This window comes from Blautia sp. 1033sp1_1033st1_G9_1033SCRN_220408, assembly GCF_040929965.1.
Taxonomy (GTDB): domain Bacteria; phylum Bacillota; class Clostridia; order Lachnospirales; family Lachnospiraceae; genus Blautia_A; species Blautia_A ammoniilytica.
Genome location: NZ_JBFKZO010000007.1, coordinates 57,672 through 115,342, shown reverse-complemented (window position 1 = coordinate 115,342; position 57,671 = coordinate 57,672). Strand labels below are relative to the sequence as shown.

Here is a 57,671-nt window from a genome sequence, read left to right as displayed (position 1 = left end):
CGCTGTCTGATTGATGAGGCAGCCAATATTGGGCAGATCCCTAACTTGGAGAAGCTGGTAGCAACCATCCGAAGCCGTGAAATCTCCGCCTGCCTGGTGCTGCAGGCAAAAAGTCAGCTGAAAGCCATTTACAAGGACAATGCGGATACGATTGTCGGCAATATGGATTCGCAGATTTTCCTGGGTGGCTCTGAGCCGACAACACTGAAAGAACTAAATGCCGCCCTGGGTAAGGAAACGATTGTGCGCCCGTAAGGGTGTATGCCAAAATCCGCCTTTAGCAAGCGGTAGACAAAGATATCAAGAAAGGCAGGTGAAAATTAACGTCTATCATTCCACGACTTATCCGTGAGGGGAAACCCTCTGGGGAGTGTAGCATGTCGTTGTCATTGTAGTAAATACAGTGGTAGATATGGAATGGCACAAGCTTCTGAAAGCCGCTCCATATGGGAATGAAAATCCGTGTATGAGGATGAAAGCTAAACTGCTTGATTGGTAGCCGGAGCCTGGGAGTATCTGGCCTACGTGCGAAAGAAGCTGTAACGCACGGTGCTTTGGCGGCTGTCGCTCGATAGTCGGCAGACGCGGGATATCCAAAGCAAGGCAATCTCTGGACTGAGATAAACGGCGAACGCCACATATTACCGACAACACGGAACGCTACGTTTGGCATATGCTACCGGGGATGACCTAACCCCGCTCGTCTGCGGGTATGGTTACACAGCTCCCATAGTAGTCCGGGAACCCTGAATAGACAGGGATAGCCGTAAAAACGGAAGCGGGAAAGCCGCTCACATGGCGAAGGGGAGCAGTATGCCTTTAATACAAAGAAAGAAAGGACGGTGCGTGAGGCACTATGAGAAATCCTACTGATGTATTAAATAGCCTAAACAAACAGTCTAAAAATCCATCGTATAAGTTCCAAAGGCTATACCGGAACCTGTACAACCCGGAATTTTACCTTCTGGCATATAGAAATATCTACGCCAATGAAGGGAGCATGACGCCGGGAGTGGATGGTGAAACACTGGACGGAATGAGCAGTCCGAGAATAGAGCGTATCATTAACGCACTCAAAGACCACTCTTACCGTCCTAATCCTGCACGACGCACTTATATTGCAAAGAAAAACAGCAGTAAAAAGCGTCCGCTGGGAATCCCTTCCGGGGATGATAAGCTGGTGCAGGAAGTAGTCCGAATGATATTGGAAAGCATTTACGAATCCACTTTCTCCGACCAATCCCACGGGTTCCGTCCGAAACGGAGCTGTCATACAGCACTGGAGCAATTACAGCGGACATTCGCCGGGGCAAACTGGTTTGTGGAGGGGGATATTCAGGCGTGCTTTGACAGCTTTGACCATCAGGTGCTGATTAACATTCTGCGCAGACGCATTGATGATGAAGCATTTATTTCATTGATGTGGAAATTTTTGAAAGCCGGATATATGGAACAATGGCAATACCACAGGACGTACTGCGGCACTCCGCAAGGGTCAGGTATCAGCCCCATACTGGCGAACATCTATCTGCACGAATTAGATATGCACATGGAGGAATACAAAACAGCCTTTGTAAAGGGAAACCGGTTGAGCCGCAAGGTAAATCCGGAATACGCCAGACGTAATCGGGAAGTACAGGCATATAAGCGCCGAAACGCCAAAATCTGGAACACCCTGACCGAGGCAGAAAAGAAAGAGCGCGCCGGGGAACTGCGCAGGCTGCGGGAAAGACAGCGCGAAATCCCATCGAAGCAATTCAGGGACGAAACGTATAAAAATCTGCAATACGTCCGCTATGCTGATGATTTTATCGTAGGTGTGGTTGGAAGCAAGGCAGACGCCGAAGCTCTGAAAGCCGATTTGGCAGTATTCCTCAAAGAGACGCTGAACCTTACTCTGTCTGAAAAGAAAACCAAAATCACCCATGCAACCGACCGGGCGCGGTTTCTCGGCTATGATATTTCCATTTCCAAAAGCCGGGAAATCACGAAACGTCAGGGGAAAAAGGTAAAGGGGTACAGCGGGGCAGTCAAGTTATATATGCCTCATGAGAAATGGGAATCGAAGCTGATGGAGTACGGAGCAATCCGTATCAAGAAGGATAAAATCACACAAAAAGAGCATTGGAAAGCCATCCACAGACCTAAACTCATCAACCGCAGGGATATAGAAATCCTGTCAAAATACAACTCTGAAATCAGAGGGTTGTATAACTACTACTCATTAGCCTGCAATGTGTGTGCAATGAGTAAATTTGCGAGCCTCATGCACTACAGCATGTTAAAAACGTTCGCAAATAAGTACCGCACAACCGCCAATAAAATCAAACTGAAATATTTCAGGAATGGGCGTTTCACTGTTGTCTACAAGACAAAAAGCGGTGCTAAAGAGAGCGCATTTTACAGAGGGCCATTCATCCGTAAGGACAAGCCCAATGTGCCGCAAGCGGATGTGCTGCCTGCGTACAAGAAGTATGACAGGCCGAACCGTCTGGCGGCGAAATTGCGTTCCAAAACCTGCGAACTCTGCGGGCAGTACACGAATGACGTGGAGATTCATCAGGTAAAACGGCTGAAAAGCCTAAGCGGTGAGTATGAGTGGGAAAGGATTATGCTCAAAAATCATAGAAAAACGCTGGCGGTATGCCCGGCGTGCCACCGTGAAATACACGGAAAAGACTGATTTTGTTAGTTTACGGCATTACGGAGAGCCGTGTGCATCGAGAGGTGCGCGCACGGTTCGGGAGGGAGCGTCCACGAGGCGCTTACCTCATGATATGTTCAACACCTCCGATACCAGGGGCAACAGCCCGTCATACGGCACAAATTATCAAAAGACCGGTCATGATCTCGCTTCCATCGATGAGCTTGCCGTATTGGACGGCGGCAAGTGCATCCTTCAGCTGCGCGGCGTCCGGCCATTTTTGTCCGATAAATATGATCTGACCCAGCACCCGAACTACAAATACACGTCCGATTTTGATAAGCGCAACACCTTCGACATTGAGAAATTCCTGAACAGGAAAATGAAGTTGAAAAAGAACGATGTCTTTACAGTCGTGGATGCTGACGCTTTGTAACGCAAGTCTGTCTGGAATGGCAGGCTTTTTATTTATGCCATGAATTTCTGATTGCGCAAAGAACAGACTGACTGCGGTAAGCAGAGTAATTTATCCGGTTCTAATGTGTGGTTCACATTCAGGCATTCTCTCCGCCTGCAAAAACAGAATGCAGAAATCACAATATCAATTTAAGAAAGGAAAGACCGAAGCCGGGAGCCGTTGGAAGGAAGAATGCCAGCGGCTTTTGCTTTCTGTCTTTGCTGTGCGGATTCTTATTACAGACAATCTCCCGATATGCTTCGGTCACAGGTATTTTGTATGGATTTCTTTAATGAAGCGATTACCGTTCTCCAGACCCTCGTTGTTGCTCTCGGCGCTGGCCTTGGTATTTGGGGCGCGATTAACCTTCTGGAGGGTTACGGCAACGACAATCCCGGTGCCAAATCTCAGGGGTAATGAATGCCCTCCACGGACAAGTAATTGCCGTGAAGCGTGTGGTGAAAGTCCACACGATGACAGACTGAATTGCTGGGAACCCCTAAAGCCATGTGTGCCACAACACAGAGATGAAACAGGCTCCAATGTGATGGCTGCGAAAGCAGAAAGAAACACATGGATCGCGCAAGGTGCGAACCTAAACGCCGGTAAGAATGGGCAATCAGCAGCGAAACCTCGAACAGAGGGACGTTCAACGACTATCCTTTGCAGGAGTAGGGTCAAGCGGCCCGAAGAGGTCTGCCCCGCAATCAGCGGGTGAAGATATAGTCTGCGCCTATGTGAAAACATGGGGTGTTCGCCTTATAAAAGGTGGAACCGCGCTGGAATCGCGCACCGGCGTGAACAAAACGGATGAAACAGCTTATGGCGGGCGGCGGTGTTGCCCTGATCGGCATCACTCTCGTTCCGCTCCTGTCCGGTCTGTTTGGTTAATCGGAAACCCTGTAAATCCTCGCTCCGTCCCGCATAATGCGGGGCGGGCAGAAAGGAGGTCGCAGCCGGATGGATTTTATCTGGGAATCGATTACCGAATGGCTGAAAGAAGTGCTGGTCGGTGGGATTATGGATCATCTGTCCGGGATGTTTGATGCAGTCAACCAGCAGGTTGGCGATGTTGCGACGCAGGTGGGAACATCCCCGGCGAATTTCTCGCCGGGGGTCTTCTCTATGATTCAGAATGTGTCGGAATCTGTCATTATCCCGATTGCAGGCATTATTCTTACGATTATCGCCTGTTACGAACTGATCCAGATGATTATCGATCACAATAACCTTGCCAATTTTGAAACCTGGATTTTCTTCAAGTGGGTTTTCAAGACCTTTGTGGCAGTTATGCTGATCACCAACTGCTTTAATATCACCATGGCGGTGTTTGATGTCTGCCAGAACGTGATTAACGGAGCAGGCGGATTGATTTCAGATACCACAGCCATTGATGGAGCGGCTTTGGAAACTCTGGAAGAAACCCTGATGGAGATGGACATTGGCCCGTTGATTGGTCTGTTCCTCCAGTCGTTCCTGCTCAATGTCGCCATGTGGGCGCTGAGTATCATTATCTTCATTATCGTGTATGGCCGGATGATAGAAATTTATTTGGCCGTGAGCCTTGCGCCGATTCCCTTTGCCACATTCGGCAATCGGGAGCAGAGCCAGGTGGGACAGAATTATCTGCGCTCGCTTTTGGCGCTTGGTTTTCAGGGATTTCTGATTCTGATCTGTGTCGGAATTTACGCGGTACTGATTCAGGGAATCTCTTTCAGCGATGACGTGATTGCCTCGATCTGGGGCGTAGTCGGCTACACGGTACTGTTGTGCTTTACCTTATTTAAGACCGGCGCTCTCGCTAAGGGAGTGTTTTCCGCTCACTAGACTAGGAGGGATGCAAATTGGCAGCTTATATCTCGGTTCCCCGTGACCTTACACGGGTGAAATCAAAAGTATTATTCAACCTGACAAAACGACAGCTTCTCTGCTTCGGAGCCGGTGCGCTGGTGGGCGTTCCGGCTTTCTTTCTGTTAAAGCAGTCCGGCAATGTGTCTCTTGCCGCCATCGGCATGATGATTATTATGCTCCCCATGTTCTTCCTGGGGATGTATGAGAAACACGGGCAGCCGCTGGAAGTCATTGCGAAACAGTTTATCGAAGCAAAATTTATTCGCCCGAAAGTCCGGCCCTATCAGACCAACAATTACTATGCGGTGCTGATGCGGCAGGCGTGGGCAGAACAGGAGGTACAGCGTATTGTTTGCTCTGAAAAACAGAAAAAAACAGGCAGAACCCAGCGGAATGGCTCTGCCGGACACTCTGACAAAGCGGGAGAAAAAGCAGATTCGCTCTGTCATTGAAAAAGCGAAGCGGGATGATGGCATTCCCCGCACGGCACAGCAGTCCATCCCGTTTCAGCGGATGTTTCCGGACGGCATCTGTCGGGTCAGTGACCGCTATTACACGAAAACCATTCAGTTTCAGGATATTAACTACCAGCTGGCTCAGCAGGAGGACAAGACTTCCATTTTTGAGGAATGGTGCGGCTTTCTGAACTTCTTTGACAGCTCCATTCACTTTGAACTGTCCTTTATGAATATGGCTACTGATATGGAGAGCTTTGAACGCCGGATTCAGATTCAGCCCCGGCAGGATGGCTTCGATGATGTACGCCAGGAATATAGCCAGATGCTCCGTCAGCAGCTGGAACGTGGCAACAACGGTCTGACCAAAACCAAATATCTGACCTTCGGTATTGAAGCAGAATCCATGAAGCAGGCAAAGCCCCGGCTGGAGCACGTTCAGATAGACCTGCTCAACAACTTCCGCCGCCTGGGCGTTTCTGCCCGGACGCTGAACGGGAAGGAACGGCTGCACCTGATGCACGCCATGTTCCACATGGGCGACCATGACAAATTCTATTTTGATTGGAAGTGGCTGCCCGCGTCTGGACTGTCGGTGAAGGATTTTATTGCGCCCAGCAGCTTTTCTTTCCCCGGTGGAAAGACATTCCAGATGGGATCTCTGTACGGTGCGATGAGTTTTCTCTCCATTACCGCTTCTGACCTTAGCGACCAGTTGCTGAAGGATTTTCTGGATATGGAATCCAGTGAGATTGTAACAATGCACATCCAGTCCGTAGACCAGAACAAGGCCATTAAGACCATTAAGCGCACGATTACAGAACTGGATCGCAGCAAGATCGAGGAACAGAAAAAAGCGGTTCGTTCGGGGTATGACATCGACATCATCCCCTCCGACCTGGCTACCTACGGGAAAGACGCAAAGGCGCTTTTGAAGGAATTGCAGAGCCAGAATGAGCGAATGTTCCTGATTACATTTCTGGTGATGAATACCGGGAAAACGCTGCAGGAGCTGGAAACCAATGTGTTCCAGGCATCCAGCATTGCACAGAAGCACAACTGCAATTTGTGCCGCCTGGACTTCCAGCAGGAACAGGGGCTTATGAGCAGTCTCCCGCTGGCACAGAACCTGATTGAGATTCAGCGTGCGCTGACCACCAGTTCCACGGCTATCTTTATCCCGTTTACCACCCAGGAGTTGTTTCAGGACAGCCCGGAGGCGCTGTATTATGGCCTGAACGCGCTTTCCAACAATCTGATTATGGTTGACCGGAAGAAACTGAAAACGCCCAATGGTCTGATTCTCGGCACCCCTGGCTCCGGAAAGAGCTTTTCGGCAAAGCGTGAGATCACCAATGCTTTTCTTGCCACGGATGATGACATCATCGTGTGTGATCCTGAAAGCGAGTACACACCCCTTGTGACGCGCATGGGCGGTCAGGTCATTAAAATCAGCCCTGCCAGTACCCAGTATATCAACCCCATGGACATCAACAGCAATTACAGTGAGGAAGATAGTCCCATTGCGTTGAAGGCAGATTTTATCCTGTCGCTCTGCGAACTGGTTGTGGGCGGCAAGGAAGGGCTGCAGCCGGTGGAAAAGACAGTCATTGACCGCTGTGTGCATCAGATTTATCAACCCTATTTTGAGAACCCGGTGCCGGAGAATATGCCATTGCTGGAGGATCTCTACAATGCGCTTTTGGCACAGGATGAAAAGGAAGCCCACCATGTGGCAACGGCACTGGAAATTTACGTCAAAGGTTCTCTGAATCTGTTCAATCACCGGACGAACGTGGATATTGAAAACCGGTTTGTCTGCTACGACATCAAGGAGCTTGGCAAGCAGCTGAAAAAAATCGGGATGTTGATTGTCCAGGATCAGGTTTGGGGACGGGTGACAAAGAACCGTGGACAGGGTAAAACCACCCGCTACTATATGGATGAGTTCCACCTTCTTTTGAAAGAGGAACAGACCGCTTCCTATTCCGTAGAAATCTGGAAGCGTTTTCGAAAATGGGGCGGCATTCCGACCGGAATTACGCAGAATGTCAAAGACTTGCTCTCCAGCCGCGAGGTGGAGAATATCTTTGAAAATTCTGACTTTATTATCATGCTCAACCAGGCTGCCGGTGACCGGCAGATTCTGGCGAACCAGCTGAATATCAGTCCCCACCAGCTTTCCTATGTAACTCATTCCGGCGAGGGCGAAGGTCTTCTGTTCTATGGAAACGTGATCCTGCCCTTCGTTGACCACTTCCCGACAGAGCTGGAGCTGTACAGCATCATGACATCGAAGCTGTCGGAGGTTATGGAACGGGAGGCGTGAGATGCCGTTCAAAAATGAAGAGAGGATTTTTCCCAGGGACTACGAGGACAGAATTTTTTGTGAGGACTGCTTGACCTTTATGAAAGGAATTCCGGACGGGTCAGTTTTCCTGATTTTGACCGATCCCCCTTATGGCATCCATTACAGCAATCAGTTCGCAAAGAATCCGCACACCATGCTTCCGGGAGATGATGGGATTGATTATCCTGCATTTGCCAGGGAGAGCTACCGCATTTTACGCATGAACAGTCATGCGTATTTTTTTACCCGTTTTGACTGCTATCCGTACCATTTTCAATGCCTGAAGGAAGTTGGCTTTACCATCAAAAATTGCCTGGTAATTGAAAAAGGAACGCTTGGAGGGATTGGCGATCTGAAAGGAAGCTATGCAAGCAGCGCAGAGTGGGTGATCTTCTGTCAAAAAGGGCGGAGAGTTTTCAACTCAACTACGCTTCTGGAAAACCGGAATAAAGAAGGCACTATGTTTCACAAGGGACGCCAGCCTAGCAAACGGTATAAGACACGGTTTTCGGACTGCTGGTTTGGCTCAGAATACCCGAAGGCCACACACCATTCCATGTGGCAGAAAAAGAATGGAATCTTTCATCCAACGGTAAAAAATGAAGTCTGTCTGCAGTGGCTGATTCAAATATCCAGTAATCCGGGTGATTTAGTATTCGATGGATTTATGGGAACGGGAAGTACAGCGTTGGCTGCGATTCAATCTGGACGAAAATTTACCGGAACGGAAATCTCAGAGGAATATTGGAAAATCGCGCAAGAGCGGATTCGGGAGAACAGAAAGGGGGTGCGGTCGGATGAAGAATAAAACCACACGCCTGCGGTTTGAAGAAGAGGAACTGTCAAATAAGCCGGTTGCCCGTGCGGCAAAGAAAGCGGAACGGGCTGCGGATAAGGCGGACGCCGCGAAAGCCCGGCTGCCCACAAAGAATAAGCTGAAGCATGAGAAAGATAAGGCAGCTGACCGCAAGGAGCAGCTGCGCTTTGGCAAAAAGGATAATTCCAAAGATGCGGATTCTTCTCAAAAGACATCTGGACAGGCAAATAAGAAAGCGGTACCAGATCGAAAGAAATCGGTAGGCAAAAAGGAAGGCAAACAGAAAGCTGGCACAGCAGGTGTTAATGAGCATTTACGCTTCAACGATTCAGCAGTGGATGTAGTATCTCCTGTCAGCCGTATCAGCCGCACTGCTTCCCATGCGGTGACCGGTACGCTTGCTGGCCGTGTACACCATGAAATTGCGGAAAACGAGGATGACAACGTGGGTGTACAGGCGGCGCATCAGAGCGAAGAATTTGCGGAAGGCGCTGCACGGACTGTCAGTAATGTCCGGTACGGTCATAAGCTGAAAGCCTACCAGAAAGCAGCCCGGCTTGACCGGAAAGCAGACAAGGCAAATGTGGAAGCCCTTTATCAACAGGCTGTAACGGATAACCCGGAGATTGCATCCAATCCTATTTCCCGTTGGAAGCAGCGTCAGGAAATTAAGAAACAATATTATGCAGCAAAAGCTGCTCAGGGGGCTGCCTCTGGTTCTAAGGCTGCCAGTGGTGCGGCAAAAGGCACCGAAAAGACTGCTCAGGGAGCGAAAACACTGCTGGAACGGCTCAAAGAATTTGCTGTCCGGCATACCCATGCCATGATAATTATTCTGGTATTTGCTTTGCTTTTTCTGATGGTTTCCGGGGCGTTTTCCTCCTGTTCTGCCATGGTTCAGGGCGGTACTGGCTCTTTGCTGGGTACTTCCTTCACTGCTACGGATGAAGACATTACCGGAACCAATGAGGATTATAAGGCACTGGAAGCCGCACTGAAAAATGAGATCGACAATATCGAATCTACGCATCCCGGTTATGATGAATACCGATATCAGCTGGATGAGATCAACCACAATCCTTATGAGCTGACTGCCTACCTGACAGTTCTGTTTGAGGATTATACCAGAGCGGAAGTCCAGGAAACCTTACAGGAACTGTTTGACCGTCAGTATACGCTCACCCTTGAGGAAAAAGTGGAGGTGCGTACACGCACGGAGACACGCACCCATACAGTGACCGATCCGGAAACCGGTGAAACCTCGGAAGAAGAATATGAGGTTGAGGTGGAATACAACTACTATATTCTCAATGTCACACTTAGAAACAATGGGCTGGGGACGGCAATCGCTGCGTCAGGACTGACGGAGGATCAGCAGGAACGGTATAACATCCTGTTGCAGACCCAGGGCAACCGTCCCTATCTGTTTGAGGATGATATTTATGCCACGCCTACCGGCCCTTATACAGACTACGATATTCCGGGAGAAGCTCTGACCGATGAAAAATTCGCCAATATGATTCACGAGGCAGAAAAGTATCTTGGATTTCCTTATGTTTGGGGCGGAAGTTCACCCAGCACCAGCTTTGATTGTTCTGGTTTTGTCTGCTGGGTAATCAACAACTGCGGCAATGGCTGGAATGTTGGCAGAACCACAGCAAACGGCCTTATGGGTTCCTGTGATATTATTCCTGCCAGTGAGGCACAGCCCGGTGATTTAATCTTCTTCCAGGGGACGTATGATACTGCCGGTGCCAGCCATGTGGGAATTTATGTGGGCGGCGGGATGATGATCCACTGCGGAAATCCGATCTCTTATGCTTCGATAGAAACAAGTTACTGGCAATCTCATTTTTATGCGTATGGACGCATTCGTTGAGGAGGTATGTGAATGAGTGCAAAATTGGATCGAATCGGCGAAGAACGGGATAAAGCTCTTCGCAGGCGGGACGAATGGGATGCCCGCTATAAGGAACTGGATAAACGGTATCGGGAACAGGAAAACACGGAGATTCATGACCTGGTTCATGCGTTTAACCTGACTCCGGAACAGTTGGGACAGCTGCTGCGCCAGACCGCGCAGTCTCTTCCCTCTCCGGGAGCAGTGAATCAGGTGGTAAAGGAGGATGCCACGGATGAAGATTAAAAAGTTTTTCGCGCTGCTTTTGGCTATGACCTTTTGTATGGGTGTATTTTCGGTAAACGCCTACGCTTATGTGGATGAAAGCGCTGCGGCAGAATCGCAGCCAGTTCAGGAAGAACCAGTGCCGGAGAAAACTCCTGAGCCGGAGTCAGCGGAGGAACCCATGGAAGCTCTGACGCCGGATGGCAATCTGACGATTGTGGACGACAACGGCAGCCCGACAGGTGCTGGAAAGCAGTTCATCACATTGGTGAGCAAGGACGGCAATTATTTTTACCTGATTATTGACCGTGACGATGAAGGAGAACAGACCGTCCACTTCCTCAATCAGGTGGATGAAGCCGATCTTCTCAGTCTGATGGATGAGGATGCGGCGGCACAGTATCAGGAAAGTCTGGAAGTTGAAACAGAACCGGAGACTCCTGAGACAGCTGCACCGGAACCTGAGCCGGAACCGGTAGAGGAACCAGAAGAAAAATCCACGAATATGCTTCCGATTATTGTGCTGCTTGCGGCAGTGCTGGCTGGTGGCGGTGGATTCCTGTTTCTCCAGATGAAGAAAAAGAAGCAGGCTGAACAGACAAAGCCTGATCCGGACGCGGATTATACCGAAGACGAGGATGATGATTTTGAGCTGCCGGATGAGGACGATGTGACTGACGGTGAAGAAATTGACTCTGAGTCTGGAGAAGACGATGCATAGGATTAAACCGGCGTAACCCTACTTTCCCAAACGAGGCAGCTTTCGAGTTGCCTTGAACATACAAATTGCGATATGCCGTTACGGATGATATAATAAATAAATCAGCTATAGTTATTAAGGGGGCAGATTTTTTGAAGCAGTGTACAATTTGTGGGAAGCCTTTACCAAATGATTATAAAAAAGACATTTGTAAAGAATGCAAAAAGGATAAACGGCAAAAATGGTTTCAAAAAAATGGAAAGTGGATCGCTGTCAGTGCGGCAGCAATAGCCGCATACATTGCTAAAGTCCTATTGACCTCTGATACATCAGAGGAGCAGGATACATCAGATAGTACGGAAGATGATTATTCACCCGAAGTCATTAAGCATGAACCGGGCGAAAAATATTGGAATCCGAACACCAATAATTGGGAGAAAGATGGGAAACCATACTCATATCGTGTTTCTTATAGAGATCGAAGAGATGGAGAAATACATACTCATAACTATGCTGATGTAGATAACGGATATGAGGATTATCAATACTACAATAAACAGTGGTGGGCGGCAGATACACAATGGGATCATGTGCCACCTGATGAAGAATAAGCGTTGAAGTAAACATAGGCAGTCATGTACTCCGGTACAGGCTGCTTTTTTCATGCCAAAAATCGAAAGGAGTTGATTGCTCATGCTCAAACTCGTGGTTTGTGAGAAGCCCTCAGTCGCTCAGAGTATCTCAAAAGTGCTGGGAGCAACAAAGCGCGGCGATGGCTTTCTGGAAGGCGGCGGCTACATTATCAGCTGGTGTATCGGGCATTTGGTGGAATTGGCGCAGCCGGAAAGCTATGAAGAACGCTATGCCAAATGGCGAAAGGAAGACCTTCCGATTCTGCCCCATTCCTGGAAATACCAGGTGACGGCGGCAACGAAAAAACAGTTCTCCATTTTAAAGAAGCTGATGTTACACCCGGATGTGGAGAGTCTGGTCTGTGCAACCGATGCGGGGCGCGAAGGTGAATTGATCTTCCGTCTGGTCTATCATCAGTGCGGATGCAAAAAGCCCTTTGAACGCCTTTGGATTTCTTCTATGGAAGACACTGCGATCCGGGAGGGCTTTGCCAATCTGAAACCGGGGACAGAATATGATACTTTATATGAAGCCGCTCTTTGCCGGGAGCGTGCCGATTGGATTGTCGGGATCAACGCTACCCGGCTTTTTTCCTGCCTGTATGGTGTGACCCTCAATGTAGGGCGCGTGATGACTCCCACGCTCGGCATGGTGGTACTGCGGGAAGCAGCCATCTCCGCTTTTATGCCGGAGCCGTTTTATACGGTACAGCTTACGGTAAATAATTTTACTGTTTCCAGTGAGCGATTCAAAGAAAAAATGGATGCAGAATTGTGCCGCAAAGCCTGTCAGGAAGCAGGAACGGTAACTGTCTGTAAGGTGGAGCGCAGGGAGAAATCGGAAAAGCCGCCAGCCCTCTATGACTTGACAACGCTTCAGCGGGAAGCTAACCGTCTTTTCGGCTTTACGGCACAACAGACGCTGGACTATACGCAGAGCCTTTATGAAAAGAAACTGGTGACGTATCCCCGCACGGACAGCCGGTATCTGACCGAGGATATGGCGGCATCGCTTCCGGGGTTGACAGAAAACAGTGCTTTTGCGTTTGATGTACAGCGGCCCGCTGTGGTTCATGCAAGCGCAGTAATCAACGGGAAAAAAGTTACCGACCACCATGCCCTGCTTCCCACGGCAAGCATAGCGAAAGCTGACCTTATGGCTCTGCCTGCCGGTGAACAGTCTGTCTTGCGGATGATCGTAGCAAGACTTCTTGCCGCTGTAAGCGAGCCGCACCGGTATGCGGAAACTGCCGTGGAGCTAAGCTGTGCCGGTACTGTCTTTTCTGCCAAAGGGAAAGAAATTCTGGATGATGGATGGAAAACGATGGAACGTCAGCTTCTTCCGAAAGAGGAAAAAGCTGCAAAAATGCTTCCGCCATTAGCAGAGGGAGAGGCACTTCCCCTTCAGAAAACAGAAATAAAAGAGGGAAAAACTTCTCCGCCAAAGCATTTCACCGAAGACCTACTCTTACAGGCAATGGAAGCAGCCAGCGCCGATGACTTTCCAGAGGATGCGGAACGGAAAGGAATTGGCACTCCTGCCACCCGTGCCGCCATCATCGAAAAACTGGTTCTGAAAGGCTTTTTGGAGCGCAAAGGCAGCGGTAAGGCAAAGACGCTGATACCCACAGAAAAAGGGAAAGCCTTAATTACCGTAACGCCGGAGCAGCTCCAGTCCCCTGCTATGACAGCAGACTGGGAGGAAAAGTTGTCGGAGGTGGAACACGGCGAATATGCGCCGGAAACTTTCATAGATGAGATTTCCGGCATGATTATGGAACTGGTCAACAACTATGAGATTGTGAAAGGAGCCAAAGTGCTTATGCCTGGTACAACTGTAATCGGAACCTGCCCTCACTGTGGGGCTGAAGTCATAGAACGTCAGAAGGGATGGTTTTGCTCCAATCGAGAATGCCGCTTCATTCTCTGGAAAGACAACGCCTACTTCAAGAAAATTGGCAAACGCCTCACTGCTCAGATGGCGGAGCGGCTGGTACGGGACGGAAGAATCCGCGTGAAGGACTGCAAAAGCCAGAAAACCGGAAAGACCTACAATGCTTCTGTTCTGCTGTCCACCGAAGCAGATGGACGCCCGAAATTTCAGCTGGAATTTGAAAGCGGAGGTGGCGGGAAATGAGTGCGGAAAAGTTAGAAGCAGTTTATCTGGTAGACCGTCAGTTTTTTCTCCACCTCAAGGAAACGGAAAGCGGCTTTCAGTATGAAGCGTTCCATCGGAGCGATAAGAAAGAAAATTACTCCGGAATGCTAACATGGGAAGACCTTCTGGAGAGTCGAATTGCCTCCCCGCTGGCAGCTGCACGGGTAGCCGCCTGTGAAGAGATTGGACTGGAAGGTCAGGAAGTGGCGAAAGTATCACTGCTGTCCCTGCTTCCGTATCCCCAGTCAGAGATTCGACGCCGAAGCCTTCAGGAACCAGCCAGTCTTCCCTCCCACGATATTCGCTTTATCGACAGCCGGTACAAGGAACTGTTCCGTATCCCGGACGGAGGGACAATTCAGGTGGATTATCCGGATCGACATTTTGCAGCCAAATGCAGCTACATTGACGACTACCATACCCAGGTTGGAAACAACGTCTACCACATTTGCCAGTTTGCAGAGATTCTGGAACGCGGCGGCGGAACCTGCCGCCCGGAACCGGAGCTTGACCGGGATACTGCCGCATGGCAGCTGGGAAGTCAAAACTATCTGACAGTGGAACGCAGTCTGTCAGGATGGGCGTACCATTTATACGATCAGGGATTTCAGCCGGTAGCTGCCGGAGAAGTGGGCGGACTGGAAACTTCGATTCTGGAAGCCCGTGATCAGGCGATGGAACAATGCAGGCTTAGTAGCCGCAATCGGGAACTGACCGATTATGACCGGGAAGAATTTCACAGGAGGGAGTTTATGTCACAGGATAAAATTGAAAAGTGGGATGAAGTAAACGGTAATACGGGAAACAACGGCAGGCTGGAAGCCTTCCTGGATAGTGCCGGGGACAACTATGCGATTTTGCAGCTGCGCGATATTGAGGAAACACGCATGGAGCGGTTTTCTTCCCTGCGGATGCTGGAACGGATGGATATGGAAGTGAATATCGACCATTATGAAGTGGTATATATCGCACCACTACCGATTCACACGAACCGCCCCGCCTTTCTGGAAAGCGTCTTCGAGAAATTTAATCTGGATCGCCCGGAAGATTTTAAGGGTCACAGTCTTTCGGTCAGCGACATTGTTGCCATCCGTGAAAATGGCGCGGTATCCTGTTATTACTGTGACAGTACCTGCTTTCAGGAACTTCCCGGACTTATCCCGGAGAATTATCTGAAAAATGCGGAAATGCAGCTTGAGGATGATTACGGTATGATCGACGGCGTTGTTAATAATGGTGCAAAAGACCGTAAGGAGAAAGCGGCAAAGGATAAAGCTGAGAAGCCTTCTGTGGTGGAGCAGCTGAAAAACCAGCCACACTGTGAGGTCAGAAAGAAATCCACGATCAAATACGCGGAACAGGAGCGATGATACGAGAAAAAGAAAAGGAGCTTGGAACGATGAAGACATTTACTTCCAATGAAATGAATCTGATGTGCCTGTACAATTCCGGCACCCGTCTGGAGTTGATCGAAAATCTGACGGATATGCGGGGCTATCTGCAGGCCGACGAAACAGAGCTGCTGACACTGACCGACTGTGTGCTGGAAAAGCTGCGCCAGATGAACGATCAGGAGTTTTCGGCACTGGATTTGTACCCCGATTTTATGGACTGACAAGGAGTTAAATACTGCCGGGATGGAAAACACTGTCCCGGCTTTTTTCTGCTGTAAGGAAGGAGGCCAATATGTGGAGTAAAGCAGATTTTTATTCGGCGGTTGCAAAAGAAACTCTGGAAGGACTGACAGCCAGCTGGCAGGAATGGGCAAAGTTCCTTACCACGGCTTCCCGGCTGTATAAGTATCCGTTCATGGATCAGATGATGATTTACGCACAAAGGCCGGATGCCACCGCCTGCGCAGAATACGATTTATGGAATGACAAGATGAACCGCTACGTCCGGCGCGGATCAAAAGGGATTGCCCTTTTAGATGAGCGCGGTGACAAGCTGCGTCTGCGCTATGTATTTGACGTGGCAGATACGGGAACAAGGGAAAATTCGCGGACACCCTGGCTGTGGACAATGGAGGATCAGCATATCGTTCCCATTATGGCTATGCTGGAACGAAACTACGGCGTTGGTGGAGCTGACCTGGGCGAACAGATTGCGGCGGCCGCCCGAACTCTGGCAGACGAGTATTGGGCAGATAACCAGAAGGACTTCTTCTACATCGTTGACGATTCCTTCTTAGAAGGGTACGATAATTACAACATCGGAATCCAGTTTAAGACAGCAGCCACCGCCAGCATCACTTATACGGTACTCAGCCGGTGCGGTTTGAATCCAGCGGAATATATGGGGCATGAGGACTTCATGCCGATCTTCGACTTCAACACCATTCCGGCAGTTATGGCACTGGGTTCCGTCGTCAGCCAATGCAGCAGGCAGATTCTCCTGCAGATCGGGGACACTATCCGGACTGCGGAGCGGGAAGCCATTGAGGAAAGGAGAAAATGGGATGAAGAACACCTTAACCTACACGAGGAACGGGGATTACCTGATTCCGAACCTGAAACTGGACGAGCAGCCGGAGAAGCCCCTGGGCAAATATGGACGGATGCGCCGGGCGTATCTGAAGGAGAACCGTCCGCTTCTGTACAATCAGTTCCTGCTGAACGGGACGCTGTATCCGCACCTGTTGGAGATCGAGGAGACGGCAAACCAGAGGTTGGAGCAGATGATGAGCCAGCTTCTGGAGAGAGACCCGGCTCCGGACAAGAAGCAGAACGCGATGGCGTGGGTACAGCACATGAACGCACTGAAAGCCCAGGTCGAGGAAGTGATTTTGACGGAGCTTATCAACAGTTAAGTTTTACTTTTCCAGAGGAAGCCCCCACCGCCAAACAGTCCATGAAAGGATCGAGCGAACCATTGCCCGGTCCTTTTTCTGTGCCTAAAAATCAGGATAACGAAAAGGACGCAGAAAACGCCGCCTCCGAAGAGACAGCAGAACACCAGGAAGTTCATGACCTGAGCCAGTATCCGATTACCCGCCGTGGTGATGATATTACCATTGGCACCGGCAACCCCACTCATGTGGTAGACATCACGGTGTCGGAAGAAGAATATGAAGCAATCAAACAGGCCATCCCGGAAGAACCGGCATACGATCCCGCTTCGCTGCCGTATCACATGGGTGATACCGTTTACCTGGATAATCAGGAATATCGGATTACCGAACTGCGGGAAGACACGGTGCAGCTCCTTCCTAATGGGGTGACTTACCCTGTATTCCGTGCAGAAAGCCGGGAACGGTTCGAGGGACTGCTTCGGCAGGACAGCCGCAACGGCGCTGTAACGGAGTATCTTGCCCCCAATCCGTCAAATGTCGATCAGGATTTGCTGGAAGTGCTGGCTACTGGACTGCTCTCTGCGCAGGATAAAGAGTATATTTCTGGCTGGCTGCGGGATGGGGAAGGCAATACCCGGATTGCACAGCGGCTTTCAGAACTGTTTGCAAACCGGGCGGAAACGATGGAACTGGCTACCGGGGACACGGCAGATTTCCGCACCTACACCACCGGTATCGAAGTGGAGATTCTGGACAGTGAAGAACGCAGGCTGGCGGCGCTGGGCGGCAGCTGGGGCGACATGGCTCCCATTCTTCGCGGACTGTATATCCATGAGCAGGAAGGCTTTTATCAGAACCCGGAAGGTTACCGGCAAAAGCAGACGGTACTTGAGGGACAGCCGTCCTACCAGGTAGGCGATTCTGTCTTCCTGCCTGCGCCTGATCAGCCTATCAGCGGCACTCTTGGTTACGTTGGCGACACCACTGTGCGGATTGATACCGGCCCATATTCCTGGAGTAACAAGGTTATGGGGCGCAGTCAGTTTGAAGAACTTCTCCGTCAGGATGAGCGAAACGCCAGCCTGTTTGTGCAGGAAGAAAAAGAATCAGATACACCAGAATTACCGGAACTGACAACGGAGCCGGAAACTATTTATCCTGCCGAACAAAACGAACTGCCTTATGATATTGTAGTGGAACGGCTGCGTGTAAACGAGGCGGAACGTCCGGAACCGGAGACTGTTGCTGCAAACTTTCGCATTACCGATGAACACCTGGGTGAAGGCGGGCCGAAGCAGAAATTCCGCGCCAACATCATGGCAATCCAGCTTCTGAAAAAATGTGAGGAAGAAAACCGCCCGGCTACGCTGGATGAGCAGAAAATCCTTTCCGGGTATGTCGGCTGGGGCGGCCTTGCAGATGCTTTTGATGAGCACAAAGGTAACTGGGCAACGGAATACCTGGAACTGAAAACGGTTCTGACACCGGAGGAATATGCGGCTGCCAGGGCTTCTACCTTGAACGCACATTACACCAGCCCCACGGTGATCCATGCGATTTACGATGCCGTGGAGCAGATGGGTTTCCGTCAGGGCAATATTCTGGAGCCGTCCATGGGCGTAGGAAACTTCTTCGGTCTTCTGCCGGAGAGTATGCAGCAGAGCCGTCTTTACGGTGTGGAGCTGGACAGCATTTCCGGGCGGATTGCAAAAAAGCTGTATCCCAATGCAGAGATCACTGTTGCCGGATTTGAAACCACTGACCGTCGTGATTTTTATGATTTGGCGGTTGGCAATGTCCCCTTTGGCGATTATAAGGTCAATGATAAACCTTACAATAAGCTGGGCTTTTCCATTCACAACTATTTCTTTGCCAAAGCGTTGGATCAGGTGCGTCCGGGAGGTGTGGTTGCTTTTGTGACCAGCCGTTATACCATGGACGCCAAAAGCCCGGAGGTGCGCAAATACCTGGCACAGCGGGCGGAACTCTTAGGGGCAATCCGCCTGCCGAACAATGCGTTCCGTGCCAATGCCGGTACGGATGTGGTATCAGATATTCTGTTCCTGCAAAAACGGGAACACCCCATTGATTTGGATGCGGACTGGATTCACCTTGGACGCAACGAGGACGGGCTGACCTTAAACAGCTACTTCGTGGAGCATCCCGAGATGGTATTGGGACGGCTTTCCACCGAAAGCACTCAGTATGGCAAAGAGGAATGTACGGTGCTGCCCATTGACGGCGCTGATTTAAGCGAACAGCTGAAAGAAGCGATTTCCCATATCCATGGGGAGTATGTAGCACAGGAACGGGAGAATCCGGAACTGGAGGACAATGCCTCTGTACTGCCTGCAGATCCGACGGTAAAAAACTTTTCCTACACGGTGGTAGACGGCGAAGTATATTTTCGGGAAAATTCCATTATGTCGCCGGTTGACTTAAACGATACCGCAAAAGGCCGGGTCAAAGGCATGGTGGAGCTGCGTCAGATCGTCAATGACCTGATTGAGTACCAGCTGGAAGACTATCCACAGGAAGCTATCGAGGCCAAACAGCAGGAACTAAATACCGCCTACGATGCCTTTACCCAAAAGTATGGGTTGATTAACAGCCGTGGCAACGAGAAGGCATTTTCAGAGGATTCTTCCTACTATCTGCTCTGCTCGCTGGAGAATATTGATGAAGATGGAAATCTGGAAAGCAAAGCCGATATTTTCACCAAACGCACCATCCGTCCGGAACGTCATGTGACCCATGTGGATACGCCCAGCGAAGCACTGGCGGTTTCCATCGGAGAACGTGGCAAGGTAGACATTCCGTTTATGGCAGAACTGCTGGGGAAAGCGGATGATTTCGAGGCCGTCACCGGCGAGTTGACTGGCGTGATTTTCCGTGATCCCATGGCACCGGAAGCGCCGGAACTTGGCTGGCAGACTGCGGATGAATATCTGTCCGGTAATGTGCGCGATAAGCTGCGGATTGCACGGCTTGCCGCACAAACCGATCCACAGTACACGGTTAATGTGGCTGCGCTGGAAAAAGCCCAGCCCAAAGACCTGGAAGCCTCGGAGATTGAGGTGCGCTTGGGCGCTACTTGGATTGATCCAAAGTATATCCAACAGTTTATGGAGGAAACTTTTGAGACACCCTTCTATCTCCGCCGTGCTATTGAAGTGAAATTTTCCACGATTACGGCAGAATGGCAGATTTCCGGTAAAAGCAGTACCGGGCGGCATGATGTGGCGGCCTATGTGACGTATGGTACAGATCGGGCGAACGCCTATAAAATTCTGGAGGATACTCTGAATCTGAAAGATGCCCGGATTTACGATACCATTGAAGATGCAGAGGGCAATAAAAAGCGTGTTCTCAACAAAAAGGAAACGACCCTCGCTCAACAGAAACAGCAGGCAATCAAGGACGCTTTCCGGGACTGGATCTGGCGTGACCCGAAACGCAGAGAAACACTGGTGGCAAAGTATAATGAACTGTTCAACAGCACCCGTCCCCGCGAATATGACGGCAGCCACATTCATTTTGTCGGCATGAACCCGGACATTAAGCTGCGGCCGCATCAGCGGAATGCCATCGCTCATGTGCTGTATGGCGGCAATACACTGTTAGCACATGAGGTAGGAGCCGGGAAAACCTTTGAAATGGCTGCTTCAGCAATGGAAAGCAAACGGCTGGGGCTGTGCCAGAAGTCGATGTTTGTGGTTCCCAACCACCTGACTCAGCAGTGGGCGAATGAATTTCTGAGGCTTTATCCCAGCGCAAAACTTCTGGTGACAACGAAAAAAGATTTTGAAACTGCAAAACGAAAAAAATTCTGTGCACGGATTGCCTCTGGGGATTATGATGCGGTCATCATCGGCCATAGCCAGTTCGAGAAAATCCCCATCTCAGCGGAGCGGCAGGAACGGCTCTTACAGGAACAGATCGATGATGTGACCGAAGCACTGGATGAGCTGAAACGGAGCCGGGGCGAGAATTTTACCATCAAGCAGATGGAAAAGACCCGGAAGTCACTCCAGGCAAGACTGGATAAACTGCTTAACACAGATCGGAAGGATAATGTGATTACCTTTGAGCAGCTTGGCGTAGACCGGCTGTTTGTGGACGAGAGCCAGGCATACAAAAACCTGTTCTTATACACAAAAATGCGAAATGTAGCAGGGTTATCCACATCGGAAGCCCAGCGAAGCAGCGATATGTTTATGAAATGCCGGTATCTGGATGAAGTTACCGGCGGGCGCGGCGTAGTATTTGCCAGCGGCACTCCCGTCTCCAACAGTATGACGGAATTATACACCGTCATGCGCTACCTCCAGTACAACACCTTACAGCAAAAGGGACTCACTCACTTTGACTGCTGGGCGTCCACCTTCGGAGAAAGTACTACGGCGATTGAATTGGCTCCGGAAGGAACCGGATACCGGGCAAGAACCAGGTTTGCAAAATTTTTCAATCTTCCGGAACTGATGAACCTTTTTAAAGAGGTCGCGGATATAAAAACCAGTGACCAGCTGAATCTGCCAGTGCCGGAAGCAAAATTTGAGACGGTTGTGGTGCAGCCCTCGGATATTCAAAAAGAAATGGTTGCGGCGCTCTCAGAACGGGCGGCTGCCGTCCACAGCGGGCAGGTTGATCCGTCCCAGGACAATATGCTCAAAATTACTTCGGATGGCAGGAAAATCGGGCTTGACCAGCGCCTGATGAACCCGCTCCTGCCAGACGATCCGAACAGCAAGCTCAATGCCTGTGTGGGAAATGTGTTCCGGATATGGGAGGAAGGAAAGGAAAGTCGTCTGACGCAGCTCCTGTTCTGTGATATGAGCACCCCAAAAGATGACGGTACGTTTAATGTCTATGACGACATCAAGGCGAAGATGATCGCACGGGGCGTTCCTGCAGAAGAAATTGCTTTTATCCATGATGCGGACAACGAGGTAAAGAAAAAAGAACTCTTTGCTAAAGTGCGCACGGGTCAGGTGCGGGTGTTGCTCGGCTCCACGCAGAAGATGGGGGCTGGCACCAACTGCCAGGACTTGCTTGTGGCTGTCCATCACCTGGATGTGGGCTGGCGTCCTTCCGATATGACACAGAGAAATGGGCGTATCATCCGCCAGGGCAACCGAAACAAAGAGGTTCAGATCTACCAGTATGTGACGGAAGGCACTTTTGACGCTTACCTTTACCAAACGCTGGAGAACAAGCAGAAATTTATTTCGCAGATTATGACCAGCAAATCGCCGGTGCGAGCCTGTGACGATGTGGATGAGCAGGCACTCAGCTATGCGGAGATCAAAGCACTGTGCGCCGGTGACAGCCGGATCAAGGAAAAGATGGACTTGGATATTGATGTGGCGCGTCTGAAAGTGCTGAAATCTGACCATCAGAGCCAGCAGTACCGGCTGGAAGACCGCCTGTTAAAGTATTTCCCAGCAGAGATGGAAAAACAGCGCGGCTTTATTCAGGGATTTGAAGCCGATATGCAGACCGTGACAGCACATCCTCTTCCGAAAGAGGGATTTGTCGGCGCGGAGATTCAGGGACGAACATTCTCTGAAAAGGAATTGGCAGGTGAGGCGATTCTGGCAGCCTGCAAGAGTTATACTGGCATGGAGCCGGTGGCGCTGGGAACGTACCGTGGTTTTTCCATGGAACTTTCGTACAACAGCCTCAGCCAGGAATACGAGATTGCGCTGAAAGGCTCCATGACCCATACGGTTACGTTGGGAACAGATGCCAGAGGAAATTTCACTCGTATGGATAATACGCTCGCCGGTTTGGAGGGCCGTAAAGAAAAGGCGCAGGTACAGCTGGAAAACCTGCACAATCAGCAGGAAGCGGCGAAGGCAGAGCTTGGCAAGCCCTTCCCCCAGGAAGCGGAACTGGCTGAGAAAAGCGCACGGCTGGCTGAACTGGACGCCGCCCTCAATATGGACGATCACGGCATGGAGGAAGAAGTAACAGAGCCGGAAGGCCGTTCTTCTGTATTGGCAGATTTGAAAGCAAAGGCAGCGATGGTCTGTGAAACTCCAAAACGGCATATGGAACGGGAAGAGGTACGGTAATGGAAAAACTGAATAATACGATTATCCTGCGGGTTTCAAAGGCAGACCGTGAGCGTATCCGGGCAAAAATGGACGAGCTGGGCGTAATGAATATGAGTGCCTACATCCGTAAAATGGCACTGGATGGCTACTGTGTGAAGCTGGATTTGCAAGACTTGAAAGAACTGATCCGGCTGCTGCGCATCTGCAGCAATAATCTGAATCAGTATGCAAAAAAGGCGAATGAAACCGGGAGTATTTACCTGGCTGACATTCAGGATTTACAGGTGCGGCTGGATGATTTGTGGCAGGCGACAAAGGAGCTGCTGGTACGACTGGCCAGTATCTCCTAAATCTGTTATAGCAGGTGTTTGGCGTGAGCGAAACGCCTGCAACATAGTTTTCAGAACTTCACTTATGGTTTAGATAGACTTATTCACGGATTTTCAGTATACTTCTTTTATAGGGTTAACAAGCAAACTGAGGTTCAGAGGAAGCAGATATGATTGAAGTATTATTTGGAGAAAGTGAAGCGGCTTCCATGAAAGCCGCAAAAAGTATGAAGATAGTTGGTTATGTAAATGGGCCAACGTCGGTATTGGTGACAGGAAAAGAGACACCGCCGGAGAGAACCTTCGCCGGATGGGTGGAAGGAACATCAGAAGACGTAGTCTGCCTTGGCTTCATGCTGGATATTGGTAATATCAAGGAGCCTATAGACAGTCCATATCGGAAAAATCTCATCTATTCCATGTATGCACAAAATCAGTATGTTAAAAATCCAGAAATAGATCAGGAATTGAAGCTGACAGGTGAAGTTTATTTGAATGAATTGTTGCGCTTAAAAGAATATCTGGAAAATGGGGAAACAATCCGAGTCTGGTACAGCGATACACCATATTCCATATGTGGTTTTTACAGTCTGTGTCAGATACTGCAAAAGTATAAAAATGAGATTCATATCGTAAAACTTCCGGAATATATGGTAAGAAAAACAAGTATTATTTCTTACAGAAACTGGGGCGAAGTTTCGGCGGAGGAATTTGCAGAATTCCTCACCTATGAAAGTGTGCTGACCAAAGAAGAAGTGAGGATGTATGCACAGTTATGGACAGAATTAACAGAGGATAACAGTCCTCTCAGAGCAATGATAAATGGAAAAGTTACCGGCGTTTCAGAAGACTTTTATGATTTTTTGATATGGAAAAGACTTACACGTAAACCAATCAAAGAGGCAAGATTAATAGGCGATATTCTCGGTTGTTTTCAGATCGGTATGGGTGACTGGTGGTTCGCCAGACGGATCGAACATTTTATACAGCAGGATAAAATCAAAGTTATAAACGATTCCGAAAATAAATATGCGAGAGTGATCTGCATAGCAGATACTATATCTGTTTGATAACTTCCTGTGTGTATTGATGCGATAAGCCATCGCTGCTTCTTTTTTCGCGTTCCAAAATCAACCAAATGACATCCTTGCCTGAGCCAACACGAATAACTATAATACAAGTAGAAAGGCGGTGAGTAAAGTGATGAAGCTTATGAAACTCCCCTTTAAGCTACTGGCACTTCCCATCATTCTGATTTTGATGGCAGCGGCTCTTTTGGTAAAACTCGTAACTAACCTGTCAGCTTATGTAATGGGGCCTCTGATGTTGTTTATACTCGGATGCGGAATTTACTCAGCTGTACAGCAAATGTGGACTTCGGTGGCAATTCTGGTCGTTCTGGAAATTCTATGTGTAGCCGCTATGTTCTTTGCCGTAGTGCTCGAAACCGCACTGGACGGTATGAAGGATTCCCTTATGGGTTTTGTACATTCATAATAGAATAAAATGTTTTGGGCAGGCTGCTCCGCAAGAAATAAGCGGAACGGCCTGCCTCCTTTTTTGCTGTGGAGAGGACGGTGAACTATGGCGGCAACAAGACTGATTGCATTGCATATCAACAAAGGGAAAACCATTGCACAGTGCCTGCGCGACCGGACTGATTATGCTCAGAATCCGGGAAAGACGGAAAAAGGCGAACTGGTGAGCGGATATGAATGTGATCCCATGACGGCTGACGAGGAATTTCTTCTGGCTAAGCGACAATATCTCCACATCACCGGCAGGCGGCAGCAAAATGATGTGATTGCCTATCAGATTCGTCAGTCCTTCAAACCGGGTGAGATTACACCGGAGGAAGCCAACCGGGTTGGCTATGAACTGGGGCTGCGGTTCACCAAAGGAAAACACGCTTTTTTGGTAGCAACTCACACAGACCGTGCCCACATCCATAATCATATCGTTTTCAATTCCACTTCGCTGGACTGCAAGCGTAAATTTCGTGACTTCCATAACTCCGGCCTTGCTCTTCAGAAGGTCAGCGACATCATTTGTGTGGAGCATGGGCTGTCTATTATTGAGAAGAAACCATACAAAGAGCGTGTCAAACGAACCACTTATCCGAAGCGGCACTGCTTTCGTGATGAAATCCGGCAGGCTATCGATCAGGCGCTTCTAAAGAAACCAAAGGATTTTGAAGAATTTCTCCGGCTTCTGGAACAGGACGGCTATACCTGCAAGCGCGGCAAACACACGGCGCTCTGGAAGGAAGGACAGGATCGTTTTCTGCGTTTCCGCTCTTTGGGAGATGGATACACAGAGGAAGAAATCCGTGCTGTCATTTTGGGCGAAAAAGAACACCGTATCCGAAGCAAGAATAAACAGTCTGTTAGCCAGAAACGCCTGAATCTGCTGGTAGATATTGACGCCAGACTTCAGGCGAAAGGAATCGGCTATCAGCGATGGGCTACGGTCTATAATCTGAAACAAATGGCGCAGACCATGATTTTCCTTCGTGAGCATGGAATTGAGAATATCGACCAGCTTCATGAGAAAACGAAACAGTCAACAGAACGCTTCGACCAACTGGATGAAAAAATCAAGACGGCAGAAAAACGTCTGGTGGAGATTGCTTCCCTGAAAAAACACATCATCAACTATGCCAAAACAAAGGATGTATATGTAGATTACCGTAAGTCTGGATACAGCAGAAAATTTTATGAATCCCATCGGGAAGCAATAACCCTGCACAAAGCAGCAAAGGATGCCTTTAACGAATTGGGAATCAAGAAACTTCCAAAGGTAAAGGACTTATCAGCAGAATATGCCGAAGTTCTGGCAGACAAGAAATCCGCCTACGCACAATACCGGAATGCACGGACTGAGATGCAGGACTGTTTAAAAGCGGAAAAAAATGTGGAGCAATTCTTGAATCTGACTCGTCAGGAAGAAGAAAAGGCTCAGGAAGAAAAGAGAAAAAAAGAAACTCAAAGATAAGCATGAATGCCCCGGATTGACTGTAATAGGTCGTCCGGGGCGTTTTTTGTGTATGAACTGCTATCAGGAGCTTTGCCGCAGCCATCTGCGGATTTGCAGTTCGCCTCTGTTTACCAACTGCTGTGCGCGGTTATAAGATACACCTAATTGTTCAGCAAGCTGCCGATAAGTTGTACCACTGTTAATCGCCAGCACGGCGTTTCTCTCCCGTTCGGGAAGCTGCTCGATTAGGATGTCAATCCTGTCTTTGGTTTTTGGCAGATAAAGATGATGTAGTGCCGGTCTGGAGTTTCCGGATGTAGCAGTTCTGGCGGTTCTTTGCGTAATATTTGGAAGATTGTCATAATAATAGGCAATCATGTCATCACATTGATGGTAAAGCCAGCGGTCAATTTTATAAAAGTGTTGAATGAAGCGTCTTTCGTCTTTATCACATTTACCGTCAAATGCGGGAGCAAAGTCAATCCGGTCAACACTACCACGGGGGAATTGATCGTGGCGAAATGGGATTTCCTCATTAAACTTATCCTCTCCCCACCTCAAGGGATCGATAATGGCTATTATTGACAGATGTTTTTCCGGTCGCTCCCTACGCAATTTCTGGATACAGGCGACTGCCTTTTGTGCAAAAATCTCGTGGCAAGTATGAAAATAGAACTCAACGACGCAATCCTCATTTGAAATTTTATTGATTTCCTGATATAGCAAATCGCCCATTTCCTCTTCCCAGAAAAAGCGATCCGCTACAAAACACACTTTCTTCATGATCGCCTCCTCCAGATAGACATTCCGAGATCACCACGCAGTTTTTGAGCCGACTTTTTGATGAATTGCTCTGGTGAGGGGCATCTTTTATCAAAGCCCATTTCCTTCCATAGTGCCTGAGACTCCTGTGTGTCATCCTTGTGGCTGTACGCATCTGCAAGAGCTATCTGCATCTCGCGGTAAACATCTTCTGGTGTCGTATTTTTTTCGGTGGCAACTTGTTTCAGAATCTTTTGGAAATTCATAATTTCATCCTCCGTTAGAGTTTGTACTTGTTCTTTAGAACTACTTTAACATAAAATGACTGTCGGTGGATGGCATCTTTTGTCGAAATTATAAAAATTCTATAAAAAGAAAGAGAGCCTTTACGGCTCCCCTGATATTTCTTATTCTTCTGTCAGAATGCGGAATGCATTCAGGATCTTCATTCTCTCCCGATGCGGCAGATGAGAAATCCGATTGGATAGCTCACAGGCTGCGCTCTCCGTGGCATGGTCAACTACATCAATCAGCAGTGAATCTGCGGAAACGCCCAGTGCGTTTGCGATGGCTACAAAAGAATCCAGATTGGGAATCTTAAGACCTCGTTCTATTACGCTCACATGAGTGGGGCTGAGATCGACCAACGCTGCCAGTCCTTCCTGTGTTAGTCCCTTTGCCTCACGGGCAGCTTTGATCCGTTGTCCAACAGCTTGTGCGTCCATCTCGTCACCTCCTCCTTTAGAACTATTTCTCGTTCCTCTTTAGTGTATCGGTCATCTTCTGTGTAATACAGAAGATAAAGAACATAAAATAGTGCTAAAGAACGAATTGCGTGAATTTATCTGTATTCCGATCTGCGGTGTTTGGGATGGATATATTTATGTATATGAAAATGGGTTTGACTGATTTCGAGTAGGTTTGGACTGTTTTTTTTGATTGGATCTGCTATAATTTTGATAAGCAGATGGTCAACGCCAGCAGAATAACATCTCAGTAAGGAAGGTGCCTGGTTTGGACAATGAGTTTTTTGTGGACAGCAGAGATTATCTTTATCAGCCATTTAGCCATGAGGGATTTTCCGGGCAGCTGCTTTTGGCGACTCCCATAAGAAAAGGTCTGACACCTCTTCTCATAAAACAGGAACAGCCATGTTCGGCCTGCTGTGAATTCATATATTCCCGGCTCGCGCAGGAAATGCAAATTCCGGTTCCGAAGGCGTTCCTGGTAAAAAAGAGCGCCCGCAAAGAGAGCTGGCCGTTTAAGACACCTTATGTTGTTGGAATCACTTACTTGGAAGGACTGCATCCATTCACAACGGAAGACCTGCAAAATTCTATCAATATGGCTTTTGAGTATGCCTGTCACTATGCTTTGGCTGTTATGTTCGAGCAAATTGATGCGGTGCAGATAGCAGCAACGCCTGACGGAAATCTTGTTGGCTTTGATTTTACGGATTGTTTCCGTCTTAGTGATTTGACCGAAGCAATATTAAAAAAGCAGGATACTTTGCTAATCCATTTCCTGAAAATGCTACTGAACGCATTCAAACAGGATGATTTTTCATCTTCTGCAAGACTTGGTGCTGAAGTGGTTGCAAAGCATCTTGGCGTTCCTCAGATACCGGCAGTATACCCATTCTACCTTGAGCCGATGAAGCGATTCTGTAGGATTGGAAATGAGCAGATCAAAGAGATTTTGGAAGCACTGGATGAGGTGTATCCGGTGGCAATCAGTGTATATTTTGAAGAATACCTGACTGAATTAAAGCTGAAAATCAGCAAGTATCTTGAAACTATTTAAGACGAAGGAGGCTATTATTATGAAGTACAAACTGTATCGTTCTTTTGGTGACCTGGACAAAGATGTGAAAAAGCATGAATTAGTTGCTGTCGAGTATGGCAGTACGATTGAAGACGTAGAGGACGCACTGATAAAGGATGTGGCCGATGATTTGGCTGGTGACACCAAATATGCTGGATGTGAAACATCTGCCTATGCACCAGAACCTATAAAGAGTTTCCGAAAAGTGAAGAGATATGATTACGAGATGATGGGAATCGTTTATCCGCCTCGCGCCGAGACGAATGTACTGATTGACTATGGCATTATAGAGGAATCGGAGAATTGAGAATTCGGAAAATATTTACGGTCTTGTTGCCGTGCTTATCTAAAAGCTGACAGGAAGGAGGCGTTGAACAATGTCAGATAAAACGTATATTGCCATAGATTTGAAATCGTTCTACGCTTCCGTTGAGTGTATGGAGCGTGGACTTGATCCGATGACAACCAATCTGGTGGTCGCAGACGCCAGCAGGACGGAAAAGACTATCTGCCTTGCGGTATCTCCGGCTTTAAAATCCTATGGGATTCCCGGAAGACCCAGACTGTTTGAAGTCGTGCAAAAGGTCAAAGAGGTCAACTTCATACGACAGCAAAAAGCACCGGGACGGAAACTGACAGGTTCTTCAGTTCAGGATGGAGAACTGAAAGCAAATCCCGCTTTAGCTGTAGACTATGTGGTGGCACCGCCGCAGATGGCACATTATATGAAAATCAGTGCCAGGATTTATGAGGTATATCTCAAATATATTGCACCGGAAGATATTCATGTTTATTCGATTGATGAAGTCTTTATTGACGCAACCAGTTACTTAAGAACGTATCAGCTGACAGCCCGCGAACTGACAATGAAAATGATTCTTGATGTTCTGGATACTACTGGGATTACTGCAACAGCCGGGATTGGCACGAACCTGTATCTCTGTAAAGTTGCGATGGATATAGAGGCGAAACATATTTCACCGGATCAGAATGGTGTCCGGATTGCTGAACTGGACGAAATGTCTTACCGGCGTTCCCTGTGGTCACATCGCCCATTGACTGATTTCTGGCGGGTAGGAAAAGGGTACACAAAAAAGCTGGAAGAACATGGCCTTTATACGATGGGTGATATAGCCCGCTGCTCAGAAGGTAAACCGGGTGACTACTATAACGAGGAACTTTTGTATCAGCTTTTCGGCATCAATGCGGAATTGCTGATTGACCATGCTTGGGGCTGGGAGCCTTGTACGATTGCAGATATTAAAGCCTACAAACCGGAAAGTAACAGTGTCGGCTCCGGTCAGGTGCTGCAATGTCCGTATCCGTTTGAAAAAGCAAAACTTGTAGTACGGGAAATGACCGACCTGCTGGTTCTTGATTTAGTGGATAAAGGACTTGTGACAAATCAAATTGTTTTGACAGTCGGTTATGATATTGACAATCTGAAAGACCCGGCGCGGCGAAAGAAATATCATGGAGAAATCAAGACAGACCGGTATGGACGAAGCATTCCAAAGCACGCCCACGGTACTGCCAACCTGAAAAAATACACTTCTTCCACTCGTCTGATTACCCAGGCTGTGATGGAACTGTTTGACCGGATCGTAGATAAAGATCTTCTGGTGCGCAGAATTAATATGGCTGCTACTCATGTTATCACTGAGGCAGAAGCACAGACACAAAGCGAAAATAACTTTGAGCAGTTAGATTTATTTACAGACTATTCTGTTCGTCAAAACCTGCTGGAAAAAGAAAATGAGGAACTGGAGAAGGAGCGGAAAATGCAGGAAGCCATGTTGGAAATCAAGAAAAAATTTGGCAAGAATGCAATACTGAAGGGAATGAATTTGCAGGAAGGGGCGACGGCAAAAGACCGCAATCAGCAGATTGGAGGTCATAAAGCATAGAAACATTTGCAGTGGCGAACATCCGGAAGAGGTGATAATTATTTTGCAAGATAGAAATAACACAGATAATTCTTATGATGACATTATTAATCATCCCCATCACGTTTCCACACGGCACCCCAGGATGTCGATGATAGACCGGGCAGCTCAGTTTTCTCCATTCGCTGCGCTGACCGGATATGGAGATGTGATAAAGGAAACTGCACGGCTGACGGATCGCAAGCTGGAACTTTCTGAGTCGGAAAAAGCAGAGCTGGATTATAAGTTACGGATGGCTTGTGATTACCCCGGAGAAAAGCCAGCGCTTACAATTACTTACTTTGTTCCGGATCAGAGAAAAGCTGGCGGTTCTTACCATACGATTTCCGGACAGATTAAGAAAATAGATGATTACCAAAAGCAAGTGATTCTGATGGACAAGACACGGATTGATATTGACTGTATTCTCGATATAGACGGACAAATCTATGAACTCGTCAATGAGTCAGAAAAAGAATTTGATTAAGCTCATAATTGTTATACCGTATTTTCGATGGAACGCGCAGCGTAAAGCGTTCGGAACGAATGCGCAGCCCCGTATCGCCAGATACGGATCTTCAAGGGGATTGGGGACTTCCCCAACGAGAAAAATACCGATGCAGCCCGGAAAGCCGCACCGGTATTTTTGCCTTTGTATATACAAAGGCCCTGCTCGCCAATTTGTGCAATCCTACGATTGTGTTATTCTGACCTTGTTATCGAACGCAAACAAACCACTTGAGAAACCGAATTTTCTCTGATAAAATGAAATGTATGATCTTGATAATCTGCGATTTGAATCGGAACGAGAGGTACTACAATGGCCGTAAGTTACAAAAGACTGTGGAAACTCTTGATTGACAAAGACATGAAAAAGAGCGATTTAGAGAGAGAAGCAGGCATCAGTCATTATACAGTTTATAAGTTAAGTCATGGAGAGAACGTGACGACAGAAATTTTAGAGAAAATCTGTAAAGCTCTTAACTGCTCTGTTGAAGAAATAATGGAATTTACTAATGATGAATAAGCACCATTGGGAACATAGGACTTAATAGGACGTTCTATAAATTATATTAAATTAAAATGATCCTCAAGTAATGGAGATGAAGATATGGGATACCAAAGTGAAGCAGAGCTTGAACTGCAATTTATTGATCAACTGAATAAGCAGGGATATAGTACCGTTTCTATTCCTGACTATGATACGTTGGTCGAAAATTTTAAAGTGCAGTTTGAGGCGTTTAATGCTGATAAGCTCGATAAACCACTTACTGATAAAGAGTGGGAACGCATTCTTAACCTGATGCTCGGAAAATCAGTTTTTCAGAGTGCGAAGATACTCAGGGATAAATTCGTATTGGAAAGAGAGGATGGAACGAAGGTTTATCTCGCCTTCTTTTCCAATGATCACACAAAGAATATTTTTCAGGTGACACATCAGACCACCGTCGTCGGGAAGTATGTTAATCGCTACGATGTAACTCTTCTTGTCAACGGACTTCCACTGATTCAAGTAGAACTGAAGCGAAGAGGCATTGACATCCGAGAAGCGGTTAATCAGGTGATGCGCTATAAGAAGCATTCATACAATGGTCTTTATCATTTTATCCAGATTTTCATTGTCTCCAATGGAGTAGACACGAAGTATTTTGCAAACTCTGACCGCGAGATGCTTCATAGTCTTGCTTTTTTCTGGACGGACTTTGATAATGTACGACTTACCAACCTGAAGGACTTTTCGATTGTCTTCCTTGCCCGTGATCACATCATCAAGATGCTGTCGCGTTATATGATTCTGAACGATACGGATAAGCTACTTATGGTTATGCGCCCCTATCAGGTGTATGCTGTTGAAGCACTTGTCCGACAAGCAACACTGACCAATCGCAACGCCTATGTCTGGCATACAACCGGTGCTGGAAAGACGTTGACTTCCTTCAAGACGGCGCAGATCCTTGCAGCCAATCCCAATATTAAGAAAGTCATCTTCCTCGTTGACCGTAAGGACTTGGATTCTCAAACTACGGAGGAATTCAATAAGTTTGAAAATGGATCAGTGGATACGACTGACCGCACTGATGTTCTTGTGAAGCAAATGCAGGACAAAAACCGGCAGCTTATTGTAACCACCATGCAAAAGATGGCAAATGCCGTCAAGCGTCCACAGTACGCAAAGATTATGGATGCGTACAAGAATGAAAAAGTAGTTTTCATCATCGACGAGTGCCACAGAAGTCAGTTTGGGGATATGCACAAGGATATTGTGCGACATTTCCAGAAGGCTCAATTCTTTGGATTTACAGGAACGCCACGTTTTGAAGTCAACGGAAAAGTCGAAGGAAAAATCACGCAAACCACAGAAATGCTGTTCGGGGAGTGTGTCCACAACTACTTGATCAAAGACGCTATCTTTGACAACAATGTCCTCGGATTCCATGTGGAGTACATAAAGACGATGGAGGGTGATTTCGACTGGGATGATCCTACTCTGGCAGATGCCATTGATGTCAACGAGCTTTATATGTCCGAAGAGCGTATGTCTCTGATTGCCAATCATATCATCCAGAACCATAAGGCAAAGACGCGAAACCGACAGTACACCGCAATCTTTGCTGTTTCGTCGATTGAGGCGCTGGTCAAGTACTACGACATTTTTAAAAGCATAAAGCATGACTTAAACATTTCCGGGATCTTCTCTTATGGGCAGAATGAAGATGCGGAAGGCAAGGACGAGCACAGCCGTGACGCTTTGGAACGGATCATCAAAGACTATAATGAGATATACAGCACCAACTTTTCTACAGACACTTTCGCAGCTTACCATAAGGATATTTCCGACCGTGTAAAAGGTAAGAAGACGAAACCGTTGGACATCTTGCTTGTGGTCAATATGTTCCTCACCGGCTTTGACAGCAAAACTCTTTCAGTCCTCTATGTGGATAAAGATTTGAAATATCATGATCTGTTGCAAGCCTACTCCCGCACAAATCGTGTGGAGAAAGAGACGAAACCCTTCGGCATTGTTATCTGCTATCGCAACCTTAAAAAGCAGACGGATGATGCACTTACCCTGTTCTCAAAGACGCAGGACACCTCCGGTATTATTGTTCCGGACTATAACTTCTTCGTCGAGAAATTTAACGAAATGGTCATTAAACTGAAAGAGATCGCCGATACTCCTGCAGCTGTAGACACCATGCAGAGTGAAGAAGATCAAAAGCTCTTCGTTGTCACTTTCCGCGAACTAACAAAGTATTTGCAATCGCTGCATACCTTTATCGAGTTCAGCTTTGACCAGAATGCACTCACGATGTCTGAGCAGGAGTATCAGGACTATAAGAGCAAATATATGTTGCTCTACTCAAAACAAAAAACAGACCGTGAAGTTGTATCTGTTCTGAATGATGTGGACTTCTGTATTGAGCTTATGGAGAGCGACCGAATCAATGTTGCCTACATCATGAACCTTATCCGCAATATCCACTTTGATGACGCGAAGCAGAAGGACTATGACATCAAGCATATCAAAGATGAACTTGGCAGGACGGATAACCCGCAGTTGCTTAAAAAGGTTGAAATTCTGCAATCATTCTTGGATACGGTTGTCGCAGGACTTAACAGCGCCGATGAAATTGACGCTGCCTACAATGATTTCGAGAACGCAGAAAAGCAAAAAGAGATTGAAGCCTTTGCACAACAAGAGGACATCGACTCTAAGATGCTCACTGATTTCATCTCAGAATATGAGTTTTCCGGCACGATGGATGCCGGGAATATCCGCGACCGGCTTACAAAACCGATGCCGCTCTTGAAGAAGCGTTCACTGGTCAACCGTATCGTAGAGTTTATCAGGAAACACGCAGAGAAATACCAATAAGGAGAATGTGAAATGGACAATTCTATTCAGGCTCATCAAAAAGAGCTTTGCAACAAGCTCTGGGCAATGGCAAACGCCCTTCGTGGCAATATGGAAGCCTACGAGTTCAAGAATTACATCTTAGGCATGATTTTCTACTATTACCTTTCGGACAAAACCGAGAAGTACATGGTCAACCTTTTAAAAGATGATGGAATCAGCTATGAAGAGGCATGGGCTGACCCTGAGTACAAGGAAGCTGTCGTAGAGGAAGCTCTGCGCGACCTCGGCTATGTGATTGAGCCACAATTTCTTTTCCGCAAGATGGTTAAAATGGTGGAGAACCGCTCCTTTGACATTGAGTTTTTACAGAAGGCAATCAACTCGCTGATGGAATCTACCATCGGTAATGACTCTCAGGAAGACTTTGACGGCTTGTTCTCTGATATGCAGCTTGATTCCACGAAGCTCGGACATACAGTTAAAGACCGTAGTGCCGTTATGTCAAAAATTATATCTTCTCTCGATGAAATCAATTTCGGAGTGGAGGACACAAAAATTGATGTGCTGGGTAATGCCTACGAGTATCTGATTGGACAGTTTGCCGCAACTGCTGGTAAAAAAGCCGGTGAGTTTTATACACCTTCGGGGCCTGCTGAGTTGCTTTGCCGTATTGCCTGCCTTGGATTGACGGATGTAAAGGACGCAGCTGATCCGACTTGCGGTTCTGGCTCTTTGTTGCTGCGTTTAAAAAATTACGCAAATGTCAGAAACTATTACGGGCAGGAGCTTACATCGACTACATATAATCTCGCTAGAATGAACATGATTCTGCGTGGTATTCCATACCGTAATTTCAACATCTATAATGGAGATACCTTAGAACATGACTATTTTGGTGAGAAGAAATTCCGCGTTCAGGTAGCCAATCCACCGTATTCTGCAAAATGGTCTGCTGATATGAAGTTTATGGAAGATCCTCGATTCAACGAATACGGTAAACTTGCCCCGAAGAGCAAGGCAGACTTTGCTTTTGTACAGCATATGGTCTATCACATGGATGAAGACGGACGTGCTGTTGTCCTTCTTCCTCATGGTGTTCTATTCCGTGGTGCTGCAGAAGAGGTGATTCGTAAACATCTTATCCAAAAGCTGAATGTGTTGGATGCCGTTATTGGTCTTCCGGCAAATCTCTTCTTTGGCACGGGCATTCCCGTCTGTGTTCTCGTCCTAAAAAGAGAACGTAACGGTAATGCAAATAACATTTTGTTTATTGACGCTTCTAAGGACTTCGAAGCCGGGAAAAATCAGAATATCCTTCGGCAATGTGATATTGATAAAATTGTGGACGCATATCAGCGCCGCGAGGATATCGATAAGTATGCTCATGTGGCAACAATGCAGGAGATTGAAGATAACGGATTTAACCTCAACATTCCCCGCTATGTTGACACTTTTGAGCCGGAAGAAGAAATTGATCTGAATGAAGTGGCTGCGGAAATTCGCAAACTCCAGCGTGAAATGAAAGATATTGATGCGGAATTGAAGCCGTATTTCGATGAGTTAGGGCTGGATTTCCCATTTGATGTGGAGGGCAAATAATTATGGAAAATGTATCCTCAAGTAACGGTCTCGAAAAGCGTCCGACATTATCATTTAGAGATGCTAACGGTGCTGAATTTCCGAATTGGCAGCGAATATCACTAGGCACAATTATTGAGCCTTATTCAGAAAAAGTACATGGAGATCACGACTATGAAGTTCTTACATCTTCTCGTGAAGGGCTTCAAAGGCAAACAGAACATTTTGGTTCTAAACAACGACACGATACGGATGGCTACAACATTGTACCTTTGGGCTTTTGCACATACAGAAATAGAAGTGATGACGGGAGATTTGCCTTCAATATTAACAAAATAAGCGATAAAGCTATTGTAAGTAAATTCTACCCTGTTTTTCGATTTGTAAATGCTAATAGTACCTTTATGACGGAGTATCTCAACTCATCAGCCCGGGCGCGAAAAAAACTGTCTGTACTTGCTGTCGGAACCAGTCAAGTTGTTCTATCGTTTGAAGCGTTAAAGTCTGCAAAGTTTGATCTTCCATGCAAGGAAGAACAAGATAAAATAGCCGCTCTATTGGAGTGCATAAATACACGAATTGCTCAGCAGCACGCCTATGTCAATGCCCTTAAGAAGTATAAAAGAGGTGCGATTAAGAAGCTCCTTTCGCCAAAATCATGTCCGCTCAAAAATGCAAAGTGGACTACAGCTAAACTGGATGAAATCGGCAGTTTTATAAAAGGAGCACCTTTATCCAAAGCGGATATATCTGACGACGGCACACCCTTTATCCTTTATGGGGAGCTTTATACTACTTATAACGAAGTTGTAACTAACGTCAAGCGCCGGACTCAGGCACAAGTTGATGAATTATTTCTGAGCCGTGAAGGAGATGTTGTAATTCCGATTTCTGGCGAAACAGCAGAAGAGATATCAACAGCATCTTGCGTCATGCTGTCCGATGTAATTCTTGCCGGTGATCTCATTATTTATCGCAGCCATAAGGTTGATGGACGCATAATAAGCTATTTGCTCAATCATGTTGTCAATACTCAAATTGCCCGTATAGCTCAGGGAAAATCGGTTGTCCATATTCAAGCGAGTGAATTGCGCCAACTCACGTTATCTTACCCTGATGAAAAAACCCAGAAGACCTTAATAGCCTTCCTCTCCAAACTTGATGATAAGGTCATAAACGAAGAAAATGCACTTGCATTTTTGATTAACCTAAAAGTAGGGCTACTGCAACAACTTTTCATATAATGAGTTGCTGCAACAGTGCCTCTTTAACACGAACAAGTTCATGAGCGCAAGCATTGCAAATATCAATCTTCTGATCCAGAGTATAGAGCATAGATGCTATTCGTGACTGTACCTCGTATGACGGAAATACAACGGCTGTTTTCAGTATTTCGCTTTTGCTTATCGAAGAAACCTTTGTCCCCTGTACTAATGGAAGCATCTGAGTCCTAAACCTTTTGGAATTGAAAAAGTAGCCGAGATACATCGGTGCGAATGATAGCTTTGGGCGGCAAGGTATTGTGTGAAGCCCTGATAATGCCTTCATACCAGTGGCACCAACTATTTCTACCGCCTTACCAACCGTATAATCTTCTGCGGTATCAGCGATCACGATGTCCCCATCGCGCAGATAACTATGCTGGGCAAATTTGGAAAGACTCACGTTCGAGCGAATGTACGGCACCTTTGATTTTGAAAGATTGACCACAGATCCGTATTTGATCAGAACATCACCATAGTGGATATTATAAACTATTCCATTTTCGGTTGACATTTCGTTCCGCGAGAAGGTGTTGTTTTGTAACAGCTCAAAGGCTTTATCAAACGGAACTGTCATCCAATCCTCGGCTGTTCCACTTTCCACAAAAAGCTCATCTGAGAGTCCTCTTTTATACTTCTGTTCAAGTATGCTGAAATCCCTAGCAGTAGCGGTTTTACATCTGCTACTGCTAGGGATTTTGCTATGATACGGTATTGATTTTGGCAGTCCCAATAACCCTCAAGTAACGGTCTCGAAAAGTATCCAAAGCTGCGGTTTCCGGGGTTTAACGAGCCATGGAAAGCTGAACAATTATCTGATTTTGCAGACCGTGTAACACGGAAGAACAGCAAAAACGAAACCAATCTTCCACTAACTATTTCATCTAAGGACGGTCTTGTCGATCAGGTAAGCTACTTCAATAAAGCTGTTGCCAGTAAAGATATGAGTGGATATTATTTACTCAAGAATGGCGAGTTCGCTTATAACAAGAGCTATTCCGTGGGCTACGATTTCGGATCTATCAAACGTCTGGATCGTTATCCGATGGGCGCTTTATCGACACTTTACATCTGTTTTTCACTGAAAAAGCATGACAGTGACTTTATAAAGGCTTATTTTGACTCTCTGAAATGGTACCGTGAAATTTACATGATCTCTGCTGAAGGAGCAAGAAATCATGGGCTTTTGAATATTCCTACTGAAGATTTCTTTGACACAAAACACTATCTGCCGGAAAACGCTGATGAGCAAAGAAAGATTGCAGATTTCCTCATCACCCTGGACCGTCGCATCGAAGCACAACAGACTCTCGTAGATAATCTCAAGAAGTATAAAAGAGGATTCATTTCAGAAGTACTAAAACAAAAACTTATACTCTCTCGTGAAGGTGAAAAATGGGAAGAAGTCTCTCTAAGTGATGTGGCAGATGGTTTTGAGTACGGCATGAATGCTGCCGCAACTTCTTTCGACGGAGAACACAAGTATATCAGAATTACCGATATAGATGATGATGCTCATACATATATAGCTTCCGCTCCCGTTTCTCCCTCTGGTGACCTTGAGGAAAAATACCGTGTCAGAGAGAATGACATCTTATTTGCACGTACCGGAGCTTCGGTTGGCAAAAGCTATCTTTATCGAAAAACTGATGGCGATTTGTTCTTTGCTGGATTTCTTATTCGCATTCATGTCAAGGAAGGAGTAGATAGCGGATATGTTTTTCTGAATACATTAACGGAAGATTATGATAAGTGGGTACTGCTTGAATCTGCACGATCTGGACAACCCGGTATAAACGCAGAACAATATAAACGGTATAGTTTTAAGCTACCACCACTCAAAATTCAAAAACAGATTTCGGGAATCGCGCAGAAGATGGATGAGCAAATAAAAAGAGAATATCTATGTTTACGTCTCCTGCAAAAACAGAGAGATGGTATGTTACAGCAGCTCTTTATATGAAGAGCTGCTGCATCAAACCCTTTTTTGTAGATACAAGATTCTTTAGAGTACGCTCTTGTGCGAGCAAAGTTTTTTCTATTGCCGACAGGAAACTCACTATTTTTTCTTGTTCCAAAATTGAAGGCAAGAGAACGTCCTGATTCAAAACAGTTTTTCGATCTATTCCCTCAATTAATCCCGTGGCAGATTGCTTCATCTTTTCAGAAAGATATAGTGTGAGGAAAAAACAAAAGCCTTTTGTCATCACTTCACGAGGGCGTAAAGCCATGAATTGCCTTGCTATATGTACCTTTTCTTGAGAAAGCATTACTACCGCACCAGATCCAGATCCTTTACATACAAGTAGCGTATCTCCACAATAAGCGAGACATCGAGGTGTTGATGTCCATCTTGAGACAACAGTCTTTCCTTCAACAATACAACTTGCGCCCGTCATATAGGGTATACCTTCTCCATGATCATTGTAATCAGACGGAGCAAAGTCTTGACCAGATTGGAGAAAGATTAGTTCGCCCAACTTATGTCTTTCCCATTTTGGTTTATTCTCAGCAAAAGTTAGTTCTTGAGTAAAAAAGTTTTTAATGGCACCTCTTTTATACTTCTTGAGAACATCAATCATTTCCCTCTGCTTCTTGATTCTATGATCGATGCTTGCAATAAAAGCAGAAATCTTTTCCTGTTCGGATTTCTCAGGAATAGCAAACTCATACTCAAGAATATGTGCTTTGTCTCCCCGAGGCATTTTAGAACCTTTGACTCCGCCCATCACATATTCAATAAAACAATCTCTTGCAATTATGTCGTACAGGAAGGATGCTGTGATTTTCTCCGGTGAAAAAGCAAGTACATCTGCACTACATATACCTTCAAAACTTGCAAGCCATGCTTTTTTCAGATAGGGACGAATATTGGCAAGAAGTGTATCACCAGGCATAAATGCGATTCCTTCTACTTCGTCTTTATCCAGATAAGCTACTATGCCCTCAAAGTTTTGAAGAAGATTTTCAGTGCTGACATATGCATTCTTAGGTGATTTTGCTCTTTGCCTGCGAAAGCTGGTTACATCAGATAAACGGACAGTCTTCCATGGCTCGCCAAAGCCCGGAAACCGCAGCTTTGGATACTTTTCGAGACCGTTACTTGAGGATGGTAATGCCTTGTTTGCATCTCCACATGATAATGTTTGTGGAGGTGGTCAACATGACTAAAAATACACAATTTAAGACGTTGCTGAACAATTGGTTAAATCAGAAGAAACCAATGATCACACCGTCAACCCATGCCAGCTTTACTCTAATTGCCGAAAATCATCTTATCCCCTATTTCGGAAAACGTAAGATTGGCAGTATCACCGAGGCGGATATTCAGAGCTATATTACTTATCTCCATAATTCCGGCCGGTTGGACAGCACAGGCGGATTGACTGTAAAGACTATCCGTGATGTTATTCTTGTACTCAGGCTTGCAATGGAGTATGCTTATAAGGAGAGGGCTATTCCATTGCTGAATTGGGATCTCATCGAATACCCCAAAGAACTTGGAGTCAAAAAAGTCAATTCATTGTCCAAAGATCAAGAACAAACTCTTATTCAGTGTATCTACATGGATTTGAACAGAAAAACGGCGGGTATTCTAATTGCACTGTTTACTGGGGTTAGGATCGGCGAGCTTTGTGGACTTCAAATGAAGGATATTTCCCTCACGGATAAGACAATTAACATTAATAAGACTGTGCAGCGCATTTATGATAAGCGGAAAAAGGCATCCTATCTTCATATAGGGCCTCCTAAGACAAAGACATCAGCCAGGACAATTCCTGTTCCGTCGCTCCTTATGAACATTATCAAGAAGTTTTACACAGAAAATCCGAATCACTATTTTCTGACCGGAAAGACAAAGCCGACTGAACCACGTACATACCGGCAATTCTTTGCTCGATTTCTCAAACGAAACGGGCTACAGAAAGTGAAATTTCATGAGATCCGCCATACATTTGCGGTGCGGGCAATCGAAATACCGGAATTTGACATTAAATCGCTCTCTGAGATTCTGGGGCATAAAAATGTTTCCTTTACCTTGAATGTCTACGGAAGCGCCAACCTTCAGCAAAAGGTGAAGTGTATGAATCTACTAAATGAGTTACTGTAGCTATGGAAAAGCGCCAGCCGGGGGTTCCCTGACTGGCGCTGCTCATGTTTGATTGTGATTTAGAGCTTTGACGATTGCCATCACATTCTTTAGATTCTCATGGCTTAACAATTTTATCTCGTCCAACACTTCTTTATACTCAACAGGGTGATCGCTGCCGTCATCAAAAAATTCGGCTGGAGTGACGCCGAGATACTCACAGATATAGAAAAACACCTGCATTGATGGAAAACCATTTCTATTTTCCAATGAATTGATATATCCGGGACTCTGGCCAATGGAAAGACTCATATCCCTGGCAGAGACACCTTTTTCTGTTCGTAATTTTATTAAACGCTGATAAAACAAATCTTCAAACATAGCGACCACCTTTTTATACGATTGTATCCCACAAGGCGGTAAATTATATCTGGTATGACTATATATTTCGATTGACCTGTCTGATTGTATTGGATATTATTAAATTATCATATGATATGTTCAGATACGAGGGAGGAAGCAAATGACAAGGATAAAACGTAATAAGTTCGGAATGGGTATCCTTGTGGCATTTATTTGTCTATGCGCAGTTGGATGCCATGACTCTGGCGGAGATCAAGATATGCAAATGGAAGCGATTTCCGAAACAGAGGAAGGACTGTATATTTCAAATACCACACCTGAAAAATGTTATCTGTGCGGAACTCCTGAACAATCTCTGCTCCCTTTTTACGAAGGTCAAACCAATCTTGGTATTATCAGTCTGAATACATTTGAGTTTGTCCCGATTGAAATTAACCGCTATGATGATTATGGAAATTTGATTGAAGAGCCAGCGGGCTTTTCGTCTACCAGTATGCAAAATACGGGAGAAAATGGCTTTACTGCCTACGTTACACCCAATCATGACCGAGGTTATGCTAACGCTATCATATATTTTGAAAATGATAAAGAATTGAACATAGACAAAGCGGCTGATTTTCTTTGTACAGAATGTCTAAATCAGACTCTTGAAGAGTGCTGGAATGATGACCCTTTCGGTATGGGGGTAATTAACTTCGAGACAGAAGAAATTCGATTGCTTGAGAGGAACATAACTGCGTTTACGTTTGATGACTTTTATGTATCCTGCGATTTAAGAACTTCAGATGATTCAGGCGGAGATTCCCATCAAATGGATTTGCTTATTTTCTACTGCCCGGAAAGGTATCAATAAATCTACGCCAGTTAAACTTTTTTTGCTATAATGGATATAGATAAAACCGCGATACGAGGAGTTTTCACATGGACATTGCTATTTCTTCAGATTCAAATGAAAAAAAGATTTCGCAAATTGCAAGTGCAAGTTGGACACCTGCACGGTAGAAATCAGTTAATCAGAGCATCGGTCAGGATGGAAGCCTCTGGCTTCCGTTCTGGGCGATGCTGCCGCAGCCTTCGGCTGCGTAAACAGAGTCGAGGAACTCATCAAACAGTTCCTCCGGGGTGCGGTAGCCAAGCTTCTTGCGAGGGCGTCCGTTCAGCTCATCAGCAGCAGACAAGATGTACTCTGGAGAGAAGGATTCAATGGAGGCACCCTTGGGCACGAAAGCCCGAAACAAGCCGTTGTGACGCTCGTTTTGGGGACGTTCCCACGAAGTATAGGGATGTGCAAAGTAGACTGCACTGCCCCAGTTCTCGACCAGACTGAACGTAGAGAACTCCGAGCCGTTGTCCACGGTAATGGTCTTGAAGACCTGTGAGAACTTGTCTCCGAATTCCTCCCTGAGCGATTGCATGGCGTTCAGAACGGAGTCTGCATCCTTGCCGGGAATCTGGATGGCAATATAGTTCTCCGTTTTCTTCTCCAACAGGGAGAGGACGACAGCCTCTTTACCAGCCCTCTTGCCCACGACAGTGTCACCTTCCCAATGTCCCTCCTCGATGCGCAGAGCCGCAATCTCAGGTCTCTGGGAGATGTCCGTGCCGAAGCTCTTCTTGTGTTCACGGGGCTTGGAATCCTTGTGCTGCTTGCGTTTCATGGCTTCGGGTAGTTCCGTCACAGACAAGTCAAGGTTGCCTGCCCAGACCTCATTGTAAAGAGTGCGGGTGCAGACCATCTCATCTGCTGGAAACAGCCCATGCAGACGGGCATAGCCAACGCAGGAATCCAGAGACCACTTGTGTTCCTTGAACTGCTTGACTACCCAACGAAGGAAGTGGGCGCAGCGGCAAATCCGATGGCGTTTCCGAGAATGCTTCCTGTTGGCCTTGTAGACGGCCTCTCCATGCCTTGCTGAGTAACCGGGTTTCCTGCCCTTATTGCTCTTACGAGGCGGTGTGCCGCGTCGTAGTTCGTTTGCCACGGTAGACGGCGAGCAACCTATCTCTCTGGCGATGGCTCTGTTTGTGTAGCCTTGGCACTTGAGATGTTGGATAGCCCCTCGTTCTTCACGCTGAAGGTGCTGTCCCTTCTTGCGTTCTGCTGGCCCTGTGATATAATCTTGGCAGTCCATAGTGATTGCCCTCCCTTGGCAGATGTTGTGTAGGAACTTCATTCTACCATGCTGGAAAATCACTATGGATTTTTTTGTTAGGTGTCCAACTTCATTATGCAATCAACCGAAAAAAAGATTTACCAGGACAGCACCCATGAACTTGTTTCAAAAATTGCTTATCTGATAGGGGTGCCGAAGCGAATCTTTGAGAATATACATGAGCCACCGGAACAAGAAGTGTTTGCTCAGATGGACAACGAAAAGAGTACCAGAATTATTCGCCATCTATCCATTATCCGGACGAGCATACAGAGAAACTATCGGGCAATCAACCGGAAAATGAAGACAGAATATCTATCCATTCTATCGATGCCGGAATACGTCCCGGCGGAAAGTATGCGCTATTTGGAGTCAGAGGGGATTTACTTCGTCAAAAAATCAAGTACGAAGCTGTTTCAGCACATTATCGAGCTTAACCGCATTATTTCAAATAGAATCAATAACTGTAAGCCCTTCTTCCCGCTATGGCTTAACTGGAAATATATCCAGGATCTGTTTATTATGCCAGATGGCTTTACCGAAACAGGTACAAAAAACGCCGCAACGCTCTACTATCAGCACAAGCAAGATTATCCTTACCAGATGTATATGAACTGGAATCCGTCAAATGAGGGAAATATCTTGTATAATGACAAGAAATTTGTCACTCTTTTGTATCGATGGCATGGAGACACGTTTACCGAGTACAACCGGGTTTCAGATGTAAGCACTTATGTAAAAGGAAGTATTCAGGAGTTTATTGGTGACAGTACACAAGCAGTTATCGTTGTTGATTGTGAAAACTCCGATCCATATAAACTGTGTGCTACCTTGAAAGGCTTAGATTATAGGAATACAGCAAAAATATCGAGAATCCTTTTGTTTGACGATATACATACAGCATCGGCCTGGAGGATTTTGGATAACTTTACAAAGATTTCTGTAGAGCATATTTTGACAGAACGTGTGAAGCAAAACAAATCTCTGGTTGACATTAAATTGACGGCAAGGGCCTGTCAGGAACACTATCAAAATCATGTAGATTCCTTTATTATTGTATCCAGCGATTCCGATTACTGGGGATTGATTTCTTCACTTCCAGAAGCCCGCTTTCTCGTTATGGTAGAAAGAGAAAAATGCAGCCATGCAATGAAGCAAGCCCTTGCAGAATCAGGTATTTTTTATTGCTATATTGATGATTTTTATTCAGGGAATGCAGATGGTATAAAAATGAGTGCCTTGTTCAAAGAGATGTACCGGTATTTGGATCATTCGATTCACTTAAATGTAAACGATATGTTTGCAGAAGCTCTGCGCATTACCCGGCTTACCATGACCGAAGCTGAAAAACGTCAGTTCTATGATAAATATATCCGCCCTATGCATCTCGTTATAGATTCAGAAGGCAATGTAAGTATTGAATTAAAAAGATAGGAGGCGCAACCTAATGTTAAATAAACCAGATTTTATTGATGAAGAACAGAATTACTTATTAAACAGCTTATTGACGCTCACACAAAAGAACCCAGCTATATGGGAATGTGTTGAGTACAATCCATTGTCTTTCTTATCATCGGAGGAAGATGATGGAACGATAAGTGCCTGCATCGTCCAAATGTTTGTTTTTCAGGCTGAACTTAATCAAGTAGAGTTTGAATTAGAACTTTCTGAGCATATTGATATTACGACAGGAAAAGGCGACATTTATATAACATTGGAGAAGCAGTCACCAGACAGTTATGATAAAATAGATACAGGCCTGTCATTTGAAACGGAATATGAGGATTGTCCAGCAGAACAGATTCAGTCTCAGTTCGGGAATCATGTTGTTGCTCGAATGGCGGAAGCTCTCGTCCCGACAGCATTACAATCGGATGCAGCATCCGCCGCACTGCAATGGGCAATTTTTAATGTTGAAGGTGATACGCCGTTGAAATTTAAGGAAAGCAGCTTATACAAACTTGGAGAAGCGCTGTTTGATTCCCGACGTTTTTTAGAGTTTCACCGATGTGTTCTGGACTGCTCGTATCGGGAGAAACTCATGGCAGAACTCAATTAAAAATTAAAGGACGTAAATATCTATGGAAACTGATCACCAGCTAAGAGTTTTATATCTGTACCAGATATTACTCCGTCACTCCGATGTCGATCATCCTGTCTCCACCAAAGAACTGATTGACATGATGGAAACTTATCATCAAATCAAACTGCACCGGACAACCATCCCTAAATACATAGAACTGCTGAATGCCGGTGGCCTTGAAGTGATGGAGATTCGTTCCCGCGAAAAGAAATATTATCTCAATGACCGTCTGTTTGAACTGCCAGAAGTGAAATTGCTGATTGATGCGGTGCAGTCTTCAAAGTTTATCTCCGTAGGCAAAAGCCAGACGCTGATTTCTAAACTGATGGCACTTACCAGTGAAGCCAATGCGGCGAAACTCAAGCGCAATCTATATGTGACCGGACGTGTTAAATCGGACAACGAAAAGAGCTACTACATTGTCGAAGCAATCAATGATGCGATTAACGAAGGTAAACGGATTTCATTCTACTATACGGATTACAATACTCAAAAAGAGCGTGTGCTGAAGAATGAAGGATTACCGTATGTTCTCAGCCCCTATGCGCTGATATGGGATGGTGACTTCTACTATGTCCTGGGTATGAATCATGGCCGGAATCAAATCAATACCTTCCGGGTAGATCGGATCAGCAGACAGCCGGAAATTCTTGATGAGGCAGCGACATCGGCACCAGACAGCCTGAATCTGGCAAATTATTCGCGCGAGGTCTTTCGGATGTACGATACGGAGGAACCGATTGAAGTATCGCTGCTTTGTGAAAACAGTCTGATGAAACATCTGATAGATCACTTTGGTCTGGATGTAGAGACGGAAACTGTAGATGACAATCATTTCAGAGCAAGAGTATTGGTTTGTACCAGCCCAACTTTTTACCGCTGGGTCTTTGGTTGGTGCGGCAGAATGAAGATAGAAAGCCCTGCTTTCGTACTGGATGAATATCATCGGATGGCGAGGGCTGCGCTGGAATGAGTCTGTTTCAGAGTTAATGGAGACGGTAACTGTATGAACCGACAACGAATGAACAATCCAAATAAGAAATATAAGGAACTAAAGCAGAAGCAAAAAGCCCGTATCTCCGATTTGATGTATCGGGAAACCGATCGGTTTCTGCAGGAAAAGAAGCAACCACCGGATGATAATGAAGTTGTTCAAATTGCTGAGCGGGTATACTGTCGTATTCAGGGGCGTGGATTCTGGATTCCTTATGGCGAAGTGTTGAATGAATACCAAAAAAAATGTCCACATATTCTGCAGCGACTACAAGAATCCGGTTTGCCACAGCACTTGCTTCCCAAAACGAAAAAAGAACCATCTGCTGACTCAATGGGCACATCAAAGGCGAAACAGCGTAAAACAAAAGGACACAGACGGCAAAAGCCACAAGAAATTCCTCTTCCCGAACAGGATGATACCTTTTTCTTTATTGCCGGTTATACTTCCGGCGGCGCTCCCTATGGTGTGACCTGGGAGGAAATGGGATTAGAACCATGGGAGGAAATCGAATAAGCAATGATATTTCGCACGAGATGTCACCAACTGGCGACATCTCATTTTTCTGGCAAAATATCCCTTGCAAGAAGAACAGATGTTCGCTATAATATAAATATCTGAAACGAGCCGTTTCATTTAGAATGTGAGGAATGACCATGAGAAGCAAGAACCCGGAAGTGATGAATGCAATCTGTACCTTTGTTGACCAGTATTACCGTGAACACCACGCCTCTCCGTCTGTAAATGAGATTGCACAAGGCGTCGGCGTGTCAAAGGCGACTTCCTATCGCTACCTTGTCGCCATGAATGAGCGCGGTATGCTTTCCTATGATGGCAAAACCATTGTGACAAAGCAGGTCGGCAAATGTACCTCCGGGTATTTTTCCGCACCGGTGGTTGGCAGTATCCGCTGTGGTGACCCGGAGCGTGAAGAGGAAAGTGTAGAGGAATATGTAAGCCTTCCCAAATCCATTTTCGGAGAAGGGAAATTTTATATTCTCCGCGCTAAAGGCGACTCCATGGTAGATGCGGGCATCGAGGATGAAGATCTGATCGTTATCAGAATACAAGATACAGCGGCGGTCGGCGATATTGTCGTCGCGCTGGATGAGGACAATGAGAACACTCTGAAAATCTTTGGTGGAATTGATGAGGAAAACGGAGATGTGATTCTTCGATATGCGAATCAAACAAAGTATCCGGACAAAGAAATTCGAGTGAAGCAGCTCATTGTACAGGGCGTGGCAAAACACGTCATCAAGGCCCTGTAACACTGGCCTTTACGATAAATCAGGAAAGGATGTGTTCTGACAATGGAAACCTACGATGTGCGCTGCCCAATCTGCGGGGAGCTGAACCATAATCTCTATCTGGAGGAAACGGATGGCTGGATGGAGTGCGAGCATTGCCATCAGGCAGTGCAGATACTGGCATATGCTAAGACGAAGCCAATCCCTGTTTATACCGGCAGGGAGCTGGCAGAGAAATTTTTGACGTCAACAAAGTGACAAGGCCATGGAGGGAGGATGGACTTATGCAGGAAAAAGAAATTTGGCGACCATTCTCATGGCATTGTCCAAATTGCGGTGAAATCTCCGTTGGATATAAGAATTCCAGCGGCACGATCAAGGTGGAATGCTCAAAATGCCATGCAGTAATGGTCAGAAAAGTAATGGGGCGTCGGCATGACCGAATTGACATCTACGCCCCCAAAGGTGAAGTCAATGAGACTGGGCGGCTCGCCAGTCTCTGACAAAAAATGAATACACAGGTATAACGACGGACAGGTTGAGATGAAACAGGCTGTGTAAATCCTGCTCCAGGTCACATACCTTAACAGTTCCAGAGGTTTAACCAGACATTACATGAGAGGCCGCTGGCAGAATTGGATTCCAATTTTGGAGTCCGGCTCTGTCGGCGGCCTTCTTTTGTTTTCCGTCAGGGCTTTTAAAAAATATCGAAAGCCTGATATGCATTAAGGGCTGAGGATACAAATATTGCACTGATCCAGTTTTAGGGAAGTGCGGTATCGGTACCCTTCTCTTTTTGCGCTCATTTTCAGGCTGTGAGATGGGAAACCGCTGCGGAGTTTGTATCCTTTGTCGCTTTTCGCACGGGCGGAAAGGGAAAATTATGTATTACGATCCGATGGAATGTGGAATGAGAATCTCAAAACTGCGCTTGGAATGTGGCAAGACCCAGCAACAGATGGCCGACAAGCTGAACATTAGTCTGGATCATTACAGGGCGCTGGAAAACGGAAGACGCGGTGGTTCACTCGACCTGCTGATTGAACTTGCTATTACATTTGACATATCTCTGGACTATCTGATCCTTGGACGAGTGAAATATTCAGACACGGAGCGTATTCAGCGAGAACTGGAAAACATAATGGGTCAAATTGGGCAGCTGAAGGCTTCTCTTTAATCTACCGTGACAAACTCGACCAGTACCGTGACAACGAGTCACTCTGGAAACAATTCGGATTCATCTACAATTTAATCACAGCCAGAGAAACTGGCTGTGAACCTTGAAAACTGAATAACCATTCATCGGGTACTTTACCGTATGTCAGAGCCGGACAGGCAGTACGCCACGACTCTCCACCTGGAGATGAGCGAACCATACTTGCCACAAATACCGGATTGCAACCGGCAGGGCCAGGACGGCATACAGGGATAATGATACTTCTGTAATTCGCAGCCCGGCCACGAGGAAGGCGGGGAGGTTAGATGCCTATGGAGCAGCCCAGCAAGCTGCCGCCTGATGATTTCCCGCTTCTCAGGGGTGTCGAGGACAAATGTGAGAAAATAACCGCTTAAGAAATTTTCGGGAGCCATGACCGGGAAGGTTATTCCCGTGTTCTGGCTCCTTTAACATACCCACAAGAAAGGAGTACACACAATGGATCGAGATTTCAAACAATATCATCGCGGAGAGATATACTTCGCCAACTTAAATCCCGCCTACGGCTGTGAGCACGGTGGTATCCGCCCTGTGCTGATCCTGCAGAATGACGTAGGCAACTTCTATTCACCTACATTGATCGTCACACCTGCTACAAAGCAGGCAGACAAAAAGCCATATCTGCCGACACACGTTGTTCTGAGCAAGATTCCCGGAATGAAATATGACGGAGAATCGTTGTTCATGTTGGAGCAACTGCGGGTGATTGATAAGCACCGTCTGCGTGGCTACGCTGGGCGGCTGACCAAAGCTCAGATGGAACTGATTGATAAAGCGGTATGTGCCAGCCTGGGGCTTTCCCAGGACGGTGTATGACGCGCCTGACCCGGCAAGGAAATGACAGGGCTTCCCTAATCTGTCTTTGCCCTATTTGCCGGGAGAACTTTGAGATCACAGGGACTTATCGTATCCGGCGGGCAAATTACAGGCAGACAGTAAAGGAAATCTGCACTTACTGCCAGATTCGTATGGGTTATGACTACTATGTAACATCGGCAGCGGAACGGGGGTGATGAAATGGCTGAAGCACTGCGGATTGACCCAGAGTTTGAGTCTAAAATTCCACCTCTGACTGAGGAAGAATACCAGCTGTTGGAAGAAAACATTCTTCAGGACGGCGTTGTGCTGAATCCGTTGATTGTCTGGAACGGCTGCATCGTAGATGGCCATAATCGCTTTCGTATCATTCAAGCACATCCGGAAATCAAATACACAGTCTTTGAAAAGGAGTTTCCTGACCGCTATGCCGCCATTGCTTGGATTTGCTGTAACCAGCTCGGACGCCGGAATCTTACGCCACAGCAGAAGAAATATCTGATTGGACAGCGGTATGAGGCGGAAAAAATAACTGCTAGTTTCCATGGAAATCGTTTTACCTTAGCGTGCGAAAGTAGTCGGGGTCAAAATGACCCCGACTACAAGCCGGAACGAACTCGTGATCGAATTGCACGAGAAAATAACATCAGCGAAAGTTATGTTCGTCGCGCTGAACGATACGCAATGGGGGTGGATGCTGCAGATGAAATAGCACCAGGTATTAAACAGGAATTACTTTCTGGCTCCATTAAGCCTACGGATACTGCAGTTGCTGCCATAGCCAAAGCTGAGCCGGATAAACGTCCCGCTTTGGTTGAAAAGCTGCGTCAGCCAAAGCAGCTGCCAGGTAAAGCACCAGCCCCAGTTCAAAAACAAATACCGACAGAGATTGAGCCTTCATCGATCACTGCTGATGAAGCTCAGCTAGAGGAAGATCTGGAAGAGCCAGAGCTTTTCACCCGCCCCATGACAGAAATCAAAAAAATCCTTGCGATTTCTTCCGGTATGGAAACTGCGGAAGAACTTGCTGATGAAAGCACCATGTTCTACGAACTGGAGGACGCGGTATCTACCATGATTCGCCGATGTCTCCGCTGCTTTGAAAGCTATCCGGGACTTTTAAATAAGAAATCGTACCGCCGCAAGGTACTGAAAATATTAAAAGAAGCCATTCAATTTATTCACAAAATCGAACAGGAGGAACCAACATGAAGAACCTGATTAACTGCCCCTTTGACGAGATGATGATCTACAGCAAGAATTTGGAAGTCCCTCGTAACGCTTACCAGCGGGAACTGAATCCCAACCGTGTCCGCAAGATCGCGGCAGAATTTGATGAGCATATCGCCAATGATCCGAAAGTCAGCTTCCGTGACGGTCACTATTATGTTTTTGACGGTCAGCATACCATTGCCGCCAGAAAGCTCCGCAATGGTGGTCAGGACTTGCCCATCCGCTGCAAAGTATTTTATGGTCTCTCCGAACTGGATGAGGCTATTTTGTTTGCCCAGCAGACTGGTGTTTCCGCTCAGCTCACCGCCGGTGCGAAAATGCGGGCGCTGATCTACGGCAATGATCCGGATGCGGTGGCGTTTCTGAAAGCTACGGAGGAGGTGGGCTTGCGGCTGGACTACAACCAGGACAGAGGCAAGTACCGGATTGGCTGCGTGGGCACTGCCTATTCCATCTACAAGAAGGTGGGCGAAAAAATTTATAAGGAAGGAATGCAGCACATTGTCAATGCATGGGACGGCGCTCCGGATTCTCTTCGTTTTGAGATTTTGCTTGGTGTGGTGTTCTTCGTGGATCTCTATCACGATGAATATAGCTCTAAGCGCCTGGTTGAACAGCTGCGCCGGTACGATCCGCTTACCATTTACAGGGAAGGCCGTTCACTTGGTGTGAATATGGCTGGGTACAAAAAATATATGTATCAGGTTTATCGAATGTACAACGGAAACAGCCGTCGCTATATGTTGTCTCTGAAATTTTAGTTTCTATAATGCTAGTAGCTTGATGTCGGCGGAGAGGAGGTAGTGGGTCTATGGAATATTATGACGGGAAAGTTCCCATTCATTTGAAGATGACATTAACAGCGAAGGAGGCAGCTGAGTACAGCAATATTGGAATAAACAAGATTGATAGTATGTTGCGTGCACCAGGCTGTCCGTTCGTTTTATTTGTAGGTACAAAAAAATTAGTAAAACGTAAAGAATTTGAAGAGTACATCAGTCAGAAACTTGTAATCTGATGAGCTATACTCTTGAGGGTTTAGGGCCACTGTGATATAATCTGAGTGTTGCAGTGGAACCTTTCCCGCCTGTGGGAAAGGAGTTTCACATGGGAAAAAATCTCAAAGGCAAAGAATGTGGCAAAGGAATCTGCCAAAGAAAGGACGGGTTGTATTGCGCGAGATTTGTAGATAAATCGGGAAAAAGACACGAAAAGTATTTTCGTACTATTCCAGAAGCGAGAAATTGGATTGAAGAAGCAAAATATGCGGATAAGCATGAAGAGGTGTTTGTGCCAACTGATACAATAGTCGATGAATGGTTCGATTTTTGGATTGAAAATATTGTAGGGGATTTGGCACCTAACACGCTCAGAAATTATCGTGAACGATATGTTAATAATATCCAGCCGGTAATTGGGAGAATGCTTTTATCCAATGTACGGCCTATGCACTGTAAGAAAGTGTTAATTCAAATGGATGCGGATTATGCTGGTTCTACGATTCGACAGACATACATTACTATGGGCACAATGTTCAAAGCTGCATTGATGAATGGCATGATTTCCAAACATCCGATGGATGGTGTCCGATATACGAAACCAGTCAGGGCAAAAGATGATATTCGTTTTCTTACACGAGAAGATCAAAAGAAGTTTCTCGAAGTGGCTAAACGATCTCATAATTATAACCAGTATGCGTTGATTCTTGAAACGGGATTGCGGACTGGTGAGATGATTGGCTTGACTTGGGATGCGATTGATTTTAATAAGAAGACACTCACCGTAAATAAGACACTGGAATACAGACATGGACAGCATTTTTGGCGTGCTGGGCCTCCTAAAACGCAGAACAGCTATCGTACAATACCTTTGACGGATAAAGCTTATGAAATCCTGAAGACGATATATGATAGCCGTACTGATAGAAAGGAGTCTCCATTACTCTCGCAAACACTGGAGTATATTGACAGGCGTACAGGTACTACTGCTCGTCTGGTTATGCACGATCTTGTCTTTATTAACTGGAGAACGGGGGAGCCTGCAAAAAACAGCTCTTACGATACCCATCTGTATAAGCTCTGTGATGAAGCCGGGATCGATCGTTTCTGTATGCACGCATTGCGTCATACTTATGCAACAAGGGCTATTGAGAGTGGTATGCAGCCAAAGGTTTTGCAAAGCCTTCTTGGTCATGCAAGTATTAAAACCACAATGGATAGGTATGTCCATGTAACAGATGAATCCCTTGATCTAGCTGTAAGGCAATTTGAAAGGAATCGGGTATCCTGATATAAAACCCTATATAGTTAAATGAGAAAATGGTGTAAAAATGGTGTAGTTCCACCGAAAGGGAACCCGAAAAACCTTGTAAATATAACAAAAACAAAGGAGATGTAAAGATATATGAAACTAGGAATCGTAGGCCTGCCCAATGTAGGCAAAAGTACATTGTTTAATTCCCTGACGAAAGCAGGGGCAGAATCAGCTAACTACCCATTCTGCACCATTGACCCCAATGTGGGAGTTGTAACAGTGCCGGATGAAAGACTGAAGCTTTTAGGAGATTTTTATCATTCCAAGAAGGTAACACCGGCAGTGATCGAATTTGTGGATATAGCAGGCCTTGTAAAGGGAGCATCCAAAGGAGAGGGACTTGGCAACCAGTTCCTGGCCAATATTCGTGAAGTAGATGCCATTGTACATGTGGTACGCTGCTTTGAAGACTCTAATGTGATCCACGTAGATGGAAGTATTGATCCGCTTCGTGATATTGAGACCATCAACCTGGAGCTGATCTTCTCTGATCTGGAGATCCTGGAGCGCAGGATCGCAAAGGTTACAAAGACTGCACGTATGGATAAAGAAGCAGCTAAGGAACTGGATTTCCTTCAGAAGATCAAGAAGCATCTGGAGGACGGCAAGATGGCCATCACTATGGAACTGGACAATGAGGATGAAGAGGGATGGATGGGTACATACAACCTTCTTACATGGAAGCCTGTGATCTATGCTGCTAACGTGGCTGAGGATGATCTGGCAGATGACGGTGAGTCCAATAAATATGTGGCAGAGGTGCGTGAATACGCAAAAGAACAGAACAGTGGAGTATTTGTGATCTGTGCACAGATCGAGGAAGAGATTTCTGAACTGGATGATGATGAGAAGAAAATGTTCCTGGAAGATCTGGGGCTGAAAGAATCAGGACTTGAGAAGCTTGTCCGTGCAAGCTATCATCTTCTTGGTCTGATGAGTTTCCTTACATCCGGAGAGGATGAAACACGTGCATGGACAATTAAGATCGGTACAAAGGCACCTCAGGCAGCAGGAAAGATCCATTCTGATTTTGAAAGAGGATTTATTAAAGCGGAGGTAGTAAATTATCAGGATCTTCTGGACTGTGGATCTTACGCAGGAGCCAGAGAAAAGGGCCTGGTTCGCATGGAAGGAAAGGATTACGTTGTGCAGGATGGAGATGTGATCTTATTCAGGTTCAACGTATAAAACGGTGATATATGGATATGATGATTCGTTTTCCTAATCTTGGGGTGGAACTTGGATATGTGGGCAGATCTGTACGGATATTCGGCTTTGAGATCACCTTCGGAGGGATGCTCCTTGCATTGGGGATGCTTGCAGGACTTGCTTTTATTGTTCTTGAAGCAAAACGCAGAAATGAAAATCAGGATGCTTACGTTGGAATGATGATCACAGCTGTGATCTTTGGCCTGATAGGTGCCCGGCTTTTTTATGTGGGATTTTCCTGGGATCTTTATAAAGACAATATTCTGGAGATCTTTAATATCCGGAATGGAGGAATGGCTTTTTACGGCGGTTTGTTAGGCGGCATGCTGGGGGCTGCTATTTACTGTGGAATACGCAGGCTTTCCTTTATGAAAATGGCAGATACTGCATGTATGGGACTGGTAGTGGCACAGATAATAGGAAGATGGGGAGATTTTTTTAACAGGGAATCCTTTGGGGAATATACCAATTCGGTTCTTGCCATGCAGCTTCCTTTATCTTCAGTACGAAGCAGCCAGGTCAGTGCGGCTATGCGGGAAAATCTTGTGACTGTAAACGGAGTTTCCTTTGTTCAGGTACATCCTGCCTTTTTTTACGAAAGCGCATGGTGCCTGGTGTTGTTCCTTCTTCTCCTTGTGTGGAAGAGGAGAAAAAGCTTCCAGGGGGAGATTTTTCTTAGATATCTTACGGGTTACGGACTGGGGAGATTTCTGCTGGAGTGGATCCGTACAGACAAGCTGGTGATACCAGGGACAGGTATTTCTGTTTCCATGGTGATCTCTGTGATACTGTTTGTATTATGTGGGATCATGGGAATGGTACGCAGGACAATGGCGAAGAAACGTGCAAAAGTAAAAAAACGTAGAAGAGAGGAAGATTATGAAGCAGAAGAAAAAGCTGCCCGGGAAGCAGAAGGACATGATTCCCTGGAAGCGGATGACCTCTTATCTGAGACGCATACGAAAGAGAATCCTGAAGATCCGGATGCAGAAGCTGCAAAAGAAGCTGGACAGACAGATCCGGTGCCGTCAGGATCTGCTGAAGAATCTGGAAATGAGCCGGAAGCTTGACAGGTTCATGAATGCAGCCATGCTGGCTGAAGAAATAGAATGATCATAGAGTGGGTAACTGTTCACAGGAATGTGGAGAGTACCCACTTTTTTTCTGTTGCATGGAAATATTTTACAGGTGGTCCAGCTAAAAAATAAGGATTCCTACTTGCGTTTTTCATCTAAATGGTTTAGAATAAACCCATAAGTGGTAGAAAGTGGAGAATAGTGGAGGCGAATGGGGACAATGTGGCAGACAGTTCCATCCGCATCCCGGAAATACGAAGGGGAGACTCGTATTTCCCGAGAGTAGGTGAGTAAATATGTTCATGGGAGAATACAACCACACAATCGATGCGAAGGGGCGGCTGATTATCCCTTCTAAGTTCAGAGAACTCTTAGGGGAAGAGTTTGTTCTGACCAAGGGACTGGATGGTTGTCTTTCTATATATCCTATGGATGAATGGGAAGCCTTTGAAACAAAACTCAGAGCATTACCACTTACGAACAAGAACGCAAGAACCTTTTCAAGATTCTTTGTGGCAGGAGCCACCACATGTGAGCTGGACAAGCAGGGGAGAATCCTTGTACCACAGACCTTAAGGGAGTTTGCTGGTCTGGATAAAGATGTGGTTCTGACTGGAAATCTTAACAGGATTGAAGTCTGGAGCAAAGAAAAATGGAATGAAAACTGCAATTATGACGACATGGACAGCATTGCAGAAGGCATGCAGGAAATGGGAATCGTTATATAAGGCAGTTCTAAGGACAAATCCAACAGGAGACGGAAATGGAATTCAAACACAAATCTGTATTACTGGAAGAGGCTGTTGACGGTTTAAGGGTAAAGCCTGATGGAACCTATGTGGATGGGACTTTAGGAGGTGCGGGACATGCCTGCAGGGTATGTGAAAAACTTTCTGCCAAGGGGAGATTTATTGGTATAGATCAAGACCAAGATGCAATAATTGCTGCGAGTGAAAGGCTGGGCGCCTACAAACAGGCGACAATCATTCGCAGCAATTATTGTTACATGGGACAGGAACTTTCTGCCCGGGGAATTTACGGGGTAGACGGAATCCTGCTGGATCTTGGAGTATCCTCTTATCAGCTGGACAATGAAGAGCGAGGATTTACCTACAGGGTAGATGCTCCACTGGACATGAGAATGGATCAGAGGCAGAGCCAGACCGCATCAGACATCGTCAACGGTTATGAAGAAAAAGAACTTTACCGTATCATCAGAGACTACGGGGAAGATAAATTTGCAAAGAATATTGCAAAGCATATTGTGGCAGCAAGGGAAAAGAAGCCTATCGCCACAACTGGGGAACTGACGGAGATTATC

The 57,671-nt window shown here is 46.4% G+C and carries 54 protein-coding genes and 4 pseudogenes (2 of these 58 cut by a window edge); 51 read left to right on the top strand and 7 right to left on the bottom strand.

Going from position 1 to position 57,671, the window contains the following annotated elements; genetic code table 11:
• The 22 genes and pseudogenes from AB5916_RS07575 to AB5916_RS07470 all read left to right on the top strand — a co-directional run.
• Positions 1-243 (top strand): annotated as a pseudogene (locus AB5916_RS07575) (VirD4-like conjugal transfer protein, CD1115 family); its annotated part reaches 1,224 nt to the left of the window's first position; the annotation flags it as partial.
• 613 nt (positions 244-856) lie between these two features.
• Entirely contained in the window at positions 857-2,683 is a 1,827-nt protein-coding gene (locus AB5916_RS07570; protein ID WP_368190070.1) for a reverse transcriptase domain-containing protein, read from the top strand.
• 91 nt (positions 2,684-2,774) lie between these two features.
• Positions 2,775-3,080, top strand: a pseudogene (locus AB5916_RS07565) (type IV secretory system conjugative DNA transfer family protein); the annotation flags it as partial.
• Positions 3,081-3,380: 300 nt separating this feature from the next.
• Positions 3,381-3,515, top strand: a pseudogene (locus AB5916_RS07560) (Maff2 family mobile element protein); the annotation flags it as partial.
• Between the two features lie 378 nt (positions 3,516-3,893).
• Positions 3,894-3,992: pseudogene (locus tag AB5916_RS07555) on the top strand (Maff2 family mobile element protein); the annotation flags it as partial.
• 69 nt (positions 3,993-4,061) lie between these two features.
• Complete coding sequence (locus AB5916_RS07550) at positions 4,062-4,928, top strand: VirB6/TrbL-like conjugal transfer protein, CD1112 family (RefSeq protein WP_368190068.1); 867 nt, start codon at positions 4,062-4,064, stop codon at positions 4,926-4,928.
• A 17-nt stretch (positions 4,929-4,945) separates the two neighbouring features.
• Positions 4,946-5,404, top strand: a complete 459-nt coding sequence (locus AB5916_RS07545) for a PrgI family protein (protein ID WP_368190067.1) — start codon at positions 4,946-4,948, stop codon at positions 5,402-5,404.
• Positions 5,346-7,736 (top strand): VirB4-like conjugal transfer ATPase, CD1110 family, encoded by a 2,391-nt coding sequence (locus AB5916_RS07540; protein WP_368190110.1) that lies wholly within the window; start codon positions 5,346-5,348, stop codon positions 7,734-7,736. Before AB5916_RS07545 ends, AB5916_RS07540 begins: the two co-directional genes overlap by 59 nt.
• Before the next feature lies 1 nt (position 7,737).
• On the top strand, positions 7,738-8,565 hold the full coding sequence (locus tag AB5916_RS07535) for a site-specific DNA-methyltransferase (RefSeq protein WP_368190065.1): 828 nt from the start codon (positions 7,738-7,740) through the stop codon (positions 8,563-8,565).
• A complete protein-coding gene (locus AB5916_RS07530; RefSeq protein WP_368190064.1) occupies positions 8,555-10,453 on the top strand; it encodes a C40 family peptidase in 1,899 nt (632 codons plus the stop codon). The genes AB5916_RS07535 and AB5916_RS07530 overlap by 11 nt, the downstream gene beginning before the upstream one ends.
• 12 nt (positions 10,454-10,465) lie before the next feature.
• Positions 10,466-10,720 carry a DUF4315 family protein gene (locus AB5916_RS07525; RefSeq protein ID WP_368190063.1) on the top strand — a complete coding sequence of 85 codons (255 nt, stop codon included), beginning with the start codon at positions 10,466-10,468 and terminating at the stop codon, positions 10,718-10,720.
• Positions 10,710-11,420 (top strand): CD1107 family mobile element protein, encoded by a 711-nt coding sequence (locus tag AB5916_RS07520; RefSeq protein ID WP_368190062.1) that lies wholly within the window; start codon positions 10,710-10,712, stop codon positions 11,418-11,420. Before AB5916_RS07525 ends, AB5916_RS07520 begins: the two co-directional genes overlap by 11 nt.
• Before the next feature lie 131 nt (positions 11,421-11,551).
• The gene (locus tag AB5916_RS07515; protein ID WP_368190060.1) at positions 11,552-12,010 is read left to right on the top strand and encodes a hypothetical protein; all 459 of its coding nucleotides are present in this window, start codon (positions 11,552-11,554) and stop codon (positions 12,008-12,010) included.
• Between the two features lie 82 nt (positions 12,011-12,092).
• On the top strand, positions 12,093-14,168 hold the full coding sequence (locus AB5916_RS07510; protein WP_368190059.1) for a DNA topoisomerase 3: 2,076 nt from the start codon (positions 12,093-12,095) through the stop codon (positions 14,166-14,168).
• Positions 14,165-15,559, top strand: coding sequence for a YodL domain-containing protein (locus AB5916_RS07505; RefSeq protein ID WP_368190058.1), 1,395 nt, complete (start codon positions 14,165-14,167; stop codon positions 15,557-15,559). The genes AB5916_RS07510 and AB5916_RS07505 overlap by 4 nt, the downstream gene beginning before the upstream one ends.
• Before the next feature lie 29 nt (positions 15,560-15,588).
• Positions 15,589-15,804, top strand: coding sequence for a transposon-transfer assisting family protein (locus AB5916_RS07500; protein WP_368190056.1), 216 nt, complete (start codon positions 15,589-15,591; stop codon positions 15,802-15,804).
• Between the two features lie 843 nt (positions 15,805-16,647).
• Positions 16,648-16,998: a TnpV protein gene (locus AB5916_RS07495; RefSeq protein WP_368190055.1), complete on the top strand. Its 351-nt coding sequence runs from the start codon at positions 16,648-16,650 to the stop codon at positions 16,996-16,998.
• A gap of 41 nt (positions 16,999-17,039) precedes the next feature.
• A complete protein-coding gene (locus AB5916_RS07490; protein WP_368190108.1) occupies positions 17,040-23,057 on the top strand; it encodes an SNF2-related protein in 6,018 nt (2,005 codons plus the stop codon).
• Positions 23,057-23,389, top strand: coding sequence for a plasmid mobilization relaxosome protein MobC (mobC, locus tag AB5916_RS07485; protein ID WP_368190054.1), 333 nt, complete (start codon positions 23,057-23,059; stop codon positions 23,387-23,389). Before AB5916_RS07490 ends, mobC begins: the two co-directional genes overlap by 1 nt.
• A gap of 149 nt (positions 23,390-23,538) precedes the next feature.
• The gene (locus tag AB5916_RS07480) at positions 23,539-24,438 is read left to right on the top strand and encodes a DUF3658 domain-containing protein (protein ID WP_368190052.1); all 900 of its coding nucleotides are present in this window, start codon (positions 23,539-23,541) and stop codon (positions 24,436-24,438) included.
• A gap of 133 nt (positions 24,439-24,571) precedes the next feature.
• Positions 24,572-24,865 carry a hypothetical protein gene (locus AB5916_RS07475; protein ID WP_368190050.1) on the top strand — a complete coding sequence of 98 codons (294 nt, stop codon included), beginning with the start codon at positions 24,572-24,574 and terminating at the stop codon, positions 24,863-24,865.
• Between the two features lie 87 nt (positions 24,866-24,952).
• A complete protein-coding gene (locus tag AB5916_RS07470) occupies positions 24,953-26,362 on the top strand; it encodes a relaxase/mobilization nuclease domain-containing protein (protein ID WP_368190049.1) in 1,410 nt (469 codons plus the stop codon).
• Between the two features lie 63 nt (positions 26,363-26,425).
• Here AB5916_RS07470 and AB5916_RS07465 read toward each other — a convergent pair whose 3' ends face one another.
• The 3 genes from AB5916_RS07465 to AB5916_RS07455 form a co-directional block, all read right to left on the bottom strand.
• A complete protein-coding gene (locus AB5916_RS07465) occupies positions 26,426-27,127 on the bottom strand; it encodes a sigma factor-like helix-turn-helix DNA-binding protein (RefSeq protein WP_368190047.1) in 702 nt (233 codons plus the stop codon).
• Complete coding sequence (locus AB5916_RS07460) at positions 27,124-27,372, bottom strand: sporulation initiation factor Spo0A C-terminal domain-containing protein (RefSeq protein WP_368190046.1); 249 nt, start codon at positions 27,370-27,372, stop codon at positions 27,124-27,126. Before AB5916_RS07460 ends, AB5916_RS07465 begins: the two co-directional genes overlap by 4 nt.
• A gap of 141 nt (positions 27,373-27,513) precedes the next feature.
• Positions 27,514-27,831, bottom strand: a complete 318-nt coding sequence (locus AB5916_RS07455) for a helix-turn-helix domain-containing protein (protein WP_009259791.1) — start codon at positions 27,829-27,831, stop codon at positions 27,514-27,516.
• Positions 27,832-28,120: 289 nt separating this feature from the next.
• Between AB5916_RS07455 and AB5916_RS07450 the strand changes: the two genes are divergently transcribed.
• From AB5916_RS07450 to AB5916_RS07415, 8 genes are all read left to right on the top strand, one after another.
• A complete protein-coding gene (locus tag AB5916_RS07450) occupies positions 28,121-28,909 on the top strand; it encodes a hypothetical protein (RefSeq protein WP_368190044.1) in 789 nt (262 codons plus the stop codon).
• Between the two features lie 19 nt (positions 28,910-28,928).
• Positions 28,929-29,237, top strand: a complete 309-nt coding sequence (locus tag AB5916_RS07445) for a carboxylate--amine ligase (protein ID WP_368190043.1) — start codon at positions 28,929-28,931, stop codon at positions 29,235-29,237.
• Positions 29,238-29,307: 70 nt separating this feature from the next.
• Positions 29,308-30,837, top strand: a complete 1,530-nt coding sequence (locus AB5916_RS07440) for a DNA methylase (RefSeq protein ID WP_368190042.1) — start codon at positions 29,308-29,310, stop codon at positions 30,835-30,837.
• A 124-nt stretch (positions 30,838-30,961) separates the two neighbouring features.
• Positions 30,962-31,342, top strand: coding sequence for a hypothetical protein (locus AB5916_RS07435; RefSeq protein WP_368190106.1), 381 nt, complete (start codon positions 30,962-30,964; stop codon positions 31,340-31,342).
• Between the two features lie 333 nt (positions 31,343-31,675).
• Positions 31,676-31,882, top strand: a complete 207-nt coding sequence (locus AB5916_RS07430) for a helix-turn-helix domain-containing protein (protein ID WP_368190041.1) — start codon at positions 31,676-31,678, stop codon at positions 31,880-31,882.
• An 84-nt stretch (positions 31,883-31,966) separates the two neighbouring features.
• Positions 31,967-34,732 carry a type I restriction endonuclease subunit R gene (locus AB5916_RS07425; RefSeq protein WP_368190039.1) on the top strand — a complete coding sequence of 922 codons (2,766 nt, stop codon included), beginning with the start codon at positions 31,967-31,969 and terminating at the stop codon, positions 34,730-34,732.
• 12 nt (positions 34,733-34,744) lie between these two features.
• Positions 34,745-36,313 (top strand): type I restriction-modification system subunit M, encoded by a 1,569-nt coding sequence (locus AB5916_RS07420; RefSeq protein ID WP_368190038.1) that lies wholly within the window; start codon positions 34,745-34,747, stop codon positions 36,311-36,313.
• A gap of 2 nt (positions 36,314-36,315) precedes the next feature.
• On the top strand, positions 36,316-37,536 hold the full coding sequence (locus AB5916_RS07415) for a restriction endonuclease subunit S (RefSeq protein ID WP_368190036.1): 1,221 nt from the start codon (positions 36,316-36,318) through the stop codon (positions 37,534-37,536).
• Here AB5916_RS07415 and AB5916_RS07410 read toward each other — a convergent pair.
• Entirely contained in the window at positions 37,529-38,158 is a 630-nt protein-coding gene (locus AB5916_RS07410) for a restriction endonuclease subunit S (protein WP_368190035.1), read from the bottom strand. The genes AB5916_RS07415 and AB5916_RS07410 overlap by 8 nt on opposite strands.
• A 339-nt stretch (positions 38,159-38,497) precedes the next feature.
• Between AB5916_RS07410 and AB5916_RS07405 the strand changes: the two genes are divergently transcribed.
• The gene (locus tag AB5916_RS07405; protein ID WP_368190034.1) at positions 38,498-39,517 is read left to right on the top strand and encodes a restriction endonuclease subunit S; all 1,020 of its coding nucleotides are present in this window, start codon (positions 38,498-38,500) and stop codon (positions 39,515-39,517) included.
• Here the strand turns inward: AB5916_RS07405 and AB5916_RS07400 are convergent.
• A complete protein-coding gene (locus tag AB5916_RS07400; protein ID WP_368190104.1) occupies positions 39,510-40,631 on the bottom strand; it encodes a restriction endonuclease subunit S in 1,122 nt (373 codons plus the stop codon). The two genes, AB5916_RS07405 and AB5916_RS07400, sit on opposite strands and share 8 nt — an antisense overlap.
• Positions 40,632-40,717: 86 nt before the next feature.
• Here AB5916_RS07400 and AB5916_RS07395 point away from each other — a divergent pair, with 86 nt between their 5' ends.
• Complete coding sequence (locus AB5916_RS07395) at positions 40,718-41,665, top strand: site-specific integrase (RefSeq protein ID WP_368190033.1); 948 nt, start codon at positions 40,718-40,720, stop codon at positions 41,663-41,665.
• Positions 41,666-41,707: 42 nt separating this feature from the next.
• Here the strand turns inward: AB5916_RS07395 and AB5916_RS07390 are convergent, their stop codons facing one another.
• Positions 41,708-42,025, bottom strand: coding sequence for a helix-turn-helix domain-containing protein (locus tag AB5916_RS07390; RefSeq protein ID WP_009259804.1), 318 nt, complete (start codon positions 42,023-42,025; stop codon positions 41,708-41,710).
• A 142-nt stretch (positions 42,026-42,167) separates the two neighbouring features.
• On the opposite strand from AB5916_RS07390, the gene AB5916_RS07385 reads away from it, so the two are divergent.
• Complete coding sequence (locus AB5916_RS07385) at positions 42,168-42,860, top strand: hypothetical protein (RefSeq protein ID WP_368190031.1); 693 nt, start codon at positions 42,168-42,170, stop codon at positions 42,858-42,860.
• Between the two features lie 172 nt (positions 42,861-43,032).
• Here AB5916_RS07385 and AB5916_RS07380 read toward each other — a convergent pair whose 3' ends face one another.
• A complete protein-coding gene (locus AB5916_RS07380; RefSeq protein ID WP_368190029.1) occupies positions 43,033-44,139 on the bottom strand; it encodes an IS30 family transposase in 1,107 nt (368 codons plus the stop codon).
• Positions 44,140-44,370: 231 nt separating this feature from the next.
• Between AB5916_RS07380 and AB5916_RS07375 the strand changes: the two genes are divergently transcribed.
• The 18 genes from AB5916_RS07375 to rsmH form a co-directional block, all read left to right on the top strand.
• Entirely contained in the window at positions 44,371-45,594 is a 1,224-nt protein-coding gene (locus AB5916_RS07375) for an NYN domain-containing protein (RefSeq protein ID WP_368190027.1), read from the top strand.
• 13 nt (positions 45,595-45,607) lie between these two features.
• On the top strand, positions 45,608-46,219 hold the full coding sequence (locus AB5916_RS07370) for a hypothetical protein (RefSeq protein ID WP_368190025.1): 612 nt from the start codon (positions 45,608-45,610) through the stop codon (positions 46,217-46,219).
• Between the two features lie 22 nt (positions 46,220-46,241).
• Positions 46,242-47,216, top strand: coding sequence for a helix-turn-helix transcriptional regulator (locus tag AB5916_RS07365; protein WP_368190023.1), 975 nt, complete (start codon positions 46,242-46,244; stop codon positions 47,214-47,216).
• A 33-nt stretch (positions 47,217-47,249) separates the two neighbouring features.
• Positions 47,250-47,753, top strand: a complete 504-nt coding sequence (locus AB5916_RS07360; RefSeq protein ID WP_368190021.1) for a hypothetical protein — start codon at positions 47,250-47,252, stop codon at positions 47,751-47,753.
• A gap of 140 nt (positions 47,754-47,893) precedes the next feature.
• Positions 47,894-48,508 carry a LexA family protein gene (locus AB5916_RS07355; protein WP_368190019.1) on the top strand — a complete coding sequence of 205 codons (615 nt, stop codon included), beginning with the start codon at positions 47,894-47,896 and terminating at the stop codon, positions 48,506-48,508.
• A gap of 42 nt (positions 48,509-48,550) precedes the next feature.
• Complete coding sequence (locus AB5916_RS07350; protein ID WP_368190017.1) at positions 48,551-48,745, top strand: translation initiation factor 2; 195 nt, start codon at positions 48,551-48,553, stop codon at positions 48,743-48,745.
• Positions 48,746-48,771: 26 nt separating this feature from the next.
• On the top strand, positions 48,772-48,990 hold the full coding sequence (locus AB5916_RS07345) for a hypothetical protein (protein WP_083831477.1): 219 nt from the start codon (positions 48,772-48,774) through the stop codon (positions 48,988-48,990).
• A gap of 407 nt (positions 48,991-49,397) precedes the next feature.
• The gene (locus AB5916_RS07340; RefSeq protein ID WP_368190015.1) at positions 49,398-49,664 is read left to right on the top strand and encodes a helix-turn-helix domain-containing protein; all 267 of its coding nucleotides are present in this window, start codon (positions 49,398-49,400) and stop codon (positions 49,662-49,664) included.
• Between the two features lie 477 nt (positions 49,665-50,141).
• Positions 50,142-50,519, top strand: a complete 378-nt coding sequence (locus AB5916_RS07335; RefSeq protein WP_368190013.1) for a type II toxin-antitoxin system PemK/MazF family toxin — start codon at positions 50,142-50,144, stop codon at positions 50,517-50,519.
• Complete coding sequence (locus AB5916_RS07330; protein ID WP_368190011.1) at positions 50,516-50,716, top strand: hypothetical protein; 201 nt, start codon at positions 50,516-50,518, stop codon at positions 50,714-50,716. Before AB5916_RS07335 ends, AB5916_RS07330 begins: the two co-directional genes overlap by 4 nt.
• A 4-nt stretch (positions 50,717-50,720) precedes the next feature.
• A complete protein-coding gene (locus tag AB5916_RS07325; RefSeq protein ID WP_368190009.1) occupies positions 50,721-51,731 on the top strand; it encodes a hypothetical protein in 1,011 nt (336 codons plus the stop codon).
• Complete coding sequence (locus AB5916_RS07320) at positions 51,728-52,513, top strand: DUF6551 family protein (RefSeq protein ID WP_368190007.1); 786 nt, start codon at positions 51,728-51,730, stop codon at positions 52,511-52,513. Before AB5916_RS07325 ends, AB5916_RS07320 begins: the two co-directional genes overlap by 4 nt.
• 50 nt (positions 52,514-52,563) lie before the next feature.
• Positions 52,564-52,770 carry an excisionase gene (locus AB5916_RS07315; protein ID WP_191493648.1) on the top strand — a complete coding sequence of 69 codons (207 nt, stop codon included), beginning with the start codon at positions 52,564-52,566 and terminating at the stop codon, positions 52,768-52,770.
• An 89-nt stretch (positions 52,771-52,859) separates the two neighbouring features.
• The gene (locus tag AB5916_RS07310; RefSeq protein WP_368190005.1) at positions 52,860-54,041 is read left to right on the top strand and encodes a tyrosine-type recombinase/integrase; all 1,182 of its coding nucleotides are present in this window, start codon (positions 52,860-52,862) and stop codon (positions 54,039-54,041) included.
• Between the two features lie 114 nt (positions 54,042-54,155).
• Positions 54,156-55,253: a redox-regulated ATPase YchF gene (ychF, locus tag AB5916_RS07305; RefSeq protein WP_158421842.1), complete on the top strand. Its 1,098-nt coding sequence runs from the start codon at positions 54,156-54,158 to the stop codon at positions 55,251-55,253.
• Between the two features lie 17 nt (positions 55,254-55,270).
• Positions 55,271-56,344, top strand: coding sequence for a prolipoprotein diacylglyceryl transferase (gene lgt, locus AB5916_RS07300; RefSeq protein ID WP_244092952.1), 1,074 nt, complete (start codon positions 55,271-55,273; stop codon positions 56,342-56,344).
• Between the two features lie 302 nt (positions 56,345-56,646).
• A complete protein-coding gene (mraZ, locus tag AB5916_RS07295) occupies positions 56,647-57,078 on the top strand; it encodes a division/cell wall cluster transcriptional repressor MraZ (protein ID WP_158421844.1) in 432 nt (143 codons plus the stop codon).
• A gap of 35 nt (positions 57,079-57,113) precedes the next feature.
• Positions 57,114-57,671, top strand: partial view of a 16S rRNA (cytosine(1402)-N(4))-methyltransferase RsmH gene (gene rsmH / locus AB5916_RS07290; protein ID WP_158421845.1) — the 5' portion only. The gene runs 381 nt beyond the window's last position; 558 of the gene's 939 nt are visible here — the first part of the coding sequence; its start codon is at positions 57,114-57,116; the stop codon falls past the right edge of the window.

What these genes read in the sequence shown, in the direction of transcription:
- AB5916_RS07570 (WP_368190070.1), top strand. Translation starts at nt 857, where the DNA reads ATGAGAAATCCTACTGATGTATTAAATAGCCTAAACAAACAGTCTAAA.
- AB5916_RS07550 (WP_368190068.1), top strand. Translation starts at nt 4,062, where the DNA reads ATGGATTTTATCTGGGAATCGATTACCGAATGGCTGAAAGAAGTGCTG.
- AB5916_RS07540 (WP_368190110.1), top strand. Translation starts at nt 5,346, where the DNA reads ATGGCTCTGCCGGACACTCTGACAAAGCGGGAGAAAAAGCAGATTCGC.
- AB5916_RS07535 (WP_368190065.1), top strand. Translation starts at nt 7,738, where the DNA reads ATGCCGTTCAAAAATGAAGAGAGGATTTTTCCCAGGGACTACGAGGAC.
- AB5916_RS07530 (WP_368190064.1), top strand. Translation starts at nt 8,555, where the DNA reads ATGAAGAATAAAACCACACGCCTGCGGTTTGAAGAAGAGGAACTGTCA.
- AB5916_RS07525 (WP_368190063.1), top strand. Translation starts at nt 10,466, where the DNA reads ATGAGTGCAAAATTGGATCGAATCGGCGAAGAACGGGATAAAGCTCTT.
- AB5916_RS07520 (WP_368190062.1), top strand. Translation starts at nt 10,710, where the DNA reads ATGAAGATTAAAAAGTTTTTCGCGCTGCTTTTGGCTATGACCTTTTGT.
- AB5916_RS07510 (WP_368190059.1), top strand. Translation starts at nt 12,093, where the DNA reads ATGCTCAAACTCGTGGTTTGTGAGAAGCCCTCAGTCGCTCAGAGTATC.
- AB5916_RS07505 (WP_368190058.1), top strand. Translation starts at nt 14,165, where the DNA reads ATGAGTGCGGAAAAGTTAGAAGCAGTTTATCTGGTAGACCGTCAGTTT.
- AB5916_RS07500 (WP_368190056.1), top strand. Translation starts at nt 15,589, where the DNA reads ATGAAGACATTTACTTCCAATGAAATGAATCTGATGTGCCTGTACAAT.
- AB5916_RS07495 (WP_368190055.1), top strand. Translation starts at nt 16,648, where the DNA reads ATGAAGAACACCTTAACCTACACGAGGAACGGGGATTACCTGATTCCG.
- AB5916_RS07490 (WP_368190108.1), top strand. Translation starts at nt 17,040, where the DNA reads ATGAAAGGATCGAGCGAACCATTGCCCGGTCCTTTTTCTGTGCCTAAA.
- mobC (WP_368190054.1), top strand. Translation starts at nt 23,057, where the DNA reads ATGGAAAAACTGAATAATACGATTATCCTGCGGGTTTCAAAGGCAGAC.
- AB5916_RS07480 (WP_368190052.1), top strand. Translation starts at nt 23,539, where the DNA reads ATGATTGAAGTATTATTTGGAGAAAGTGAAGCGGCTTCCATGAAAGCC.
- AB5916_RS07475 (WP_368190050.1), top strand. Translation starts at nt 24,572, where the DNA reads ATGAAGCTTATGAAACTCCCCTTTAAGCTACTGGCACTTCCCATCATT.
- AB5916_RS07470 (WP_368190049.1), top strand. Translation starts at nt 24,953, where the DNA reads ATGGCGGCAACAAGACTGATTGCATTGCATATCAACAAAGGGAAAACC.
- AB5916_RS07465 (WP_368190047.1), bottom strand. Translation starts at nt 27,127, where the DNA reads ATGAAGAAAGTGTGTTTTGTAGCGGATCGCTTTTTCTGGGAAGAGGAA.
- AB5916_RS07460 (WP_368190046.1), bottom strand. Translation starts at nt 27,372, where the DNA reads ATGAATTTCCAAAAGATTCTGAAACAAGTTGCCACCGAAAAAAATACG.
- AB5916_RS07455 (WP_009259791.1), bottom strand. Translation starts at nt 27,831, where the DNA reads ATGGACGCACAAGCTGTTGGACAACGGATCAAAGCTGCCCGTGAGGCA.
- AB5916_RS07445 (WP_368190043.1), top strand. Translation starts at nt 28,929, where the DNA reads ATGAAGTACAAACTGTATCGTTCTTTTGGTGACCTGGACAAAGATGTG.
- AB5916_RS07440 (WP_368190042.1), top strand. Translation starts at nt 29,308, where the DNA reads ATGTCAGATAAAACGTATATTGCCATAGATTTGAAATCGTTCTACGCT.
- AB5916_RS07435 (WP_368190106.1), top strand. Translation starts at nt 30,962, where the DNA reads ATGTCGATGATAGACCGGGCAGCTCAGTTTTCTCCATTCGCTGCGCTG.
- AB5916_RS07430 (WP_368190041.1), top strand. Translation starts at nt 31,676, where the DNA reads ATGGCCGTAAGTTACAAAAGACTGTGGAAACTCTTGATTGACAAAGAC.
- AB5916_RS07425 (WP_368190039.1), top strand. Translation starts at nt 31,967, where the DNA reads ATGGGATACCAAAGTGAAGCAGAGCTTGAACTGCAATTTATTGATCAA.
- AB5916_RS07420 (WP_368190038.1), top strand. Translation starts at nt 34,745, where the DNA reads ATGGACAATTCTATTCAGGCTCATCAAAAAGAGCTTTGCAACAAGCTC.
- AB5916_RS07415 (WP_368190036.1), top strand. Translation starts at nt 36,316, where the DNA reads ATGGAAAATGTATCCTCAAGTAACGGTCTCGAAAAGCGTCCGACATTA.
- AB5916_RS07405 (WP_368190034.1), top strand. Translation starts at nt 38,498, where the DNA reads ATGAGTGGATATTATTTACTCAAGAATGGCGAGTTCGCTTATAACAAG.
- AB5916_RS07395 (WP_368190033.1), top strand. Translation starts at nt 40,718, where the DNA reads ATGACTAAAAATACACAATTTAAGACGTTGCTGAACAATTGGTTAAAT.
- AB5916_RS07390 (WP_009259804.1), bottom strand. Translation starts at nt 42,025, where the DNA reads ATGTTTGAAGATTTGTTTTATCAGCGTTTAATAAAATTACGAACAGAA.
- AB5916_RS07385 (WP_368190031.1), top strand. Translation starts at nt 42,168, where the DNA reads ATGACAAGGATAAAACGTAATAAGTTCGGAATGGGTATCCTTGTGGCA.
- AB5916_RS07380 (WP_368190029.1), bottom strand. Translation starts at nt 44,139, where the DNA reads ATGGACTGCCAAGATTATATCACAGGGCCAGCAGAACGCAAGAAGGGA.
- AB5916_RS07375 (WP_368190027.1), top strand. Translation starts at nt 44,371, where the DNA reads ATGGACAACGAAAAGAGTACCAGAATTATTCGCCATCTATCCATTATC.
- AB5916_RS07370 (WP_368190025.1), top strand. Translation starts at nt 45,608, where the DNA reads ATGTTAAATAAACCAGATTTTATTGATGAAGAACAGAATTACTTATTA.
- AB5916_RS07365 (WP_368190023.1), top strand. Translation starts at nt 46,242, where the DNA reads ATGGAAACTGATCACCAGCTAAGAGTTTTATATCTGTACCAGATATTA.
- AB5916_RS07360 (WP_368190021.1), top strand. Translation starts at nt 47,250, where the DNA reads ATGAACCGACAACGAATGAACAATCCAAATAAGAAATATAAGGAACTA.
- AB5916_RS07355 (WP_368190019.1), top strand. Translation starts at nt 47,894, where the DNA reads ATGAGAAGCAAGAACCCGGAAGTGATGAATGCAATCTGTACCTTTGTT.
- AB5916_RS07350 (WP_368190017.1), top strand. Translation starts at nt 48,551, where the DNA reads ATGGAAACCTACGATGTGCGCTGCCCAATCTGCGGGGAGCTGAACCAT.
- AB5916_RS07345 (WP_083831477.1), top strand. Translation starts at nt 48,772, where the DNA reads ATGCAGGAAAAAGAAATTTGGCGACCATTCTCATGGCATTGTCCAAAT.
- AB5916_RS07340 (WP_368190015.1), top strand. Translation starts at nt 49,398, where the DNA reads ATGAGAATCTCAAAACTGCGCTTGGAATGTGGCAAGACCCAGCAACAG.
- AB5916_RS07335 (WP_368190013.1), top strand. Translation starts at nt 50,142, where the DNA reads ATGGATCGAGATTTCAAACAATATCATCGCGGAGAGATATACTTCGCC.
- AB5916_RS07330 (WP_368190011.1), top strand. Translation starts at nt 50,516, where the DNA reads ATGACGCGCCTGACCCGGCAAGGAAATGACAGGGCTTCCCTAATCTGT.
- AB5916_RS07325 (WP_368190009.1), top strand. Translation starts at nt 50,721, where the DNA reads ATGGCTGAAGCACTGCGGATTGACCCAGAGTTTGAGTCTAAAATTCCA.
- AB5916_RS07320 (WP_368190007.1), top strand. Translation starts at nt 51,728, where the DNA reads ATGAAGAACCTGATTAACTGCCCCTTTGACGAGATGATGATCTACAGC.
- AB5916_RS07315 (WP_191493648.1), top strand. Translation starts at nt 52,564, where the DNA reads ATGGAATATTATGACGGGAAAGTTCCCATTCATTTGAAGATGACATTA.
- AB5916_RS07310 (WP_368190005.1), top strand. Translation starts at nt 52,860, where the DNA reads ATGGGAAAAAATCTCAAAGGCAAAGAATGTGGCAAAGGAATCTGCCAA.
- ychF (WP_158421842.1), top strand. Translation starts at nt 54,156, where the DNA reads ATGAAACTAGGAATCGTAGGCCTGCCCAATGTAGGCAAAAGTACATTG.
- lgt (WP_244092952.1), top strand. Translation starts at nt 55,271, where the DNA reads ATGATGATTCGTTTTCCTAATCTTGGGGTGGAACTTGGATATGTGGGC.
- mraZ (WP_158421844.1), top strand. Translation starts at nt 56,647, where the DNA reads ATGTTCATGGGAGAATACAACCACACAATCGATGCGAAGGGGCGGCTG.